The following is a 57,671-nucleotide window of genomic DNA, read 5'->3' as shown; positions in this document are numbered from 1 at the left end:
AAAGTTGGTGCCCCAATTAGGCTGTATTATCAGTTTAGAAATATTCTGTTGCTGAGCCGCAGAGCTTACGTTCCTAATTATTGGAAAGTAAGGTGTTTGTTTTTTATGCCGATACGCTTTTTTTTAAATTCTATTATGCAAAAGAATAGACGTAAGCGTTTTGGGTTTATGCTAAAAGGCATTTACGATGGTCTGATAGGGAGAAAAGGCCCTTATGACAAGCATTGGAAGTAGTAGTTTAATAGTTGTTCTAGAGATTTTAATACAACCAATTTATAGTTTCTCTTTTAATTAAGCCTTACACTAACAAAAAATTTAAGCTAGATGTTATTGTAGTGGAACCTGAGTATAAGAGTGACTCTTCTTTTCTTTAAAGAATGAAAAGCACTTTATCGATGATATAATGTTATATGTATATACTCACATTGCATGTGGCGTTAATTGAATTTAGAATAGGGCTACATAATAGTTTTAATTTAGCCGAAGAAAGTAATGACATAATCGGCTTTAATGGATTTTGATAATTTAGGATATGAATAAACGTTATGAATGAAGAAAAGTTAACCCACCTTAAAGCGCTCGAAGCAGAGTCAATCCATATAATGCGTGAAGTAGCCGCAGAATTTGATAATCCGGTAATGCTTTACTCTGTAGGTAAAGATTCTTCGGTGCTATTACACTTGGCCCGTAAAGCTTTTTATCCAGGTAAAATCCCTTTTCCGCTAATGCATGTAGATACAAATTGGAAATTTAAAGAAATGATCCAGTTTAGAGACCAGATGGCTGAAAAGCATGGTTTTGATTTGATTGTTCATAAAAATCCTGAAGGTTTAGAGATGGGTATTAGCCCATTTGTTCATGGTAGTGCTAAGCATACTGACATTATGAAAACTCAAGGTTTAAAGCAAGCACTTGATATGAATGGTTTTGATGCTGCATTTGGTGGTGCTCGTCGCGATGAAGAAAAATCTCGTGCTAAAGAGCGTGTGTATTCATTCCGTGATAAAAATCATCGTTGGGATCCTAAAAATCAACGCCCAGAGCTTTGGAATGTTTATAACGGCAAAGTTGATAAAGGTGAAAGCATTCGTGTGTTTCCACTTAGTAATTGGACTGAGCTAGATATTTGGCAATACATATACCTTGAAGGTATTGAAATACCATCGTTATATTTTGCACAGGAACGTCCTGTTGTTGAGCGTGACGGCACATTAATTATGGTTGATGATGAACGTATGGAGCTTGAAGAAGGCGAAGAAGTTCAGCAAAAAATGGTTCGCTTTAGAACACTAGGTTGTTATCCATTAACAGGAGCTGTTGAGTCTGTAGCTCAAACATTACCTGAAATTATCCAAGAAATGCTGCTTTGTACTACGTCTGAGCGCCAAGGCCGAGTGATCGATAACGATTCTGCTGGTTCTATGGAAAAGAAAAAAATGGAAGGTTACTTCTAACCATACGTTAGAAGTTTTCAGAGACAAGTTATGACTAAGTTTTAAATAATGTATTTATAACTGCTTGTTATTAACCTATTACGAACCAAATTTCAGAGAAAATTATGTCACAAGATACAAACTTACTTGCAACCGATATTGAAGCTTACTTAAAGGTTCACGAAAACAAAGATATGCTACGTATTTTAACGTGCGGTAGTGTAGATGATGGTAAATCAACTTTAATCGGTCGTTTACTTTACGATAGCAAAATGATTTTTGAAGATCAGATGGCTGCTATCGAAAAAGATTCAAAACGCTTTAATACAACAGATAATGATTTTGACTTGGCACTTTTAGTTGATGGACTTCAGTCTGAGCGTGAACAAGGTATTACAATTGATGTAGCATATCGTTATTTTGCAACTGATCAACGAAAATTTATTATTGCTGATACGCCAGGGCATGAGCAATATACTCGTAACATGGCAACGGGCGCTTCAACATGTGATTTAGCAATTATTTTGATTGATGCTCGCCATGGTGTGCAAGTTCAAACACGTCGCCATAGCTATATTTGTTCTTTGTTAGGAATTAAGAATGTAGTTATTGCTATTAATAAAATGGATGCGGTCGATTACGAGCAATCTGTTTATCAAAACATTAAAAAAGATTACCGAGAGTTTGCTGAAAAATTATCTTTTGATGATATACGTTTTGTACCAATTTCGGCACTACGTGGTGATAACGTAGTAAACGCAAGTGAAGCGATGTCATGGTACCCAGGCTCTACGTTAATGAAGCTTTTAAATACGGTGTCAGTTACACATGCTAAAAATGACGAATTTAGACTACAAGTACAATATGTTAACCGTCCAAATTTAGATTTTCGTGGCTTTAGTGGCACTATAGCTGCTGGCGATATTAGAGTGGGAGACACCGTTGCGTCACTACCTTCTGGTAAAGAAAGCAAAGTTAAATCAATAGTTACTTTTGACGGCAACCTTGAAAAAGCTTCAGCCGGTATGGCTATTACGCTAACGCTTGAAGATGAAATTGATGTAAGCCGTGGGGATATGTTAGTGCGCCCTCATCAAAAACCTCATTCATCTGCTAATTTAGAAGCTGATGTGGTCTGGATGACTGAAGAAGCATTACAAGTTGACCGTGAATATGAAATAAAAGTTGGCAGTAAGTCTGTTTTTGGCCATGTAGAAGCTGTTAACTATAAAGTTGACGTGAATACACTAGAACAAAAAGAGGCGTCGCAGTTAAACTTAAATGAGATTGGTAACTGTCAGTTTGCTTTAACAGCACCTGTACAATTTGATGCTTATGATATTAATAAGCATACAGGGGCGTTTATTATTATCGATCGCTTAACTAACGTAACGGTTGGTGCTGGGATGATACGTAAACCTTTAGATGCTAAAACAAATAAATCGCAAAGCGCTCATCCTGCATTTGAAGTTGAGTTTAATGCATTGGTTCGTAAGCATTTCCCTCATTGGGATGCAAAAGTAATCCGCTAGATTGCTCATGCTTTAAGCATTGCGGGCTTTTTAAGCCCGCACTTTTGTTTTATTAACTATGGATGGCTACTATAATTATGCCATTAGATGCTTATCTAACGCTTTTTATTTTTGCACTTACGGTTACTGGATTAATTGTTATTCAAGGAAGGCCTGTCGCTGTTTTTGGAGCGACACTTATTGCTTTGATAGCTTGTGATTTGGTCACTAAAGAACAATTTTTAACAAGCATTGCAAACCCTGGTTTAGTGACTTTAATTTTACTTGTATTGTGTTCTTTAGCACTTGAAAAAACACGTTTGTTAAGGGTTGTAGCATCTAAAATAATTGTAAGTAGCTATCATTCTACTTGGTTTAGGTTATTTGGAGTTACCACACTCTTTTCGTCTATTTTAAATAATACAGCAGTTGTTGCTACGTTACTTTCTCCTATACGAAACAATCCTCACCACTTTTCGAGCAAATTACTCTTACCTCTTTCCTATGCTTCTATTTTAGGTGGTACTTTAACGCTTATCGGAACTTCGACTAATTTGATTGTTAACTCAATGTATATTGAGGCTTCTGGACGTTCACTGTCGTTTTTTTCATTCACAGCAATTGGGGCTATTTTAGTTGTTAGTTGTGGTGTCGTTATGTATTTTTGTACAAATATGTTACCCAGTATTGAGCAAACAAAAGCGACATCTGAAGGGTATTTTATTGATGCTAAGGTAGCTGAAAACTCTGAACTTATAGGACGTTCAGTTGAAGCTAATGGTTTGAGGCATTTAGAGTCATTGTTTCTGGTTGAAATAGTGAGAGAGGGGCATTTAATTAGCCCTGTGTCTCCTTCGGAGGTTATACACTGCTCTGATAGGCTTATATTTTGCGGAGAAATAACTAAGTTACTTCAGCTTGGACAATTTACAGGTTTAGAGATTTTTGCTGAAAAAAACGGTACGTTAAATAGTAATTTAACTGAAGTAGTGGTTAGGCAGGAAAGTATTATTGTTGGTAAAACCTTAAAAACAACAGGGTTTAGGGCGTTATTTGATGCCGGTGTAGTTGCTATTAGACGCGATGGTGAGCAAGTCTCTGGAAAGCTAGGGGATGTTATTATTCGTTCAGGTGACTTTTTGGTTTTAGCTGTTGGCAAAGACTACAAAACAAGAACGAATATTAATAAAAACTTTTTAGTACTTTCTGGTGTTGAACCTGAATCAAGAATTAATGGGTGGCGTGCTTGGTTGTCTATTGGTGGGTTTATCGCAATTATTGTGCTGGCTGCTTTTGGCATCATAGATTTACTAGAAGGCTTAGTTTTATTGCTTGGAGGATTATTATTCTCTCGTAGTTTAACAACCAATGAAATAGTTAGACGTTTTCCGGTTGATATTTGGTTGGTTGTTTCATCGGCAATTTTGCTCTCAAATGCATTAGTTAATTCTGGTGTAGTAGGTACATTAGGCGATTTTATTGGTCAGTTTAACGATCCGAGCTATGTATATATTGCTTTAATTTTTGTTTATATAGCGACTTGGTTAATGACTGAGTTTGTTACTAATAACGCGGCGGCCGCGTTAATGTTTCCCATAGGTTATACCATTGCACTGGGGTTTGGAGTCGATGTACTGCCATTTGTTATGACAGTTGCTTTTGCTGCAAGCGGAAGTTTTATAAGCCCTTATGGTTATCAAACTAATTTAATGGTTTTTAACGCTGGTAATTATAGATTAAATGACTTTGTTAAAATGGGCTTACCTGTCAGTGTTGTTTATGCCGTGGTTGTTTTAGTTTGTATTCCGGTGTTTTTTCCGTTTAAGTAGACATGTAATACACTATAGTGTCACATTTTAAATTATATTACGTCGGTGCGAGGTTATCTCGGACCGTATAAGAATAAAGGTAAGGTATATTAATGAGCCAGGATGAAAATATAGTATGGCACACGCAAACGGTGTCACGAGAACAAAAGCAAGGTCATAAAGGACATAAGCCGGTTTTGCTTTGGTATACGGGATTGAGTGGCTCAGGTAAGTCGACTATTGCTAATGCGGTGGAATCAAAATTATTTGAATTAGGCTGCCATACTTATTTGTTAGATGGTGACAATGTTCGTATGGGCCTAAATAAAGGGCTTACATTTAGCGATGAAGACCGTATTGAAAATATTCGTCGTATTAGCGAAGTTGCTAAGTTGTTTGTTGATGCTGGCTTAATAGTGTCGACTGCATTTATTTCTCCATTTGCAACTGATCGTGCCCAGGCTCGCAGTATTATGGCTAAAGGTGAGTTTATTGAGGTGTTTATTGATACCCCAATAGAAGTATGTGAAAGCCGTGATCCTAAAGGTTTATACAAAAAAGCGAGGGCTGGTGAAATACCTAACTTTACGGGGATTAGCTCTGCGTTTGATGTACCAATATCACCAGAGATACATGTAAAAACAGCGCAGCAAAGTATTGATCAAAGCGTTGAACAGATCATTCAGTGTTTAAAAGAAAAAGAAGTTATAAAATTATAGGTGTTCAGATTTTAGATACCAGAATAATTGAAATATTAACCGCTGAGTGAAGCAAAGTGCTTTGACTTCTGACTTTGAGACTATTATGAAATACGATGTTTTTAATGGTGATGCTGATGGTATTATCGCATTACTTCAGTTACAACTCGCTAATCCGACAGACACAGTTAAAGTAACTGGGGTTAAGCGTGATATTCAGTTACTAAAAAAAGTAACACCACAATCAGGCGACTGTATTCGTGTGCTTGATATTTCAATGGAAAAAAATATGCCTGCTCTTCACGATGCATTAACGGCAGGCGCTAAGGTTATGTATGTTGACCATCACAAAGCAGGTGACATCCCTAATCATGCTAATTTATTTCCTCATATAGATCTGGATGCGAATATGTGCACCAGTTTAATTGTGAGTAATTTACTTGATAAGCAATTTCACTTATGGGCAATTACGGCTGCATATGGTGATAATTTATTTGCAAAGGCTGATGCAGAAGCTGATGAGTTAAAATTGACTGCACTGCAAAAATCGCAGCTAAAAGCATTTGGTACGTATATTAATTATAACGGTTACGGTAGTGAAGTTGCTGATTTACATTTTGCTCCTGAAGATCTTTATGAGCAGCTTTTGCAATATAAATCGCCACTAGATGCCATAAACGATGAAAACTCTGCTTACTATACTTTAGAGCGTGCTTATAAAGCTGATATGAAGAAAGCCGCAGGGGCCAAAGTCCTACATGATTGTAATACGGCAAAAGTTATTTTATTAGATGATGAACCTTGGGCACGTCGAGTTAGTGGTGTATTAGGCAATGATTTAGCTAACCAAGCTCCTACTAAAGCGCATGGTGTTGTTACAAGCAATAATAAAGGAAGTTACACTGTTAGTGTACGTGCTCCGCTTAGCAATAAGCAGGGAGCTGTTGATATATGTAGTAAGTTTGCAACAGGTGGTGGACGAGCGGCTGCTGCTGGAATTAATGAGCTGCCAGAGGCGCAACTTTCAAACTTTATAACTGAGCTAGTAGGTTACTATAAGTAATGTATTTAGATGAGTTCTAAATCTTATTTATAAAGTGAACACTTACAAAGTAAGTAATAGTTATCACCAAATAGGGCACAGAGAAGGCAAGGATAAGTAATTATTATTTTTCGGTGTAGCGCCTCGGTGTTCTCGGTGGTAAAAATTGTTTTAAAGGGTATAAGCGTAAGATTTTGATGTGCAATATCTACTTTTTAAGTAATTATAAAAACAAAATACGCGTCTTCTCTATATTAACTTTTATTACTCAACTGTTATTTTTATTCAGTTTACATATAAGCTCAAATTGCTAAGTAAAAATACTAAATTTAAATAAAATAAAGGACTACCCATGAAAGCTGTTATACCGGTTGCCGGGCTAGGCACACGTATGTTACCTATGACCAAGGCAATTCCAAAAGAAATGCTCCCAATTGTAGATAAACCATTAATTCAATATATCGTCAATGAATGTGTTTCTGCGGGTATAAAAGATATAGTATTGGTTACTCATAGCTCTAAAAATGCCATCGAAAACCACTTTGATACAAGCTATGAACTTGAAGCGACGCTTGAAAAGCGTGTAAAGCGTGCATTACTTGATGAAGTACGTTCAATTTGTCCATCTAATGTGACCGTTATGAGTGTACGCCAAGGTGAAGCGAAAGGGTTAGGGCATGCAATTTTGTGCGCTAAACCTATCGTCGGTAATAATGACTTTATAGTATTACTCCCTGACGTTATTTTAGATGCTTATACAGCGGACCAAAAAACTGAAAACCTAGCTGCGATGATTAAGCGTTTTAATGAGACTCGAGCTAGCCAAATTATGCTTGAACCTGTTGCGCGCGAAGATGTAAGTAAATACGGCATTGCTGATATTAGTGGTGTTGAGCTTACTCCAGGACAAAGTGCTGCAATTAAAACAATGGTTGAAAAACCAGATGAAGATGTCGCACCTTCAAACCTTGCAGTAGTAGGGCGTTATGTTTTAAGTAAAAATATATGGCCTTTATTAGCTAAAACGCCGGTTGGAGCTGGTGGCGAAATTCAACTGACCGATTCGATTGATGCGCTAATGATGCAAGAAACTGTAGAAGCATTTCATATGAGTGGTCGCTCGCATGATTGTGGCGACAAGCTTGGTTATCTTAAAGCTATTGTTGAATATGCAATGCGTGATGACAAATTAGGTAAAGACTTCAATGAGTTTTTAACTCAAGTAAAGAGCTAGGACTAATACGCTTAGTAAATTATTTACTAACTATAAGTTTAGATAAACAGCCTTATTTTAGTTATTTCTAAGGTGAGGTTGATTGTTTTTAAATGTTTATTAATGTTTATCTAAGTACAAATTAATTGAACGAGTTGTTTATTCGTTTTACTTTAGGTATCTGGTAAAATTCAAATGATTAAAACTATAAACTTTAAGGGAATAAAATGAAAATTGCCGTTGTAGGTACAGGCTATGTAGGCCTTTCTAACGCTATGCTGCTAGCACAGCACAACGAAGTGGTTGCATTAGACATAGACGAAAATAAAATTGCGCTTTTAAACAATAAGCAATCGCCTATTGTTGATACTGAGATTAGTGATTTTTTAACGCGCAGTGATTTAAACTTTACAGCCACGACTGATAAAGTAGCAGCATACAAAAACGCAGACTTTGTAATAATTGCTACACCAACCGATTATGATGTAGAAAACAATTACTTTAATACAAACTCAGTAGAGGCTGTAATTAAAGATGCAATAGCACATAACCCAAATGCGGTTATGGTTATTAAGTCGACGATACCAGTTGGTTTTACGCAAAATGTTAAAGAGACGTTGGGTATTAGTAATTTAATATTTTCACCTGAGTTTTTACGTGAAGGTAAAGCGCTGCACGATAACTTATATCCATCACGCATTGTCGTAGGTGAGCAAAGTGAACGTGCTAGTGTGTTTGCTAACCTTCTTAAGCAAGGTGCTATCAAAGAAGATATTGAAGTACTTTTTACCGACTCAACAGAAGCTGAAGCTATTAAGTTATTCTCAAATACTTATTTAGCAATGCGTGTGGCTTATTTTAATGAGCTTGATAGCTACGCTGAAGCACATGGTTTAAACAGTAAGCAAATTATACAGGGTGTTAGTTTAGACCCACGTATTGGTGATCATTACAATAACCCATCGTTTGGATATGGTGGTTACTGCTTACCAAAAGATACAAAGCAGCTTAGAGCTAATTATGCAAATGTACCTAATAATATTATTGGTGCAATTGTAGATGCTAATACGACGCGTAAAGACTTTATTGCGGACTCAATAATTAAACGCAACCCTAAAGTGGTTGGCGTGTATCGTTTAGTAATGAAAACAGGGTCTGATAACTTCAGAGCCTCTGCCATTCAAGGCATTATGAAGCGCATTAAAGCGAAAGGTATTGAGGTAGTAGTTTACGAACCAGTACTTGAAGAAAATGAGTTTTATCATTCACGTGTTATTAAAGACTTAAATGAGTTTAAGCAGATATCTGATGTTGTCGTTTCAAACCGCATGGTTGAAGAGCTAAGTGATATTGCAGACAAAGTTTATACGCGCGATTTGTTTGGTAGTGATTAACCAATAAAGGCTATTATCTTCTTATTTTTTGATATTTATGTAACCCCGTAACTGTATGTACGGGGTTTTTTATTTATATAATGCGACTATGATTTGGCAGATATGCCGCACTTTTAACTCGCTACTGTAATTTAGGTGCAAGGCTAATGACTACTGTTATTAATTAAAGTTGGCAGTAACACCTAATTTAGCAAATGAGTCACCGTATACATCTTCACCGCCATAAAAATCCACACCCCAGCTTTTAGCTCCCCAAACTGCTCTAGAAAGCTTTCTATTATAAGTTACTTGTAACTCATAACTGGTCGTATAATCATCACCTTTGTTTTTTAAAACACGGAATGTAGTTTGTAGACTCTCTTTTCGATTTAATTGCCAGTTCCAATTTAAGCTAACAGCCTTAGCTGCAACGTAGTCGTCGTAGATATGCTCATCACCAGCCCAATGGCCAATTACATTGCCGTTATTTCTATTTCCATCTAGGTATATGCCATTGGCATACCAAAGTTCTTGCCAGTTACTGTGTTCGATACGTAAACTGTGTTTATCGCTGATAAATGGAAGAAATAAACCAAAGCTATATGCATTATTACGATCCCCTCCAAGAGTGTCTTCTAATGCTACTTCGGCATATAGTTCATAGGGGGTATTATAAAGTGTGTCTGAATACTCAAAAGCAATAGCACCTAGTTGATCACCTAATTCAAAGTTAACGTCGTTTGTGTCATCTTCGCCAACATTATCTTTGGTACCTGGGCTAAAAAAACCTTCAGCAAAATCTTTTAGTGACACATCTCTTGGTCCCCCCCCGAACTGCATGAGACGACTTAAACTAACAGTCAGATTGTCAGTTACTGCTAAGCTAGTATGTAGGCCGAATAAGTAAGGTTTCCCGGGTTCATATTCTCGATCCTCTGCGTTTTCCGCTCTTTTGTTTTTTAAAATACCTCTTTGCTCAGAGAGTTGAGTAATAAACATGTCATATCGAATATTAAAGCTAGTTATGGGGGTTACATTACTTATGGATATAGATGGAGTTGTTTCGGCTTGTGTACTGAGTAACATTGCGCTGCTGTTAAAAGGTGAATACCAATGCTCTCTATAACCGATATCGAGTTGTGCATATTTGAAGCCTAAGTACATGATACTTTGCGTTAGTAATATTTCATCCTCGTTGGCTATACCCACAGCACTGATACCGAAGTAATCACCAAAATTAGAATAAGCACCACCTTCAACTATTAGGTTTGTTTTTGTTGTTTGACCACGTTGATTTGGTATGTTTTTTTCATTCGTTCCTGCTGATAAAGTTACTTTCGCAAGAGTGGTTGCGCTTGATTGTATATAAGGATTAATTTGATAAGTAAGGGTGTGATAAAGTTCAGGATAATCATATTTTATAGTTTGTAGTACTCGATAGATATCGTGAGATTTATAAGGCTTACTCATTATATGTGTATTTTTGCTTACTGCTAAAAGTTGTTGTACTAAGTGCTCAAGTTCTGGGGCTTGATTTAAAGGTAAATAAGGTGACACGCCACCTTTAGCAACAGCATTTGCACTGATTGCCATCCCGATAAACAGTGATATTTTTTTGAGCATAATTATTCCGTTAGCAAAAATTTGTTTAAGTAAAAACGTTAACGCGAGGTTAGCAATAAACGCCTAAGTAAGGAAGAAAAAAGCGATATATTAGTGGTTGGTAATTGGTGTATGTAAGTTGTAGGTGAGGTTTGACGCCTCGCTTTTGGTAAAGTTAAGTTAGATGAGCGCGAAGTAAATTCGCACCTACGGGGTGTGTATATTGTAGGTGAGGTTTTATACCTCGCTTTGGTAGAGTTAAATTACATGAGCGCGAAGTAAATTCGCACCTACAGGAAGCATATGCTGTAGGTGAGGTTTTGTACCTCGCTTTTGATAAAGTTAGGTTAGATGAGCGCGAAGTAAATTCGCATCGATAGGGTGTGTATATGTTGTAGGTGAGGTTTTATACCTAGCTTTTTATTGTATATAAATACAATCCCAGTAAGGGTATGAAGCAATTTTATCGACAATTTTAGCCCGCAAAGGATTAGCAATAATATATCTAGCATTGTTCAGTAAATCGTTTTCATTTTTAATCATGTGATCATAGTAGTTACGTTGCCATAATTTATACATACCTAAATCGTCACGGGTTACTTTAGAGCAACGGCCTTTAAATAACTTAATTACATCGGACAGCGCTTTTTTATTTCCTAATTGAATTAGCCAATGTATATGATTTGGCATAATTACAAATGCTATTGTTTTAGCTGCTTCTTGCGTTTCTATCTTTTTCATTTCTGTGATTATCAAACGATTAATATCCATAGAAATAAATATGTTTTCTCTTTTGTGCGCCACTAGTGTGATTGAGTAAAATTGATTTGTTAATGATACTCTGCCTTTTCGCAATAAATCAGAACGATACATTTTTACAGTCTTTCAATACTTTTTATTAAAGGTAGCAGAGGTTTCAAATTAAGAGAGCGCGAAGTAAAGTTAGGTTAGATGAGCGCGAAGTAAATTCGCACCTACAGGGTGCATATATTGTAGGTGAGGTTTTATACCTCGCTTTTGATAAAGTTAAGTTAGATGAGCGCGAAGTAAATTCGCACCTACAGGGTGCATATATTGTAGGTGAGGTTTTATTACCTCGCTTTGGTAACGTTAAGTTAGATGAGGCGAAGTAAATTCGCACCTATAGGGGGCATATATTGTAGGTGAGGTTTTATACCTCGCTTTTGGTAAGGTTAAATTTGGTGAGCGCGAAGTAAATTCGCACCTACAGGATGCATATATCGTAGGTGAGGTTTTATACCTCGCTTTTGGTAAAGTTAAATTAGAAGAGTGCGAAGTAAATTCGCACCTACAGGGTGTATATATTGTAGGTGAGGTTTTATACCTCGCTTTTGGTAAGGTTAAATTTGATGAGCGCGAAGTAAATTCGCATCGATAGGTTGGTATATGCTGTAGGTAAAGTTTTACATCTCGCTTTTAAAGTCCAGATAAACGAAAACCCCGATGGTACATAGTATCATCGGGGTTTTTTAATCGTTTTAGTAAACCTAAACTTTAAATTCGTCTACCGACAAGCGAAGCTCTTCGGCCAGTTTTGCTACTTCTGAACTTGAGATATTAGTTTGGTTTGCGCCTTCGGCTGTTTGCTCTGCAATGGCTACAATCGACTCAAGGCGTTCGCTAATTTCTTGCGCTACTTGTTGTTGCTCAAGTGCGGCGGTCGAAATTTCTTCACTCACGTCGTGAGCTTGCGAAACCGCAAATGTAATAGAATCAAGAGCGCTACTTGCTAGGTCGGTTTGCTCAACACACGATACCGCACGTTGCTTACCTTTACTCATTGCTGTTACGGCAGCTTCTGCGCCTGTTTGAAGAGACTCAATCATTGATTGTATCTCTTGGGTCGACTCTTGAGTTTTACTTGCTAGAGAGCGTACTTCGTCTGCTACAACAGCAAAGCCTCGGCCATATTCACCAGCACGTGCCGCTTCAATTGCGGCATTTAGTGCAAGTAGGTTAGTTTGATCCGCTATTCCGCGTATTACATCTAAAATGCTGCCAATTGATGCGCTATCTTGGTGTAGTTTATTAATTACTTGTGAGGCGTCGTCTACTTCACGTGCTAACTGTTCAATCGTGGCTTTATTGTTATTCGAAATACCTTTAACGCGCTCAGCTTCTTTATCAGCATTTTTAATTTCGCTAAGTGCTTGTTGAGCGCTGTTGCTAACCGTTTGCGATGTACTGCTCATTTCGGTTGTTGCAGTGGCGGCTTGTTCAACTTGTGCTTGTTGGTTACGAATTGCTTGGCTTGATTCGGCTGTAATTGCAGATGTTTGTTCTGATGCTGCAGCTAACTGAGTAGAGCGCGAAATAATGCCTTTAATGAGACTGCGTAAGTTATCAATTAAGGTGTTACAACTTTTAGATAGTTCGCCAAATTCGTCTTTAGCGCTGTCGTCTAAACGTTGTGTCATGTCGCCACTGGCAACAATATCTAAAATTCGGTTAACTTCAGCAAGTGGTTTAGTAATACGGCTAACAGTAATAATAGCAATCGCTACAGCTAAAAGGGTGGCTATAATCATACCAACCCACGTCCATAAGTTTGCTGAGTCTACGTCGCTGCGTACGCCTTGCTGTAATTTAAAGGCAACGTCACTTGCTTGATTAACTAACTCATCAATTTGGTTAAGTGCCATTTTGGTAGCTTGCTCTGACTGGGCAAGCTCAGATTCTGTTAGGGTAATAGAGTCAATTAATCGTTTTTTGTTTGCAGCTAAACCACTACTACCTTTTATATTGTTTTCTAAAGTATCAACATTTTCTTTTAAGCTTGAGTATAAATCGCTATGAGTTTGCTCAATAGCCGGTTTAATTAAGGCAATGGTACGCGTTACTTCTTCTAGGTAATAGGTTTGCTCGTTTTTAACAATATCGAGTGTATTAAGCGTTTTAACAGTTAGCATATCAGTGCTGTTACTTACCACTGACATAAAGTTATTTTCTAAATTGTTTGCAGCTTGATAAGCACGAGGGTGGTTTTGCTCAAAGCCATCAATGTCAATAATATCGAGTACAACAGAGTTGGCATCTTCTGCACTCAGCTCTATATTTTCTAATTGTGCTTTTAATGTTTTGTTTAATGCTAGCTGTTTGCTTTTATCTTCTAATAAGCTTTCAACTGTGCTTAAAAAGCTTAAGTAGGTTTTTTCTACATTTTGGCTACTTTGATTAAGCGTTGCATCATTTTTTACTACGTCTTGAAGTTCGCGATGAAGGGTATTGAATAACTGCTTTTGCTCAAGAACTTGTTTTTTAATGGGGGCTAGTTCATTTGCAGAAGTAGTGTAAAAACTCGCTTGAGCGGCTTTACTCATTAAAATAAATTCGGCTTGTAGTTCTGAGCTTTTATTTAGTGCTGGAAGTGATAGTTGGTTCACTTTTTGAGTGGAGCGGTCAATATTTGCAATTTTTATTAAGGAGTTACCACCAATTATTAATAATAATAGTGTGATAAATATAAAACCACCCCAAATACGTTGGCTTACTGTCAGGTTCATAAGATTTCCACTCAAAAGTACTTCAATTAAGACTTATCGGCGTTTGTACCAATAAGTTAAGTAATTAAAATCAATTACTTTAACTAATTTTAACTATTAATTGATAAATCTAACAGATGTACTGTTTTTTTTCAGTTTATTTAGACGAAAGGTGGGATTTTTCGATAATTACTTTTTTAGTACTTAGCTCCATTAGGGTCATGGTGTTACCCCACACACAGCCTGTATCTAAGGCGTGAACCCGTGGATTATCTGTTTTACCTTCAAGCGCCGCCCAGTGGCCAAAAATAATATCGTGTTTAGTTTTAGCAATATTAGGATGGTTAAACCAGGGGGTTAATGTTTGGCTATCGGTTATTGCACCCTTTGCATTAAGCTCGAGTGTGTTATCACTTGTTAAAAAGCGCATGCGGGTAAAATAATTAACTATGTATCTAAATTTTGCAAAGTCATCAAGATTGCTTGACCACTTTGCAGGGTGAGGTTGATACATGTGTTCAAAAAATGCTTTCGCGTTATTTGATTGATAACAGCTTTGTGCAAATTGCGCGTGTTTTAGTGCATTTTCAATAGACCAATCGGGATTTAATCCTGCATGAGATATAAAGCAGTTATGTTTTATAAGCTCTAGAGCCAATGGCTGGGTTTGTAAAAAAGCGATGTAATGCGCTAATTTTGGGCTTTCAAATATTGGGTTTAGTTTATCTTTTGGATTGGTAGGTTTGTTAAGAAAGTAGCAGGCAACCATGTGGAGGTCGTGATTGCCTAAAGTGATGGTCATGCTATTTTGATGTTGGTAAATATAGTCTAAGCAAGCTAGGGAGTCTGGCCCGCGGGCAACGATGTCGCCAACTAAATAAAGGTGATCTTTGCTTGGATTAAAATCAACCCGTTGCAAAAGGGTGTTAAATTCACTAAAACACCCTTGTAAATCACCTATCGCATAATCTGCCATCTAAGCGCTTAATGCAAAATGTTAGGGCAAGCCAAACGAAACACATTAATAGGCGCCTGAAACTCAGAGCCAAATTCGTTGCGTAACGTGTAGTGGCCTTGCATTGTGCCTACAGGTGTATCTAAAATTGCACCGCTGGTGTATTTATAGCTTTCGCCTGGGCCAATGTCTGGCATTTCGCCAACAACGCCTTCACCTTCTACTACTACTTCTTTGCCATTGGCATCGGTAATTAACCAATAGCGGCTTAGTAATTTTGCACTGCATAAACTATGGTTTTTAATTGTTACCGAGTAAGCAAATACGTATTTTTCAAGCTCAGGTTGAGATTGACCTTCTACGTAAAATGTTTCTACAGATACCTTTACAGGTGATCCAATATTACTGCTTGTTGTCATAAATCCAGTTAGCTATATCAATAAATTGTTGTAAAGATAAGCGCTCAGCACGCAGCGTTATATCAATGCCAATGCTAGTAAGCTCTTCAGCAGTTAGTAAATTACCTAAACTGTTACGCAGTGTTTTACGGCGTTGATTAAAGGCTTCTAAACACACTGTGTTTAATATTTTAACGCTTTTTGCTGTACGTTGCTCTGGCTTTTTAGGTATTAAACGTATAACAGCAGAGTCAACTTTTGGCGCTGGTTTAAAGCACTCAGGTGGTACTTCAACAACCGGCATTGCATTACAGTAGTATTGAGTCATTACGCTTAAGCGGCCAAATGTTTTACTACCTGGGCCTGCTACCATGCGTTTTACTACTTCTTTTTGAAGCATAAAGTGCATGTGCTCAATATGATCTGAAAATTCAAAAAGATGAAACAATAACGGTGTCGAAATGTTGTAAGGTAGATTACCAAACACTTTTAATTTTTTGTCATCGCGAACCAAGCTTGCAAAGTCAAACGTCATTGCATCGCCTTGGTTAACGGTTAATTTAGGACCCAAAAATGGGTGTTCAATTAATCGCTGCGCTAAATCTTTATCTAATTCAACAACCGTTAAATGGCCGCTTAATTCGGCTACTGGCTCAGTGATTGCGCCAAGGCCAGGGCCAATTTCTACTAGGTTGTCTTCTGGTTTAGGATCGATCGCAGAGACTATTTTGTCGATGATAGATTCATCAAATAAAAAGTTTTGCCCAAAACGCTTACGAGCGCGGTGTCCTAAATGTACTTTATCGGTCATTGATTTTGTGCTTTTTCTTGGGCGAGCTTAATTGCTTCGCGGATCGCTAATTCAAAACTGCCAACGTCAGCTGTACCAGTCCCTGCTAAATCGAGTGCAGTACCGTGGTCAACTGATGTGCGGATAAATGGTAAGCCAAGGGTAATATTTACCGATTTACCAAATCCCTTGTATTTTAGCACAGGTAATCCCTGATCGTGATACATAGCAAGCACTGCATCTGCTTCAGATAGGTATTTATCTTGAAATAAGGTATCGGCCGGTAGTGGGCCAATTAAATTCATACCTTCGCTTCTAAGTATCTCAAGCGTTGGCGTGATTGTTTCTATTTCTTCACGACCTAAATGACCATCTTCACCGGCATGCGGATTTAAGCCACACACTAAAATACGTGGTTTTTCTATACCAAACTTAGTTTGTAAGTCGTGATTTAAAATACCCGCTACTTTAGTTAAACGCTCAGGTGTAATTGCACGCGATACATACGCTAGTGGAATATGCGTGGTTACAAGTGCAACGCGTAAGCCCTCTGTTGCAAGCATCATAACTACATCAGCAGTATTTGATTGCTGCGCAAAGTACTCAGTGTGCCCACTAAACGAAATACCTGCTTTGTTAATTATGCCTTTGTGAACCGGGCCTGTAACAACTGCATCGAAGGTGCCATCCATGTTTTTTTCGCTTGCTATACGCAAGGTATCTAACACGTATTGTCCGTTACCGTCGTTTAGTACGCCAAGTTCTACATCAACCCCTAAATCAACCTGATGAATATACAAGCTGCCAGCAGGTGCTGCGATGGCTGGGGCATTATCATCAAATTCAATTAAGTTTATTGTTAAGCCTAAATGTTTTGCGCGCTCTTTTAATAGTTTGCCATCGGCAATCGCTATAAGTTGAGCGTCCCACGCTTGCTGAGCAAGCGTGAGTAGCAAATCTGGGCCAATACCGGCTGGTTCACCCGGTGTAATAGCAATTCTTAGAGTCATATTTATTGGTCTGCTGTGAAAATTTCAACGTGAGCTTGCTCGCGCATTTCTTGCTGCCAGTTAAAACTTTCTTCCTTAAATTTACGGTTAAACAACATACCGTGAGCACGGTTACGTTTAGCTAGCTCAGTTTTATCAGCTACACGTTTACCAAGTAACTGCACAATATGCCAACCAAACTGTGTTCTAAACGGTTCGCTTATTTCGTCTTGCTTAAGAGAAAGCAGAGTATCTTTAAACGCAGGTACGTAAGTTGTTGGATCAGTCCAATCGTATTCGCCACCTTTAAGTGCAGAGCCTGGATCTTCTGAGTATTCTTTAGCTAACTTGCCAAAGTCGGCAGTTCCTGCGCGTAAATCTTTTGCAAAGCCAGCAAGCATAGAGCGTGCTTTTTCTTCACTTAAAATAATCGAAGGTTTAATTAGTATATGGCGTGAACGCACTTCAGTTGTTTCTACAACTTGTAGGCCACGAACATCTTGTACTTTAATGATATGAAAACCGGCACCAGAGCGAAGAGGGCCAACAATAGCGCCTTTCTTTTGGCCTTTTACTGCTTCAGCAAAAAGCGATGGCATTTCGTTAATGCCCATGTAACCAAGCTGTCCACCTTCAAGTGCTTTAGAGCCGCTTGATGATGAAATAGCAATACGCTTAAATTCTTGGCCATCGTTTAATAGCTCAATAACTTTATCTGCGCGTGTTTTTGCGCCAGCAATTTCGTCAGCGTTCGCATCGTTAGGGATATCTATTAAAATATGACCTATGTCGTACTCTTCAGCACTTTGACCTTGGGTTTCCATAATTTTTAAAAGGTTATCAACTTCTTGCTCGCTAATATAAATACGGCGATCGACACTTGCACGTGTTACTTGCTGCGTTGTTATTTCTTTACGAATTTCTTCACGGTAAGCTTGAAAGCTTTCACCCGAACCTTCAATAGTACGGCGTAAATCGGCAATTGTTCCGCCTTGCTCTTGTGCCATGCTTGCAAGAGTTTGATCGAGTTGGCTGTCTGAGATTTGTAATCCCATACGTTCAGCCATTTGTATCATAAGGGCTTGATTAACTAAACGCTCAACAGCTTGTACACGAAGAGTTTCATCTTTTGGTAATTGCTGGTTTTGTTCTTCGGCTTGCTTTTTAACACGATTAATAATGGTGTCTACTTCGCTTTTTAAAATTACGCCTTGGTTTACAACGCCAATAACTTTATCTATTTCTACTGGTGCGGCCATTGCACTTTGACAAAGGCTGGCACTTAAAACTGCTGATGTTAATAATTTTTTTAAATTCATATTCTTTTTACTACTCTTGCTGATAGTACTGTTGTGATACTAGTTACTAAGAAAATACGGTCTACGATAGCCAAAAATACCTTGTTGTAATAATTTTTGTGCATCATAACGGCTTTTACTGCCAAGTCCTTTTAATACAAAATTCAAACTAATACCTGAATCAAAAGTTGCTTGTTCTTGGCCTATTGATTGATTTAAATCTGTTTCAATTTGGCGGTGCCCAGTAATTTGGATAGCCCAACAGCATGATTCATACTGTAATCCGCTCAATACTTCGATACTTCTGTTGTTTTCAAGATCTCGATGATAGCTTGCAATAAATTGCCATTCGTCGCTAATAGGAATACTTGTAAATACACCTGCTTGCTCGATTGTATTTCCTGAGACATCATTTGCATAGCGATGGTTCAATTGTACTAGCTGATTATTATCACCTTTATAATCAAGTGTTACATTTGACTGTACCATTTGCTTGCCATCTGTATCGTATTGAATACCTCCAGCGAGGTACCAACGGCGGTGCCAATGTAACATGGTTTGAGCTGCAAATAGTGCATTATAATTAGTGTCTGAGTTCAAGCCTTGCTCTGTTGGCTTGGCATCGTCACTTAAATAAAATATTTGGCCGGCACTAAAATTAAATACTTCTTCTTGTTTTTTATCAAATAGGCGCGTTGTAGCACCTAAAGTAAACTGATTCGCTGCTGCTATGCGGTCAACACCCGAAAAGCGCACGTCTCTAAATAAACCATAATAATCGTCTTGTAGCTTGGTTGTATCAAACAAGCCAATGTCTGACTGGTCTTTATTAGGTGTATATAAATATTGAATTTGCGGCTCTAGTGTTTGTATAGCATCTTCAAAAAAGTAAGATGCGTCACGCTCAAAATTAAGCTGAGAATACAAACGTACTTTAGGAATAGTACGCGATACGGTATCGCTGTATTGCGTGCCTGTTAAGTTTCCGCTTTGCTTATAATTAGTTTGCAATAAGCTCACTTCAGATAAAAATGACCACGCATGCGTTGCGTAGTTGTAGCGGGCTTTTGGCTCTACGTGTACACGTGTTGCGTTGTCTATGGCCACTTCTGATGAATCATTAGTAAAATGGCTAATCTCGCCCGACACACTAAAATCAAAATTATCAAAACGCCAAGGCGCAGTTTGCGTAAAATTAATTTGTGGTACCGCAGTGTATGACTCTAAGTGATCGCCCAATACTTCAAAGTTTTGTACTTTAATATCGGTGCGCCATGTTTCACCCAAATGAGTTAGTGAACCAGTACGATAAAGCTGTGTATCGGTTTTACTGGCATAATTTGAGCTTAAATCGGTGATGTAGTTATCATCGCTCACATTGGTTACATCAACGTTTGCGCGCCAGTTTTCACCCAGATAACTTTGCTGTTGCCAATGAAATATATAGCGTTCATTCAAGTCTGGCTCTGAATCATCACTATCTAAATATTCAATTCCTACTAAGCCTTCGTGTTGCTCTGTTAGGTATCTAAATTCGGTTTGTAATTGCAGCCCTTTATTAGACATATAACGAGGCGTAATAGTGGCATCAAAATTAGGTGCAATATTTAAATAGTACGGCGTAATTGTTTCAAGGCCGTATTTATCAGAGCTTGAAATAGTCGGGGTAAGTAAACCCGATTTACGGCGTTCATCTAGCGGGAATGTAAAATAAGGTAAATATAAAACCGGTGTATCGAGAATACGTAATACGGCGTTATATGTTTCGCCCCAGCCTTCTTCGCGTGAAAGGTTTATTTCGTCAGCTTCAATTTCCCATACTGGGGTGTCACTTGGGCAAGTAGTAAAGCTTGCATTCATGAGTAATAGGCCAGACTGATTAACAGTGAGCTTTTCAGCGCCGCCTTTACCTTGTTGTTCGGTTAGGCTGTAGTCGGCGCCTAACAAACTGACTTCTGAATTATTTAAATCGGCATTTAATCCGGTGCTGTTTACTTTACTTACGTAATCTTGATAAGTAATTGGCCCCGTTGCATTTAATAAACCACGCTGTTTGTCTATCAACGCAGTTTGTGCGGACAAACTCATCTTAAGGGTGTTAATATCAACATTGCCGGTAAATTCAGCGCTTTGAGTGCCAAGTAGCTCAACATCATCAGCTTGAATATCAACTTCACCAAGGTTAAGGCCTTCAAGTGGTTGCCAAGCTCTGGTTTGCATTGAAATGCCACAAAGATTGTGTGCCAGTTCAGTTTCGGCAAGCGATGGTGCGCTAACTACGCTTAGCATCAATATGCCCCAGGTTTTGCTCATTTATCGACCTTAATACTGTGTGTTTAATATAATATACACATAATAAAGGAAAATAATGGCAATTACAGTAATTGACCTAATTAACTTAGTGAAAAATAGATATCTTATAAAATGACACGCTTTGAGAATTTACAACAATTTATAAACACACAGCTTAATGCCAAGTCGCATACTTTAAACGCGATCACGGGTGATGCTAGTTTTCGCCGTTATTACCGTTTAAATCACGATAATAAGCATTTAATAGTGATGGACTCAGATCCAAAAAAAGTGAATAACGAACCTTACATTTCGCTAAATCAGGTGTTTGTTGAACAAGGTTTTTTACTTCCTACTATTATTGCAAGTGATGAAAAGCAGGGCTTTTTTGTTCTTAGTGATTTAGGGAGTACGCACCTAGCTGACATGCTTGATGATGCAAACCGCACCGAGCACTATCAAGCACTAATTAGTTTAAGTGCTCAATGGGCTAAAACGCCCACAGCTCCTGCTATGCAAGCGTACAACGAAGATTTTATAAAGCTAGAGCTTGATATATTTAGCCAGTGGTTAGTGAGTGACTTTATTAATGAGCCACTAAGCGCAGAACAAAACGTAATGTGGAAAACAAGTTCAGAGCTATTAATAAAGGCCATGCTTGAGCAACCCACTGTTACCGTTCATCGTGATTACCATAGCCGTAATATTATGAACAGTAACGGCCAGTGGGCAATTATAGATTATCAAGATGCTGTACGCGGGCCGCTTTGCTACGATTTAGTATCGCTACTACGCGATTGCTACTTTAAATTGCCAGAACAAGAATTAACAAGTTTACTTGATTTTGCTTATCAAGAATTTATGGCTCAAAATCTACTGGCTAACACTTCATTTGATGAGTTTAAATATTGGTTTGATTTAACCGGATTACAGCGCCACTTAAAGGCTGCGGGTATATTTTGTCGATTATATTTGCGCGACGGTAAAACAGGTTATTTAGATAATATTCTACCGACTCTTGATTACATTATTGAAGTAGCGGCAAATTACCCAGAGCTTAAAGCATTGAGTGAGTGGACAAAAAATACCATAGTGCCAAAAGTGACTGAAAAGTTGGCAAAGGAGCGCTCATGAAAGCGATGATTTTAGCTGCAGGGCGCGGACAGCGTATGATGCCGCTTACGCAAAATATGCCAAAGCCAATGTTAAAAGTGGCAGAAAAACCACTTATTGAGCACCATATAAATAATCTTAAAGCTGCCGGCATTACCGATATTGTAATAAACCTTGCGTGGCAGGGTGATAAAATAAAAGACTATTTTAAAGATGGCAGTCAATTTGGCGTAAATATACTTTATAGCCAAGAAGTTGAAGGTGGCCTTGAAACGGCCGGCGGTATTATTGAAGCGTTACCGCTGTTGGGCGACTCGTTCATTGTAGTAAATGGCGATGTATACACAGATTATGATGTAAGTGCGCTAATGCAACTTCATTTACAACCCGGCGAGGCGCACATAGTGCTTATAGAAAACCCGCCACACAATCCAGATGGCGACTTTGCATTGAGCCATTTATCGGCCGAGAGTCAAAAATATACATTTTCAGGGATTGGCCGGTATCAGGCTGATTTTTTTAAAGGATTAACGCAAGGTATTCGCCCTTTAGGGCCTATTTTACGTGAAAAGCTAAATGAACATTTAGTCTCAACTGAGCTCTATATAGGGCAGTGGGATGACATTGGTACACCAGAGCGTTTAAACCAATTAAACACGCGCCTTGAGGCGTAATAACTCAATTTTTAAGAAGGCAGTATTATAGATGTGGGGAAAAATTCTCGGTTTTTGTTTTGGCTTTATGTTTGGCAAAATATTTGGTGCCATTTTAGGTTTATACCTAGGTCATTTATTTGATAAAAGCTTAAAAAATAACTTTGATAAAGCAGGTGGTTTTTCTAGCTTATTTAGTGGTGACGATGTTCACGAGCGCCAAGCTTTATTCTTTTCAAGCTGCTTTGCTGTCATGGGGCACATTGCGAAGTCGAATGGTCGAGTCAGCGAAGTACATATAAAAGCGGCTAACTTGTTTATGGATGAAATGGGCTTAAAGGGCGAAGAACGCCGCGAAGCACAACATGCATTTCAGTCAGGTAAAGAGAGCGACTTTTCACTTAAAGAAACAGTACACGATTTTAAAGAACGCTTTGCTAAACGAAACGATCTAATACAGTTGTTTTTAGAAATACAAATTCAAATGGCATTTTCTGACGGGGTATTAGCCGAACAAGAAAAGCAATTATTAGCAGAAGTAAGTAAACAGTTAGGTATTTCTAAAACACGTTTTGCATTTGTATTAAAGCGCTACCAAGCAGAGTTTAACTTTAGAAAGCAACAACAGCAGTTTAATCAGCAGCAACAAAACCAAGGTCAAAGTAGTAGTTACCGTGAAGGTTCTGGGCACCATGTACCGCCAAATAATAACATGAACCGTGCGCAAGCATTGGCGTTATTAGGTTTAAATAGCGATGCAACGCAGCGTGATATAAAAGTAGCGTACCGTAAACTTATGTCGCAACACCACCCTGATAAGTTAGTGTCGCAAGGCCTACCAAAACACATGATGGAACTGGCTGTTAAAAAGAGCCAAGATATTCAAGCTGCTTATGAGTATTTAAAAAAGTCGGCGTAAAAAACCGTCTATTTCTTTTGTTAGGCGTGCGTGTTGATCGGGTTGATCGCGCAGGCCAAACAACTGGCGTTGGCGGTAATCAAACTTTGCATTTCGGTTAACCCAGCGCTGACGATTTTTAAGGCTCATTAAAATGTCTGTGCTGTCATTTGCGTAGTAAATATCAAGCAAAGCGGGTGCAACAAGTGATGCCGTTTGGCTCAAGCTTTCGTTACGCTTGGTATTAGGTAGATAACTGCTTAAACTTATAAACGCATCCAGTCTCTCATCTGGAAAATCTGCATAGTACTCCAACAACACACCCGCACTCGTGCCTTGTGCTATAACCACTATATTACTCGAATCTTCCATAGCGGTTTGATACAGCGCATTAAAACGAGAGATGAGATTTATTTTATAGTTATCAAGTATGTCGTCAGTTACTTTTTCAATTACATTAACGTAATGAGGTTCTTCTTTTACTTTTGCAGGCTGCGATTGGGCGTTTGCTGTTGTGTCGGACGATGCAGGTTCCTCGGCGTTACTCGGCGCAGCTTCGGTTTCGCTGGGCGTTGTTTCTGCCATTTTACTAGTTTGCCAATCAATGTCGGGCACTGTCATTGCGTAGGTGCTGTAACCTAAATTATTAAGCTCTTTACGCAAGTAACTCATGCCTGAGTTATTGGTAGGTGAAGAGTGCCAATCGGGTATAAGTAATACGACTCCTCTAAAATCAGCGCTCATATATTCGCTATAAAGACTTAAAAATTCTGTTTCACCCGCTAATATTGGTTTTATTTCATCGCTTGGAAGAAGTCGCTCAATGTCGCTATTTTCAATACTTGATAGGCTAGGTGGGGCAATATGTTCCGCCGCGCTGATAGGGTTAGCTAAAAGTAGCGCACAGCTGAGCTGTATATAAAAAGCGCCTTTTAAAAACCGTGAAAATAGCATAACGCACCTAACTAATGACAATTAGTTAGGTATCGGCAAGGTTATCTAAAAGTTTAATGTATAGAGCGAATTAGCTAGTAAATTTGAACCTTTAAAACTCTAATTCGGCTTCAAAAGTAAGTACTTGCTCAGTTACAGGGTGCTTTAATTGCAGCATTTGTGCATGTAATTGTAAGCGAGGAGCGGCAGCAAGTGCCTCTTTGTGGGCGTAAAGTCTATCACCTAAAATAGGATGACCAAGGCTTAACATATGCACACGTAGTTGATGCGAGCGACCAGTGATGGGAGTTAGCTCTACACGGGTTGCATTTTCTTCACGCTCAAGTATTTTGAAATGCGTAAGCGAAGGTTTACCTCTGTCGTGATCAACCATTTGTTTTGGGCGATTAGGCCAATCACAAATAAGGGGTAAATCTACTGATCCTGTTTCAGCTTCAAGTTGTCCGTATACACGTGCTATGTAACGTTTAGCTGTTTCGCGCTCTTGAAACTGCATACTTAAATGTCTGTGTGCTGCTTTATTCATGGCAAGGCACAGTATGCCAGAAGTCGCCATATCTAAGCGGTGCACTATTCTTGCTGTTGGAAAAACACGATTAACACGATTAATTAAGCTGTCGGCATGTTTAGGATCTTTACCTGGGACAGTTAATAACTCACTTGGTTTATTAACTATCAGTAAGTCGTCATCCTGAAAAAGTATCGTTAAATACGGACTCATAGGGGGATTGTAATTAACTAACACGGCCGACCTTAGTAATTTTGAAGGTCGCTATTTTAGTAGAGCAGGCCAACAGGCTCAAGTAAAAGTTTGGCTATATTGTTTTAGTTAGGGCGTGTTGAACGTTGGTGGTTGAATTTGCAGTAGTATGTTTGGTTTTTAGGCAAGGCAGAGCCTATGTAGTGTGGTTATTCCCCATAATTAGGCGATAACGCAGCATAAATGCCAAACATGCTCTGCCCTTTGGGTTCTTTCTAGGGGCGATTAACTCTTTGTTGCTCGATTTTTACTTAGCCCACTAGGTTACAAACCTCGCGCCGCGATTAAATCGCCCCTAGATTGAACAAATTTCAATCCACAAAGTTCAACACGCCCTAGTATATCCAAACTTAGGCTCCTTTAAAGCACTTTTATAGCTTAATTTCTTGCGCTGTTAATAATCGATATTCACCACTAGCCAAGTTTTCATCTAGGGTAATTTCCGCAATTTGCTCGCGATGCAGCTCAACTACTTTGTTATCTACCGCGTAAAGCATACGCTTAACTTGATGATACTTTCCTTCACTTATTGATAAACGTAGGCCGTAATTAGCAAGTCGTTCGGCAATAGCTGGGCGGGTTAAATCTTTTTCGTTATGCAGCATGACACCTGTGCGTAATTGCTCAAGGGCTTCATCGGTAATCGGCTCTTGAGTTTCTACTAGGTAGGTTTTAAATTTATTGCTTTTAGGTGCCGTAATTTTATGTGACCAATCACCATCATTAGTAATAATAACTAACCCTGTCGTATCTATATCAAGACGACCTGCCACATGAAAGTCACTCATATTTGGCTCATCAAGTAAGTCAAAAACGGTTTTATGTAGCTCGTCACTGTTAGCACATACATAGCCAACAGGTTTATTTAGCATGTAATAGCGCTTACCTAAAAATACCAAAGGCGCACCTTGGTGCAGTACTTCATCTTGCTGGGCTAGCTGAAAATTATGTGATGTGATTACTTCGCCATTAACGCTTACTTCTTTTCGCTTAATACTCGCGCGAGCTTGGGTACGCGGTATTTCAGCTAAGTGGCTAATAAATTTATCTAAGCGGCAAGGGAATTTCATTTTGGTTCACATTTTTAGTCGGCTACAATGGGCGCGATTATAGCCGATAGTGAAATACCATGACAGTGCACAGCACACAAATTTTAAGCCTTTACCAAGCAAAAATAGACACAGGTGAACTGTGTTTTGATGCTGCGCAGCAAAATGCAGTGGAAGCTTTAAATACGCTAAGCGAGCAACTTCAAGCTCACACATCATGGTGGCAAAAAGCGACTTTAATAAAAGGTGTTTATTTATACGGACCCGTAGGGCGTGGTAAATCCATGTTAATGGATTTATTTTATAAAAACCTACCTATTGAGCAAAAGCAGCGGCTGCATTTTCATCATTTTATAGCACAAGTGCATGCCCAACTTTCGCAGCTACAAGGTCAAAAAAATCCACTCATTCTAATTGCAAAACAGTGGGCTAAAAATATTCGTGTATTGTGTTTTGACGAGTTTTTTGTGAGCGACATTGGCGATGCCATGATTATGGCCAGATTGTTCAATGCGTTGTTTGAACAAGGTGTTGTGCTGGTGGCCACATCGAACGCAAAGCCAGAGCAGCTTTATTACAACGGCCTGCAACGGCCGCGATTTTTACCTACTATCGATTTAATTAATAGTCATTGCCATATAATTAGCGTGGCAGGGGAGGACGATCACCGTTTTAGATATGGTAAAAACAGTCGTCACTATTTTATTAATTTATCAAATCACGATTTTAAAAATGAGTTTTTAGCTTCGTATCCAGTAGTAACATGTAGCAATACAATTACTGTGCATGGGCGCGATTTACCTTATTTATTAAGAGCCGATAACGCCTTGATGATTGATTTTATGGCGCTATGTTCAGGCCCACGTAGTGCTAACGATTATATGTTTTTAGCAACGCAATTTGATGTGTTATATGTATCGAACGTGCCGCAAATGGGTGTTAAAGCAACGGGTAAAGTTATTGTGCATGGCATTGAAGATAGCTACCAACGCGAAAAGCAAACGCTTGATGAGCACACTTTTGACGACGAAGCACGGCGGTTTATTGCCTTAGTAGATGAGTTTTACGATTGCCATAAATTGCTAGTGATAAATGCAGAAACCGACATTGAACATTTATATAAAGGTAAAAAGTTGAGCTTTGAATATGCACGCACGCGATCACGGATAGTCGAAATGCAAAATTGGTAACGCTTTAAAATATATTGTAAACGAGCTTGCTCACGTGAGAAGCGCAGCTCCCTCTAAACCTCTTTGTGAATAAATCACTTAAAATCTCATTGCACAAAGAGAAGCAAAAGAGGAGTAAATGAGAAGACATTAAAACAATAGTAATTATGTATTTTTACTTCTCTAAAGCGAAGCGCCCTCTAAACCTCTTTGTGAATAAATCACTTAAGATCTTATTGCACAATGAGGAGTAAATGAGAAAACATTAAAGCATAGAAATTACGAGCTTTGCTCGTCACAGCCAGCAAGCTGTGCGTCTACAAGTCAGTTTAACCACGGCGTCAAATTTTACCGGTAGGCGTAGAGCTTGCTCACGCGAAAAGCGCAGCTTTTAATATTTATAACTGCTTACTTATTGGTTTCTCTAAAGCGAAGCGCCCTCTAAACCTCTTTGTGAACAAATTATCTAAAAACTTATTGCACAAAGAGAAGCAAAAGAGGAGTAAATGAGAAGACATTAAAACATAGAAATTACGAGCTTTGCCCATCACGCCAGCAAGCTGTGCGCCAAGAAGGGTAAATTTAACCACGGTGTTAAACTTACCCTTCTTGGCGCACTATATTCTCAAGGGCGCGAATATTAGTAATCAAATCCTGGCGTTGTGGGTTGGCTTGTAATGCTTTTCTAAGATGCTTTAGCGCGCTCGGGTAATCTTTAGAATCAATCGCTATTTGCGATAATCCAAGCCATGCTGATAGTTGGTAATCAGGTAGGGCTTGTGCACGAACGTACATAAGTTTTGCTTGGGTAATTTGGCTTTTACTACGATAAATACTCGCTAAACTAAGTAGGGCATCACCTAAATTCGGGTTTATTTTAAGTGCGTTATTTAAGCTTTTAAGAGCACGTTTAGTATTACCTTGCTGCATAGCAATTTGTGCGCTGTATACAGAAAACTGCGCTTGTTCATCACGGGGTAGTTGCTTAGTTAATCTTTTTGCGCTGCTTATTAGTTCTTTAGCTAAATCCCATTTTTGTTGAGATACAAGCCAGCCTAAAGTTTGCACCGTGGTATTAATAACCTCAACTCGCTGCTGTTTAGTGGCGTGTTTTAAACCTTGCTTTAATAAACTAACAGCGCGTTCAGTGCTGCCTTCACTTAAGTGTAGCTGGGCTGCTAAAAGCTGGTTACTGGTATCTTTAGGGTTGAGTTTTAGGGCCACTTCAATAGCAGCAAGCGCTTGCTTTTTTTGATCAAGCTGTAATGCTATTTGCGCACGTTGCAACCAAAGTTCAGCTTTATCAGGGGTTTTATTGAGTAATTCTTTTAATAATGCATTTGCCTGACTTAAATCACCCGATTCAATTAACGCAAACAATAGCCCTTGTTGATATTGACTTGTTTCTGGCGCTAGCATAAGCGCTTGGCGGTACGCCGCTACTGCGCTCCAAGGTTGGCTGTGCTGCACGTGTATATAAGCAAGTTGCGCATAACTTTGTGCGTCAGCTTGGCCAAGCTCAATACTATGAACTAGGTGTGTTTGCGCTTTGTCATACTTTGCTTGTTGCATGTATAAAAGGCTCAAACCTTGGTGTGCTTTTACTAAATCAGGTGAGGCTTTTAAACACGCCAAGTAAGCTCGTTCAGCGTTGTTAAAGTCTTTTGTTGAAAGCAGTACTTGTGCACGTAATAAGTTTAAAGCAGTGCTATCTTCGCTTATATCACGGCCTTTAAATAGCGTAGCGACTTCACTGTAATTACCAGCTTGCAATAGTGGTTGTACTTGGCGAGCAAAACCGCGCTCGTTAGGCTCAATCAGAACTTCTGTAGAGCCCAGTAATTTATTATTTATAGCTAATTGCCATGTTGGATCGCTAGGCGATAACGTTACTTTTAGTGGCGTACTTTTTAATGGCGTACTAGCAGCGCTTGCATGCACGCTACTTACACCTAATAAAGGGAATGAGCACATTAAAGTAGTGATAACTGCGCGAGTTAATGGTTTTAGCGTTTTAAATATATTCATATTTTTCATTTTAATAGGCTTAAGGTTTAAATTCGATTGGCCAAATAAAGCGAGCGCGTACGGTTTCACCTTCTTTTTTAGGTGCACTAAAGCGGCTTTGTTTAATAATTTTGTCGATAGCTGGTTTAAGTTCAGGGTAAGGATTTTGTACTACCTCAATTAAACTTACCTTGCCACTTTCATCAATAAATACATCGAGTTTTACAGTAAATACATCAACACCTCGGCGGGTTAAGCTTTTTGGTAAAACGGCCTTGACGGGAGTAAGCAAAGTGGGGAGACCATCGAGTTGATTTAAGCTAAATGCATCCCAATTTACACTCATTGATTGCCATTGTGGCGCGCTTACTTTTACGCTAGGTGTATCGGGTTTTACAATACTTAAATTGCTGTTGATCTTAATTTTAACGGCTTGAATAGACGCGCCGGCACCTTCTACCGCTAAGCTTTGCATTGGCTCACTTGTTTGCTGTTGTGATATTGATGGAGGTGGCGGAGGTGGCAGTGCCACCATGGCAATCTCACGTACAACGACTTTGTCTTGTATATGATGCTCTGCAAGTTGTCCAAGCCATAAAAGTAGTAATGCAGCACTAAGTACAATGAGGCTAAGGCCAAATGCAAAAAGTGGATGGCGATTGTTTTTTGTTTTTTGAAGCGAGTCAATCGTGTGCATATTATTGCTTCGTAGCTAAGTTAACTTGCGCCGCGCCTGCCAGCTTTGCTTCGTCAATTACTTGAACAAGTAACTCAGTAGGTACTGTTTTATCAGCTTGAATAACCACAGGGCGTTGTTGCTGTTTTAACATTTGCTCGACACTACTACGTACACCAGCAACACCAATTTGGCTACCATCAAAAAATACTTGTTGAGAGTCGGTTATTGCTAAAAATATAACTTGCTGCTCAAGACGACTGGCCGATACGGCTTGTGGTTTATCAACCTCAACTCCGCTTTCGCGTACAAATACGGTTGTAACAATAAAAAATATTAGCAATATAAATACTACATCAAGTAGCGGCGACATATCGATATGTTGTCCCGCTTCTTGCTCTAACTTGTGCTTTAAACGTGATTGCATAGTGTTACCCTAACTGCTTACTTAACGTATGTAATTTAGGATTACGCTGCGAATACGCTAAGTAAGCTTGCATTAACCACGCAGGAATAGCGCAGACAAGGCCCAATTGAGTTGTTAGTAATGCATCACCAATGGCGTCACTCATTAACTCGTTATGGCCCAGCGCCATTACTTTAAATGTATCAAGCAAACCAACAATAGTACCTAATAAACCAAGTAGGGGAAGAGCGGCAGTTAAAATAGAGCTAACCTCTTGCCAATAACCTCTACGCTGCGCTTGGTATTGTTTAAGGTGCAGCAAGTCATGAAAAATTAACTGGTATACAAATAAAGCGAGTAAAAGAATACACCAGCAAATAGGGTTACTAACGATTTTCTCAAACATTGGTTTCTCCTTTTTCTAGTTGACTAAGCTGTAATGCAAAGCCTTCTAGTTGGCTGTAGTACGCTTTTGCTTTACGTGATAGCAATGCATTTAATACCAATGCAGGGATGGCAACGACTAAACCTAATTCAGTTGTTATAAGTGCTTGTGCAATACCGCCCGATACAACTTCTGGGTCACCTGAGCCAAACAAGGTCATCATTTTAAATGTTTCGATCATGCCGCTAACAGTACCTAACAAGCCAAGTAGTGGAGCTACTGCAGCCGTAACGGCAATAGCACCAATAAAGTTATCGAGTTTATGCTTATCGTGAATTAACTGGTTAAATAATTGATCGTCTCGTACTTGGCCTTTTTCACTTTGCAGCGTTAAGTTAAATAACTGCTGCTGCATGCCTGCAAATTCATTGCTATTTTCAGCTTTAAAAAATTGTTTTAATTGCATTTGAGAGTGCATTTTAATTTTACTTAAACGCAGTAGTTGCGCGGCTTTTAATAGCGCAATGGTTAGTGCAAAGCAGGCAAATAAAATAATAGGGATAGCCCACAAGCCACCTTTTTCTAGGTGTTCAAGCGGACTTTCTTGTTGGGCTTGGCTAGTTACTAAGTGCGTTAAACTAGGATCAAAAGTAAGTAATGTTGAGCCTACACCGTTTTGCTTTAAAGTATTATCGAGTGGGTTGTCGTCACTTGTAGATTGCACTAACGCTACTTTTAATGCATTAGATTCATCATCCAAATTTAATAACCCCATAAGCTTAGGTGTTTGCGTACTAAACCATGCAACAGGCCCGATTTGAAGGGTATTAGCTTGGCTTAACTCTCCATTACTTAGCACAACCGATTGCTTTTTAAACTGTGGATAAAGTGCCTGCTCTTGATTATTAATTTGCGATATAACGTGACTTAATAACTCGTTTTGATTATTAGCCGCGTTGTTATTGCCTGAACCATTGCCTGCACTATTAGCGGCACTATTGCTGGTATTTTGGCGCACAAAACGGCTAAGTAAGTTTAATTGATATTGCTGTTGCTGTTGCCAAGTATCTAATCGGGTTTGTAACTGATCGAGGCTTAATGTGTTTTCGTCAGCTAGGCGGCGATTAACTGCGGCTTGTTCGCGTAATTTACTGAGCGATTGCTGCTTGGTAAAAATTTGCTTTGCAAGGGTAGCTTGCTCTTTTGAAATACTATTTTGAGTTTTATTTAGAGTACGTTGCGCTGTTTTAATATCACTTAAAATACTTTGTTTAGCATCATCACTGCTAGCTGCAAAAGAAATGTTTGCACTTAAAAGTAAAACTGTGGCGCTAAATACTTTAATTATGCTGTTAGTAGCCATTATTTAGCCCCTTGCTGGTTTTTATTTACATAACTTAATATTGGGAGTGTTACCCAATCAGCAGCGCGCTTTTTTTGCTGTACAGCAATACCCAGTGCAACTTGTTCTGCATTAATGCTTGAGTCAAATTCCCACTGCCAACCTAAGTCACTTGGAAAACCAATACCTACGTAACTTAAGTCTTCGCTTACAAACCATGCTTGTGCTGCACCTAAATAAAGCTGCTTTACCCACACTTCTTGCCCGTCAGGATGCTTAATAGCCATTTCGTGAATTGAAATACGTTGTTGAAAATCATTAAGTAGAGTCAGCATTTTTAGCGCTGTTTGTAGTCTGTCAGTTGTACTGAGCTGTGAGTCGCTTAAATCACCAGTGTTTTTCCAACTACTTAAAAGTGGCGGGGGGAGTTGCACTTGTAATGAAAGTAATTGCTGAGAAATACGTGCTAGTTGATCATTTAATTGCTGTTGATCATTTTCAAGTTCTGATTGCTTAGTAACAAGTTGTTCGCGTTTTTGGGCAAGCTCACTGGTGCTTTTTTTTCTACGCTGATTAAGCTCGCTAAGTTGCTGCTGCTCAGCATTTAGAAGCGTTAAGGTTTGCTCCATGCTGCTTTTTTGTTCAAGCCAATGAGTATTTAATTCTGTGTTTTGATTTTCTATTTGTAGCCATTTATTAACGAGTTGTTCTAGCTCACTAACAGTGTCGGCCTTTACTGCCATGGTGCTACAAAGCGCGATAACTACGCTAATTGGTTTAATTAAGCTTCGCATTACTTAACAACAATCCTGAAAGTTACGACAAGCAATTACAGGGACGTAATTACTGTTAATTTTTGAGTGTGTATACAATATAGGAATTTACATAACAATGCAATTGATAACAGTTATCGTTTACATTGCGTTGTTTGAATGGTAGGATTTCGCCGAAATTAAATATGTACCTTAAATTAACAATAGTTAAGTGCTTAATAAAAACTACGGAGTAACCATGAGTAAGCCATCGAATAAAGGGAATGCCTACATAAAGCCAATTGCAGCGGTTGTTACGGCAACGCTTTCAACTTGGGCAAGTGCACAGGATGTTCAAGAACTATCGGTAACTAAAGCAGAAACTAAAACTGAGTCTAGCTATGTTGTTGAAAAATCAACGTCGCATAAATACACTCAACCGCTACTCGATACAGCTAAAACTGTAACAGTAATCAACCAAGCGGTAATGAAAGATAGAAACGTAGATAGCCTACGTGATGCTTTGCGTAATGTTTCAGGTATTTCTTTAGCAGCAGGTGAGGGCGGCTCACCTACTGGCGATAGCATGTCGATTCGTGGTTTTAGTGCTACAAATGATATTTTTGTAGATGGTATTCGTGATGTTGCAGGTTACACACGTGATATTTACAACATTGAAGCCGTTGAAGTTGCAAAAGGCCCAGGCTCTGCAGTTTCTGGTCGTGGCGCAACAGGTGGTAGTGTTAATTTAGAAAGTAAAAAGGCGAAGTTAGACAACTTTAACGACGTTTCTCTACGTTTAGGTACAGAAAACGATTACCGTGGTCGTTTTGATACTAACATTCAAGTAAACGACACAAGCGCACTACGTATCAATCTTCTTACTGATAAAGGTGATGTTGCAGGTCGTGATCATGTTGAAAACGAAACAAATGCTGTTGCGCTTGCATTTGCAACAGGGCTTGGTACAAACAGCCGTTTTGATTTAAACCTAGAGTATCAACGCCAAGACAATTTACCAGATTATGGTATTCCTTGGGTTTACAGTGATACGCCAGTAGCTGAACTTGCAGATAGTGCACGCTCACCTTCTCCTGTCGACTTTGATAACTTTTACGGTAATATTTACCGTGATTACGAAGATATTGAAGCTTACTCAACAACAGCTCGTTATGAGTATGATTTTTCTCAAAATACGACGTTACGTGTGCAAGGTCGTTTAGGTAAAGTTAAGCGTGAATCAGTAACAACTGCACCGCGTTATTTCTCGGTTACAACAGACACTGACATTACCTTTGCAGATGAAAAAACACGTGATACTGAAAATTCATTGGCTGCACTTCAAGTTGATTTAATTGGTAACTATGAATTTGCTGGCTTTACTCACGATGTTGTAGTGGGTGTTGAACTTGCAAATGAAACGTTTACACGCCATAACTTTGTTGCCACTACGCCTGATAACCTAATTGAAGATGGAATACGTAACGACTTATACAACCCTGATGCAACAATTGCATTTACGGGTGTGTACGGCCGTGACGGTACAAGCATTGAGGCTAAAGCTAAAAACCAAGCTATTTATGCATTTGATACAGTAACGCTTAACAAGCAATGGGAAGTTACAGGTGGAATTCGCTTTGATAGCTTCACTACGGATTATCACAACGATTATAATGATCCAAGCGCTTTAATTTCTACAAGTGACGATTTATTTAGCTGGAATGCAGCTGTAGTTTATAAACCTACAGAGAACGGCAGTGTATATTTAGGCGCAGGTAATTCATTCAATCCATCAGCGGAAAGCTTAACGGTATCTACGCGTTCAAATGCAGCTGATTTAGACGCAGAAGAAAGCCGTAGTTATGAATTAGGAACTAAATGGAGCCTAATGGATGGTCGCCTGCAAACTAATGCTGCACTTTTCCGTACTGAAAAAACCAATGCCCGTACTGATGACCCATTTGCAGATAGCTCAAGTGATGAAATACTCGGTGGTGAACAGCGCGTACAAGGTTTAGAGCTTTCAGCAACTGGGCTAATTACTAAAGAGTGGACTGTAATTGCTTCATACACTTACCAAGATAGCGAAGTAACTAAAGCATTAGGCGACGACGCAACTCAAATTGGTAACGAGCTTGCACGTACGCCTAAAAATAGCGCGAGTGTTTGGACTACGTACGATATGTCGGATAAATTATCGTTTGGTTTAGGTGCGCAATATGTAGGTGAGCGTTACAACGGGACTACGTCAACACGCTCTCGTGCGCCAGGTTATACTATTTTTGACCTGATGGTTGCGTATGACATATCAAAAGATTTGAGTCTGCAGTTTAATGGTGAAAACCTAGGTGATAAAGATTACGTTGATCAGTTAGGTGGTGGACACTTTGTACCAGGTGATGGTCGTAAGTTTAGCTTAACAGCGAGCTACTCTTTCTAAGAGTAAAATAAGTACGGCATAAAAGGGCAGAGTTAACTCTGCCCTTAATTATTTGATGAAAATGTGAGAGGGCGCACATGCTAGTTAAAATTCCAGAGCTACTAACGAAAGAAGAAGTGGCGTATTGTCATGAGGTTTTGCTTAAAGCGCAGTGGGCCGATGGCAGTATTACCGCAGGGCATCAATCAACCAAAGCAAAAAATAACTTACAGCTACCTGAAAATAGCCCTGAATGCCAAGAGCTTGGCGACATTATTATGGCAGCACTTGCGCGTAGTAATTTGTTTATGTCGGCAGCGCTCCCCGCAAAAATTTTTCCTCCGCTTTTTAACTGTTATCAAGGTGGGCAATCGTTTGGTGTGCATGTAGATAATGCGATTAGACAAGTGCCGGGTACGCCAGTAAAAATTCGTACAGATGTATCAATGACGTTATTTATTAATGACCCCGAAGACTATGAGGGCGGTGAACTTGTTATTGAAGACACTTATGGCTCACACAGCGTAAAGCTGCCAGCAGGCAGTATGGTGTTGTACCCTTCAACGAGTTTACATCGTGTAATGCCAGTAACAAGTGGGCGCAGATTAGCCTCATTCTTTTGGTTACAGAGCATGGTAAACAGCGACGAAAAACGTGGTTTACTCTTTGATTTAGATATGTCGATTCAAAGTTTGCGCAGCAAAGTAGAAGATAGCCCAGAGATTATTCAATTAACAGGGGTTTATCATAACTTGCTAAGACAGTGGGCGCAGACATAACGAAGATACTCGTTATTAAATATTGGATATAAGTAATTAAAAGCTGCGCTTTTCGCGTGAGCAAGCTCTACGCCTACAGCCAAAACTTAACGCTGTGCTGAAATTACTTGTAGACGCGCAGCTTGCTGGCGTGACGAGCGAAGCTCGTAATTTCTATGTTTTGGTCTCTTCTCATTTACTCCTCTTTTTCTTCTCTTTGTGCAAAAAGATTTTAAGTAATTTATTCACAAAGAGGCTAAGAGGGCGCTGCGCTTTAGAGAAGCCAAGAGTAGGTAACAATCAGTTTTAATAATTAAAAGCTGCGCTTTTCGCGTGAGCAAGCTAAACGCCTACAGCCAAAATTTACGCTGTGGTTAAATTACTTGTAGACGCGCTGCTTGCTTGCTGGCGTGACGAGCGAAGCTCGTAATTTATATGCTTTGGTGTCTTCTCATTTACTCCTCTTTTTCTTCTCTTTGTGCAAAAAGATTTTAAGTAATTTATTCACAAAGAGGCTAAGAGGGCGCTGCGCTTTAGAGAAGCCAAGAGTAGGTAACAATCAGTTTTAATAATTAAAAGCTGCGCTTTTCGCGTGAGCAAGCTAAACGCCTACAGCCAAAATTTACGCTGTGGTTAAATTACTTGTAGACGCGCTGCTTGCTTGCTGGCGTGACGAGCGAAGCTCGTAATTTATATGCTTTGGTGTCTTATCATTTACTCCTCTTTTACTTCTCTTTGTGCAAAAAGATTTTAAGTAATTTATTCACAAAGAGGCTAAGAGGGCGCTGCGCTTTAGAGAAGCCAAAAGTAAGTAACAATCAGTTTTAAATATTAAAAGCTGCGCTCTACGCCTACAACACAGCTATAAAATTGAACTCGGTATTTAAAATACTCTGTAGGCGCGGTTTTATACCGCGCACTTATTGTAAGCGCGGAGCTTGTTTTACTTATCCCTTATAACCGTTAGGGTTATTTGACTGCCAACGCCATGTATCTTGCATCATTTCATCAATACCGCGCACTGCTTCCCAGCCAAGTTCATTAAGTGCTTTTTCTGGCGCTGCATAACACGCTGCAATATCACCGGGGCGACGAGGTGAAACCTGATAAGGTACAGCCTGATCGCTTGCTTTAATAAATGCATTAACCATTTGTAGTACAGAGTAACCGTTACCAGTACCTAGGTTATAAACTAATGCACCCGTACTGCTGGCAATTTTATCAAGCGCTTTTAAGTGGCCAATAGCTAAATCTACAACGTGTATATAGTCGCGTACACCTGTGCCATCAACTGTGTCGTAGTCATCACCAAATACAGCGAGCTGCTTTAATTTACCTACCGCTACTTGTGCGATAAACGGTAAAAGGTTATTTGGAATACCATTAGGATCTTCACCAATTAAGCCCGACTCATGTGCACCCACTGGGTTAAAGTAACGCAAAATAGCAAACGCAAAGCGCTCATCTGATTTGGCGATATCTTGTAGCATCATCTCAACCATCAGCTTAGATGTGCCGTACGGGTTAGTAGTACCGCCTACAGGAAAGTCTTCTTTAATTGGTAAGCTTGCAGGGTCGCCGTATACTGTGGCTGACGAGCTAAATACTAATTTAAATACACCAGCATCGCGCATTGCATCAACAAGCGTAAGCGTACCTTGTACATTGTTTTGATAGTACTCAATGGGCTTTGCAACCGACTCGCCTACTGATTTTAAGCCCGCAAAATGTATAACACTATCAACCGTGTGTTTTGCAAATACTGAATCTAAAAAGGGTTTATCGAGAATATCGCCTTGGTAAAAAGTGGCCTCTTTGCCTGTAATATTCTTTACGCGCGCAAGTGATTCTTGTGATGAGTTACTTAAATTATCAATAACAACAACATCGTTACCTTGCTGTAAAAGTTCTAAAACAGTGTGCGAGCCAATATAGCCAGCGCCACCGGTTACTAAAATAGTCATGAAAGCTCCGTGGGTACCTTTTATCAATTGAGTTAATTTCACCATAAATAGAGGTGATTTACATGCTTTATCTGTAATTTCTATAGTTTAAATAACATCTTTTTTTAATAACGGTAAATTAATCACTTTTGATTACATTTTACTCAGTACAAGTAACACTTTATACGTAAGATTAAGTTATAGTTAATAAACAAGTGCTAAAATGAGTCTAGTAATAGCTAATGCTAGGTTTACTCCAATCTACACTTTTGTGATTGGTCTACCTCTTTGGAGAAAGATATGAATTTAGTTAAAAAAATAGCAACAACAATGTGTATCGCATTACCAGCGCTTGCCCATGCTGGTGAGTCTGTTGTTAAATGGCATGACTTTAATGATTATCGTGATGTGCGAGCGTCAAACCAAACAAAGAGCTCATATCACAAAAGTGTGGCAGCAAGTTTCGAAAAGCATATGGCTAAACTAGCCGAGCAATTGCCAAAAGATTATAAATTAAACGTAGAGTTTACAGATTTAGATTTAGCAGGTGATGTGCGTTATGGCGGTATGGACGAAATTCGTGTAGTAAAACCAATTTATTTTCCACGCATTAAGCTAAATTATTCGTTAACCGATAACGACGGTACAGTGCTAAGTAAAGATACTGATGTGGAGCTTAAAGATATGGGCTTTATGGATAAAATTAAAATGGGCCGCGACGAATCATTTTATTACGAAAAACGCTTACTAACAGAGTGGTTTGGTGAACAAATATTACCAAGTTTAGATTAACTGAAAATAAAAATGCCGCTAAATAGCGGCATTTTTATTTTTAAGCTTTACTTAAAAGTAGCTAACAACGTGAGTATTTGTTGTAACTTAATAACGGTTGTTTTCAGTTTTTCTTCTTCAAAACCATCGTTAGATAAGCTTTCAACATCAGCGGCTACGTCGAGTACGTAAGGCTTAAAACGTTTAGCTTCAAAGCTAAAGCCTGAATCGGCAGTAAATAAGGCTTTAAACTTACCGTGACCTTGCTGTTGAAGCTCGTCGAGTTTTTTGTCAGCATCAAGTGCCTGACGGTAAACAATTTTTAAGTTGGCATTGAGTTGTTCAATAATAGAATCCATGGTTTTCCTAAAGCTTTGCACTGCATTGCCGACATAATACTTGGATTACATTTAAAAGTCAGGTTTGTTATATGAATATATCAGGCACAAGTTTACCTGCTGTTTCTGGCTCAGGCCAAGGCAGTGAGCTTTACAGCGCTGCTTTATCTAAAAAGCAGCAGTTAGCAGATGGCGCGGCGGCTCTTGCACTTATTGAAGGTGCTGCACAATCGTCAAGTGCGCAAACACCGGCTAAATCGGTAACTGCATCATTGGGTAACAACGTAAATATATACGTTTAAATTAGCTTAAGATCGATAGGTGTTTTGCTTTTTTGACCACCGATTTCTCTTACTAATTTAGGCACTAAAAATCCAGGCAGAGCTTTTAATAGCTCTGCCATTATTTCAATTGCTTGCGCTTCATTAATATCAAAGTGGCTCGCCCCTTCAACTTTATCTAGCAAATACAAATAATACGGCAATACGTCTGCGTCAAATAACGCTTCGCTTAAATTTATTTGCGCATCGAGCGTATCGTTCACATCTTTTAAAATTACAGCTTGGTTTAGAAGCGTTACGTTTGCTTGTTTAAGCTTTTGCATGGCAGCTTTAAAATCAGCGTCTATTTCGTTGGCGTGGTTTATGTGATTAATAAAAATAATTTTTAATGGCGATTTTGCTAATCTCTCACATAACTCATCGGTAACTCGCGCCGGTATAACTACTGGCAGACGGCTATGAATTCGCATTCGTTTTATTTGTGGTAATTGCTCAAGCTCATCCAAAAACCAGCTTATTGCATCGTCTTTGGCCATCAGTGGATCGCCACCACTTAAAATCACTTCGTTTATATTGGTATCTGATTTTATATAGCTCAGTGTTTCTAGCAGACTTTTTTTATTGAGTTGGTTTTCTTGATACGGAAAATGCCTTCTAAAGCAATAACGACAATTTACAGCACAGCCGGTTTTAAACATCACTAAAACACGCGATTTGTACTTATGTAAAACGCCTGGTTGGTCGTTATCTTGCTCAAGTAGGGGATCCTTATTAAAACCCGATTTAGTCAAAAATTCTTGATGGCGTGGCATAACTTGTAGCAAAAGAGGATCGTTTGGATCGCCTTTGCGTATTTTTTTTATAAAAGGGATAGGCACGCGTACCGGAAATAAACTACGGGCTTTTAGGTCCTTTTCATGGACTTGGCTCGATAAACCGACCATTTCAAGCAAGGTTTTTGGGCAGGTAACTACATTTGCTAATTCTTTTTGCCAGTTTTTATGCAAATTTGCTTCATTTCTTTGTATCATTGGCATGTAGATTACTCGAAAAAATATAAATAGAGGAAACGATGGCGAATTATAGCACCAACGAGTTCAAGGGCGGCCTAAAAATTATGATGGACGGCGAGCCTTGCAGTATCTTAGAAAATGAAATGGTAAAACCTGGTAAAGGTCAGGCGTTTAACCGTGTTCGTATCCGTAAACTTATCTCTGGTAAGGTGCTTGAAAAAACCTTTAAATCGGGTGAATCAGTTGAAGGTGCTGATGTAATGGATACAGATTTAGCGTATCTATACACAGACGGCGAATTTTGGCATTTCATGAACAACGAAACATTTGAGCAAATTGCTGCTGACGAAAAAGCACTAGGCGATTCAGTAAAATGGTTAGTTGAAAATGATTTATGCACAATTACATTATGGAACGGCAGCCCTATTGCTGTTACACCACCTAACTTTGTTGAGCTTGAGATCACTGAAACTGATCCTGGCCTTAAAGGCGATACAGCGGGTACTGGTGGTAAACCAGCAACGCTTAGCACAGGCGCTGTGGTACGAGTTCCATTATTCGTACAAATTGGCGAAGTAATTAAAGTAGACACTCGTAACGGTGAATACGTAAGCCGTGTTAAGTAAGCTTTAACATTGTTTATAAAATCCCAGCTTACGCTGGGATTTTTTTTGGAGAAAATATGTCAGCAGATCTTTGGGCCCCAAGCGCAAGCATTGAAACACTAAAACAACGCGCATCGATATTACGTAGCATCCGTGAATTTTTTTATGTACGTGATGTTTTAGAAGTAGAAACGCCAAGCTTAAGTGCTGCCAGTGTAACCGATGTGCACTTAGCTAGTTTTAATACCACATTTGTGGGCCCAGGGCATGCTGGTGGGCTTCCTCTGTTTTTACAAACATCTCCAGAGTTTGCCATGAAACGCTTGTTAGCAGCAGGCTCAGGCGCTATTTTTCAGCTTTGTAAAGCATTTAGAAATGAAGAAGCGGGTAGCCATCATAATCCTGAATTTACTATGCTGGAATGGTATCGCCCAGGCTTTGATGAATTTACACTTATGGATGAAATGGATGAGTTAATGCAACTTGTTTTAGGTGTCGAGCCTGCAACTAGACTTACTTATCAGCAAGCGTTTGAACAAGCACTCGGCCTCGATCCTTTAACAGCAAGCATAGAGCAATTAAAGCAACTAGCGTGTAAGCAGGGGTTTGCTGATATAGCCCAAAATGAAACGCATAAAGATACCTTACTGCAATTATTATTTTGTATGAAAGTGGAGCCAACAATAGGACAAGAAAAACCGTGTTTTGTTTATCATTTTCCAGCTTCTCAAGCGGCACTTGCACAAATTTGTGAACATGATGCACGCGTAGCAGGGCGCTTTGAGCTTTATTACAAAAATATGGAATTGGCTAACGGCTTTAACGAACTCACAAATGCCAGTGAGCAAGCTAAACGTTTTAATGAAGATAACACATACCGCGCTAACAACGGTTTAAAGCAAGTACCAATGGATACACGTTTAATTAAAGCGCTAGAACATGGATTACCACAATGCGCAGGAGTTGCTCTGGGGATTGATAGGTTGGTAATGCTCGCAACAAATAAAGAAAAAATTAAAGACGTAATAGCGTTTGATGTTCAAAGAGCGTGATGCTTGGCTTGTAGGCGTAGGTGGAATATTTGTAGGTGCGAATTTATTTCGCGCTCGTGTAATTTAACTTTATAAAAAGCGAGGTATAAAACCTCACCTACAAATAAAAACACCGCGTTTAATTTAAACGCGGTGTTTTTATTTGCTTGCTGTAGCTTTCATTTGAAAGCCAACGGCTGTGCTTTACAGATTAAGTGTAAACGTAACACCTGCAACACGAGGCTCACCTAATTGTGTGTAGGTATGCGTTGCGTAACCATCTTGTGGATCGTTACCAAACTCAAAACCACGTGTAGGGACTGTCTCGTCAAACACGTTACGAGCCCACGCGCGAACTGCCCACATGTCTGCTTCGTAGCCAAAGCTTAAGTTAACTAAGTTGCTGCTTGGTGCCTGTGAGTTATGACTATCTGAGAAGTAGTAGTCGTCCTTACCTTCAACACCAATCATACCGTAAAGCTCACTTGTAAAGTTATAGCGAGCAGTAAACGCATACTGGTATTTAGGTGACTGTGCTTGCTCACGACCGTCTTGGTTTAAGCCAGACTGCGTTACAAAGTCATCTATTTCAGTGTTTAAGTAACCAGCACTACCCGTTAAAAATAGATTATCAGTTAGTTGGTAACTACCTTCAACTTCTAATCCGTAGTTGCTACCAGAACTTGCGTTATCAACATAACCGGTAAATTGCTGACCTTCTACTTGCCATGCTTTTAACTGAATATCGTCGCGGTGCATGTAAAATGCAGCTAAGCGAAGCGTAAATTTGTCATCAAGCGATGAGCCTTTAACACCAAATTCGCCACTCCATAAATATTCAGGGTCGAAACTGGTGTGTTGCTGGAAAAAATCAGCGCTTAGGTTTAAGCCTTCATCTTTGGCTTTAGCAAGCGCTTCTGAGTTAATACCGCCAGCTTTGTAGCCACGCGTAATGCTGGTGTAGATCATAGTGCGATCAATCACTTGATATTCAAGTGCTATTTTACCGCCAACCATTACGTCGTCGGTGTCTTGTATAAAGCCATTGCTATCGGTGTAGTCGCCTTGGTATTGCTCTACACGTAAACCTGTAATTAATGTTGTTTTAGGGCCAATTGGAGTCGCTACTTGACCATATACTGCAACGTTACTCGTTTCGTAAGTTGAAGAAAACGGGCTTGCTAACCATGTGTATTGGCGCTCTAAATCAACGTCACGGTTTTGGTAATAAATACCCGCAACCCAGTTACCCGTTTTAGAATTAAACTGTAAATCTACAGACTGATCGTCGCGATCGCGGCTGTATAAATCAGTTGAGCTGTATCCATCTGGATGTAAGCCAGCAGCACATAACTTTGGCTCACTTGTATCGTTACATACCCAGTCTTCGTCAAAGCTGTAAAGTAATTCGGTATCAATAGCCGACAGGTTTAGATTTACATCAAAAGCGTCAAAACCCGTGTAAGTATTCTTGACACCTATAGCGTAGCTTTCTTGATTATCTTGGCCTGGTTCATCGGCAACACTATTGCGGCTGTTATCAAGCGTAAACGCATCGTAACCATTGTTTATGTCAATATAGTGAAGGTTTAATTCAGTATTTAAATGCTTTGTAAGCTGACTGTTTATTTTAAAGCGGGCTACTTGTTCGTCTTGATTTTGTGTTTCGTCATTTAAGTACAAGTTATCTACGTAACCGTCTGACTTTCTGCGAAAGTAGCTAACGCGTGCGCTAGTGTCATCTGTTAAGCCTGTGCTTGCTGCAATGCCTGCTTCGCGGGTGTTGTATGTGCCAGCACCTACTTGTAATTTTAAACTTGGATCGCTCGTGGCTTTAGCTGAACCCATTTGGATCATACCGGCCATACCGTCTGCGCCAAAGCGTGTACCTTGTGGACCACGGTAAATTTCTACTTGGTCTATATCAAATAATAATGAGCTGCCACCAAGGCCAGAATAGTTAATACCATCAATTACTAAGCCTACAGATGGATTAATAGGATCTACAAATTGTGAACGAAGTCCCACGCCACGAATTTGAATATAACGACCGCGCGACGCACCAGATGCAAAATTTACATTGGCGGTACTGCCTAACATTTCGTCTAAGTAACTTGCACCACGTTGATTAATTTCATCTTCGCTGAATAAGCTCGCACTCGCGCTTAAAGTTTGAATGCTTTCGCGCTGAAAATCGCCGGTTACAACAATTCTTTCTAGGTCGCTATCATCAGCGTTAGCTGCAATTGGTGCACCAAGCAGCGGTAAAAGTGCGGCAGTAATTAAAGACAAACGTAAGTTCATTGGGTTACTTAACTCCATTTTAGGGACTCGTATGGTAGCAATTATTTAAACACATGTGCTATAAACGCGGCAATTATACGTTAAATAATCAGGATTACTAATATGACCTTTAAAGTTGACTTCAAAGTACGTGATTACGAATGTGACTTACAAGGTATCGTAAATAACAGTGTTTATTTTAATTATTTAGAGCATGCTCGCCATGAATTTTTGTACGCACACGGTATTGATTTTGCTCAATTAGCGAAAGATAAAATTAACCTAGTCGTGATGCGCAGCGAAATGGACTATAAACATTCACTATTACCAGGTGATGAATTTTATGTGGCTGTGGAGCCGCAGCGTATTAGTCGTTTAAAATTTGCGTTTAAGCAAACGGTTATACGTAAAAGCGATGAAAAAGTAATGCTCAATGCACTGGTTATAGGAACGTCTGTTAATGAAAAAGGTAGACCGTTTTTACCTGAGCAAATAGATAACGTATTTAAAACTACAACTTAGTACTTAATCGCATAAATTTTGAACTATCATAGAACAAAAATTTACATTTAAAACATGCATTTTTAACGGATAAAGGGCATAAATATTGTTACAATTACATTAATTAGACAATTAGTTAGTAGTAGCATGAAATTAGCAGCAATACCGATGCTTATAGTCGGTTTATGTGTTGGTTGCGCATCAACAGGGACGGTTACCAGTGAGCAGCTTAAATACACCCAATGGCAATTATCACGTGTTGATGGTTTAGCAATTCCACCTTCGTTTAATGCATCAATGAGCTTTATTGAAGCACTGCAAGTAAACGGTTTTGCTGGCTGTAACAAATTTTTTGGTGAAGGCTCGCTTGAAGAAAGTAACCTTACCGTAAGTAAATTAGGAATGACGCGCAAGTCGTGCGGCGAAGACCTTGATGAGTTTGAGCAGCAGTTATTACAAGCCTTAAAGCAAGGTGCAGAGCTTAAAATGCAAGACCAGCAATTAGTCATGCAAGGCGAGCAAACATTTGTGTTTATCCCTAAATAATTTTAAGTTTTTGAAAAACAGCCCCTTGCGGGCAGTTTTTAACTGACGTACACTCAGCGCAGATTTGATGGATAACACCTTCAAATTAACGAACAGAATTTATATATCAATACTTGTCGGAGTGCCAAAGCTAAGTAATTAGTTTTTGGCTGAGATCGCGAAAGCGGGATCCGTGAACCTGATCAGGTTAATACCTGCGTAGGGAACAAGCTGCCTAAAATGGGACGCTTGTGCGTCTTTTTTTATGCGCACAATAAAGTGATTTTTTTTATTTTAGGCTGCAAAGTAGCATGTACGCTACTTTACGATCTTTCTCTATTCCTCGGAATATCTGACAAGACAACCCTTAAGCAATGAGGCAAGTCATGTCAAATACTACAAATAAAGCGTCACGCCGAGAAACTCGTGCTGCCGCGTCTGAATATATTTATAACTTAACGGGTCAACCGTTTCCAAATTCTCATAAAGTATACGTTGAAGGCACTCAACCTGGCGTGCGCGTTGGTATGCGTGAAATTACGTTAAGTGATACGTTTATTGGCGGCACAGATGAAAACCCTGTTTATGAGTCAAACGATCCGCTACGTGTTTACGATACGTCGGGCCCGTATACCGATCCTAATTTTGAACTAGACGTACGCAAAGGCTTACCAAAATTTCGTGAACAATGGATTGAAAGCCGTGGCGACACCGAGGTTTTAGAATCAGTGACGTCGCAATTTTCGCAGCAACGTATGGCGGATGAAGGGCTGGATCATATTCGCTTTGATCACCTTCCAAAAATTCGCCGTGGTAAAACAGGCAAAAACGTAACGCAAATGCACTACGCACGCCAAGGGATTATTACTCCTGAAATGGAGTACGTAGCTGTTCGTGAAAATATGGGACGTGCAGAAATTCGTAAAGAATTATTAGCAGCGCAGCATAAAGGCGAGTCGTTTGGCGCGAGTATTCCTGAATTTATTACCCCAGAATTTGTACGCGATGAAATAGCCCGTGGTCGCGCTATTTTACCAAATAATATAAACCATCCAGAAACAGAACCTATGATTGTAGGCCGTAACTTTTTAGTAAAAGTTAACGCCAACATTGGTAACTCATCAGTAAGCTCATCGATTGAAGAAGAAGTAGAAAAAATGGTGTGGTCTACCCGCTGGGGCGCAGACACCGTGATGGACTTATCAACGGGACGCTACATTCACGAAACGCGCGAATGGGTTGTACGTAACTCGCCAGTACCTATTGGCACAGTACCGATTTATCAAGCGCTTGAAAAAGTAAATGGTGTGGCTGAGGATTTAACGTGGGAGATTTTCCGCGATACGCTTATTGAACAAGCCGAGCAGGGTGTTGATTACTTTACTATTCATGCCGGTGTACTGCTTCGTTACGTACCAATGACCGCTAAACGTGTAACCGGTATTGTGTCGCGCGGTGGCTCAATTATGGCTAAGTGGTGTTTAGCGCATCATAAAGAAAACTTTTTATACACGCACTTTGAAGACATTTGCGAAATTTTAAAACAATACGATGTGTGTTTTTCACTTGGTGATGGACTTCGCCCTGGTTCGATTGCTGATGCTAACGATGAAGCGCAGTTTAGTGAGCTACGCACATTAGGTGAACTGACTAAAATTGCGTGGAAACACGATGTACAGGTATTTATTGAAGGTCCAGGACATGTGCCAATGCACATGATTAAAGCCAATATGGACGAGCAATTAAAACATTGTGACGAAGCGCCATTTTATACATTAGGTCCGCTAACTACCGATATTGCACCAGGGTACGACCATATTACTTCTGGTATTGGGGCGGCTCAAATAGCATGGTACGGCTGTGCAATGCTTTGCTATGTAACACCTAAAGAGCATTTAGGTCTGCCAAATAAAGACGATGTTAAAGAAGGCTTAATTACCTACAAAATTGCAGCGCATGCCGCTGATTTAGCAAAAGGGCATCCTGGCGCGCAAGAGCGCGATAACGCCTTATCAAAAGCACGCTTTGAGTTTAGATGGCATGACCAATTTAATATTGGTTTAGATCCAGACCGAGCTCGCGAGTATCACGACGAAACCCTGCCGCAAGAATCAGGCAAAGTGGCTCACTTTTGCTCTATGTGTGGTCCTAAATTTTGCTCTATGAAAATTAGCCAAGAAGTACGCGATTACGCTAAAGATTTAGAAACACGCGGTATTGATCCTAATAACGCAGGCGACGCTATTGAAATAAAAATGGTTGATGTAGAAGCCGAAATGAAAGCTAAATCTGACCAGTTTAAGCAAACAGGCTCAGAGATTTACCATAAAGCGGTATAAAGTAATTATCGCTAAAAGTTAGATGCAGACGTAGGTGAGGTGTTATACCTCGCTTCTTTAAATATTGAAGAAGTGCGAGTGAGTTTGCACCTACTAATAACTGCTTTTGGAGGTTTTATGTTTTATAACATTGCTGTGGTGGGTTTTGGTTTGGCAGGGCGCTTAGCTGCCCTTGAGCTAAGTAAGTTGCATCATGTCACTGTTTTTGAAGCAGATGACGAGCATACTCAAAATAGCGCAGGTAAAGTGGCAGCAGCAATGCTTGCCCCGCTTGCTGAGTCGGTGTTATGTGAGGCTGATTTAGCTTTAATGGGTCTTGATTCAATGAAGCGCTGGCCCAGCATTATTGCCGAGCTTGAAAGTGACGTTTTTTTTCAGCAGCAAGGCACTTTGGTCATTGCGCACCAGCAGGACAAAGGCGATTTACAAAGCTTTGCACAGCGTATAAAACCGCTAGCTGATCACACTGCCGAGCATATAAATGCTCAACAAATTACAATGCTTGAACCTGAACTGGCAGGGCGCTTTAATCAAGGCTTATTTTTACCCTGCGAGGGGCAAATTGATAACCAAGCATTTTATAAAGCCAGCTTTGCACAGCTCAACAAACGCAAAGTAAAATTTGTATTTAATCAGCGCGTAACCATTAGCGACAACAAAATAAACAATCGACCATTCGATTATATTATTGATTGCCGTGGGCTTGGTGCTAAAAATACTCAAGATGATAAACCGCTTAGAGGTGTGCGCGGCGAAGTAGCAAGGTTATACGCACCAGAGGTAAGTTTAATCAGGCCAGTGCGTTTAATGCACCCGCGTTATCCAATTTATATAGCGCCTAAACCTAACAGTGAATATGTAATTGGTGCGACTGAAATTGAGTCACAAGACAATGGCGCCGCAACAGTGCGCTCAACTCTTGAGTTACTTTCAGCGGCTTATACCGTACACAGCGGGTTTGCCGAAGCACGACTACTTAGTATTCAAACCGGATTACGTCCTGCATTTAGCGATAACCGCCCAGAAGTATCACAAGTTGGTAATGTAATTAGTATTAACGGCTTGTATCGACATGGTTATATGTTGGCGCCGGCATTAGTGGCGCAAGCAGTTTCACGAATAGAGTGAGAAAAAATGAACATTACAATTAATGGTGAGCCACTTAATGTTAATAGCAAAGCACTCGTTGAGGTACTTCAAAGTTTTGGTGCAGTCGCGCCTTTTGCTGTGGCTGTTAATGGCGAATTTATTCCACAAAGTCGGCACAGTAACTATGTACTTAATGAAGGCGACAGTGTTGAGTTGCTGTCACCCATTCAAGGCGGATAAAGCTCATGCAAACTAAAGACTGTTTAACTATTTATGGAGAGCAAATTAAGAGTCGTTTGTTAATAGGCTCTGCGCTTTACCCGTCGCCCGACATTATGACCCAATCGATAGTCGCCTCTGGGGCTGAAATTGTAACCGTGTCGCTTAGGCGCCAACAAAGTGCAGCAGCCGGTGATGACTTCTGGCAGTTAATAAAAAATACAGGTTTAAAAATACTCCCTAATACCGCAGGGTGCCACAGTGTTAAAGAAGCGATAACGCTTGCAAAAATGTGCCGAGAGGTATTTTCTACCGATTGGATAAAGTTAGAACTGATTGGCGATGATTACAATTTACAACCAGACCCTTTTGCGTTACTTGAAGCCACAAAAATATTGATTGATGATGGCTTTAAAGTATTGCCTTATTGCACCGATGACTTAGTACTTTGCCAGCGTTTAAATGAGCTAGGGTGTGAGGTGCTTATGCCATGGGGGGCACCAATAGGCACCGGTAAGGGATTGTTAAATAGCTATAATTTAAAAACTATTCGAGAGCGCTTACCCGATACCACATTAATAGTAGATGCCGGTTTAGGTTTGCCATCGCATGCCTGCCAAGCACTCGAAATGGGGTATGATGCGGTATTATTAAATTCAGCCATTGCAGGGGCGGGTTGCCCAATTACTATGAGCCGCGCATTTAAAGCCGCAGTTGAAGCGGGGCGCTTTGCATACAAAGCAAAAGCGATGCCGGAAAAAGACGTAGCAGCCCCATCAACCCCTACAATGGGGATGCCATTTTGGCATCAGCAGTAAGGAAAAAAATATGAATAACGTAGTATGGACAATTGCCGGCTCTGACTCTGGCGGCGGTGCCGGTATTCAAGCTGATATAAAAGCAATGCAAAGTTTTGGCGTGCATGGCTGCACGGCTATTACGGCGCTTACTGCACAAAATAGTTTAGGCGTAGAGGCTATTAATGCAGTGTCTACGGATATTATTGAATCGCAGTTACTAGCGCTTGAAAAAGATATGAAAGCCAAAGTGATTAAAATTGGTATGTTAGCCAACGTGCAGCAAATTCAGTTGATCAGCGAACATATAAGTCACTATAAAGCTAAGTGGCCAGTGCCTCCCGTTATTGTATATGACCCTGTTGCTATTGCCTCAAGCGGTGACTTACTAACAGAAGAGGATACGGTAAGCGCAATTAAAGAATGTTTACTGCCGCTGGTGGATGTAATAACCCCAAACACCCACGAAACACAGTTACTAACCGGTGTGTATTTAATTGGCCCAGCTGCAATAAAAGAAGCGGCTAATAAGCTATTAAGCTGGGGTGCAAAAGCCGTTGTTATTAAAGGCGGGCATTGGGATTACCCAAGCGGCTATTGTATTGATTATTGTGTAAATAATTTTACGCAAAATGGTGAAGAGTATTGGCTTGGTAATCAAAAAATACAAACACCGCATAACCACGGCACCGGATGTAGCATGGCTTCGGTAATAGCTGCGTGTTTAGCTAAAGACTACCCATTAAAAGACGCCTTTATTTTAGCTAAAGCATATATAAACCAAGGGCTAAAACAGTCTGTACGCTACGGCGAGGGGATTGGACCGGTTGCTCAGACCTCGTTTCCCACTAGTTTAGCTGACTACCCACAAGTAATTGAGCCAGGTAGCTGGCTGGGCGATGAACTAGATTTTGATGTGCCGCTTGATTTTAATATGGCTGCTGATTTTGCACCGTGTGAAAGTAAATCGCTGGGCTTATATGCGGTTGTTGATAGCACCGATTGGTTAGAAAAGTGTCTACAACAAGGCATTAAAACAGCGCAGTTACGCGTTAAAAATAAAACGCAAGACGAGCTGGATGAGCTTATTAAGCAAGCTGTTGAGCTGGGCAAGCAATACAACGCACAGGTATTCATAAACGACTACTGGCAGTTAGCTATTAAGCACGGTGCATATGGTGTGCATTTAGGGCAAGAGGATTTAGAGATTGCTAATTTAGCGGCAATTAAAGACGCGGGGTTAAGGCTTGGGCTTTCTACTCATGGTTTTTATGAAATGCTACGTGCGCATAATTATCGCCCTAGTTATATGGCATTTGGTGCTATTTACCCAACCACAACAAAAGATATGACAGGGCAAATACAAGGTCTTGAAAAGCTCATTAAATTTGTACCACTTATGCAAAACTACCCAACAGTGGCAATAGGCGGTATTGATTTAAGCCGTGCAAAGCTGGTAGCGAAAACTGGCGTGGGCAGTGTTGCCGTAGTGCGTGCGATTACCGAAGCTGATAATTACGTAGAAGCTATAAGCGCTCTGCAAGTAGCCATAAGCAGTGCCAATTAATACTAACAAGGGTAATACTAACAAGGCTGATAAACGTGAATGAGCTAAGCGATAAAGAAACCCTACGTTACAGTCGCCATTTATTGCTTAAAGAAGTTGGGCTTGAAGGGCAGTTAGCACTTAAATCCTCAGCGGTTGCAGTCGTAGGGGCTGGCGGGTTAGGTAGCCCCGCACTTTTATATTTAGCCGCTGCGGGTGTTGGAACGCTTATTTTAATTGACGGTGACGAAGTTGAGCTTTCAAACCTACAGCGCCAAGTGCTTTATAAAATAAACCACTTAGGGCAAAACAAGGTCGCTGCAGCGGGTAAAGTATTAGCGAGTCTTAATAATCAAATAGACATAGTAACGCATTGCCAAAAGTTAGATGAGAGTAACGCAGTTAACATGCTAAAAGGTGCTGACATCGTACTTGATTGCTCTGATAACTTTAGCACTCGCTATTGCGTTAATCGTTATTGTATTGCTAATAAAACACCGTTAATTTCGGGTGCTGCACTCGCAACCAAAGGGCAGTTAATGGGCTTTGATTTTAGGCAAAGTGATAGCCCATGTTATGGCTGTGTTTTTCCACAAAGCGAAGCTACACCAGTTATCAATTGCAGTAACGCAGGAGTGATTAGCCCGCTACTTGGTGTAATAGGCTCTATGCAGGCGCAACTTACGCTCAACTTATTATTAGGTCATTTAAGTGGCAGTGTATTTATAACGTTTGATGCACTTACTTTAAAGCAGCAGCACTTTAAAGTGATTAAAGATTCAGAGTGTAAAGAGTGTGGTAAATAGGTTTTTGAGGGGCTTGTGCCTGTTATTACATGTGGCGTTAAAGAATTAAAAGCTGCGCTTTTCGCGTGAGCAAGCTTCACGCCTACAGTACATCAAAATTCTTACACCAAACTTGTATACGCACAGCTTTCTGGCGTGACGAGCAAAGCTCGTAATTTCTATGCCAGATATCTTCTCATTTACTCCTCTTTTACTTCTTTTTGTGCAATAAGATTTTAAGTGATTTATTCACAAAGAGGTTGAGAGGGTGCTTCGCTTTAGAGAAGCCAATAAGTAAGTAAAGTATCAGTTATAAATATTAAAAGCTGCGCTTTTCGCGTAAGCAGGCTTTACGCCTACAAAAATAAAAAACCGCGTTTAAATAAACGCGGTTTTTTTATTTCTAATTAACGATTTATTTTAATCGTTAATTTTTGCAAACGCAGTACCTAAGCGAGTTACCACTTCTGGTAGTTGATCTTCCAGTATTTCAGCTTTATCAGCACCCCATGCTAGTACCACAGTAGAGCCTAATTTAAAGCGACCCATCTCTTCACCCTTTTTAAGCGTGATAGCGTTATCGCCAGTGGTTGGGTATTTCCAACTAAATACATCGCTACCTGCTGGTGGCGTGACAGTGCCTGCCCAAATAGTTTCTATGCTGGCTACAATTGTTGCGCCAACAAGTACCATTGCAAGCGGACCAATCTCAGTTTCAAAAATTGCGACTACCCGTTCGTTACGTGCAAACAAGTTAGGCACGTTTTGAGCTGTAAGTGGGTTTACTGAAAATAAATCACCTGGCACGTAAATCATTTTGCTTAGTGTGCCATCAACTGGCATATGAATACGGTGGTAATCTTTAGGTGCTAAATAAATAGTGGCAAACTTACCGCCTAAAAATGGTGTTGTATCATCTTGTGAGCCGCCTAGTAGCGCTTGTAAGCTGTAATCGTGACCTTTAGCTTGTATTAGCTGTCCGTCAACAATATCGCCTAGCTGGCTGATTGCGCCATCCACTGGATGAATGATGATATTGCTATCTTCTACCATTGGGCGCATGCCGTCTTTTAAAGGGCGAGTAAAAAATTCATTAAAGCTTTTATAATGAGCCGGATCTGGGTGTTGGGCTTCGCTCATATCTACTTTATATTGCTTAATAAATAGTTTAATTAAAGTAGTTGTTAAAGCACCCGCTTTTGCAGCAGCTAATTTTCCGACTACGCGTGAAATAAAATGTTTTGGCATTGCGTACTGCATTGCGATTTTAAATTTGTCTAAACTCACAGTATTTTTCCTAAATTATACGCGAGGCGCACGGGCGCCTGCACGGCCATCGGCCATTGTTTCTAAAATTCGGTGGTAGCTGTCAAAGCGCAATTGAGAAATTCTTCCATCGGCTACTGCTTCTTTAACGATGCAACCCGGGTCGTTTAAATGTTTACAGTCTCTAAAGCGGCACCCGCCTATAAATTCTCTAAACTCTTTAAAGCACCACGTTACACGCTCAACATCTAAATGCCATAAACCAAACTCACGAATACCTGGCGAGTCGATTAGGTTACCGCCACTTGGTAAATGGTGAAGTCGCGAAACAGTTGTTGTGTGCTGGCCTAAGCCGCTGTTTTCAGATACTTCTTTAGTTAATATTTCAGCGTTAGGCAATACAGTATTAACGAGGGTTGATTTACCCACACCACTTTGGCCAACAAAAATATTATTTTTATCAACAAGTACTTCTTTTAATTTATCAATACCATCGCCTGATATATTACTAACAAGGAGTACTTGGTAATCAAGTTTACGATAGATATCGAGAACTTTTTGTATTTCGCTAAGGCCTGCTTCGTCAATTAAATCGGTTTTATTGAGTACTAAAATTGGCTCAATACCCATATCTTCACAGGCTATTAAATAACGGTCGATAATACTAGGGGTAAACTCGGGTAATACAGCTGATACCATCAGTATTTGGTCAATGTTGGCAGCAATAACTTTTACACCGTCGTAAAAGTCAGGGCGGGTAAGTTGCGAACGACGCTCTTGCGTGGCTTCAATTACACCGGCTAAATCGCCTTCACTTACTTTGGCACGGCGAAACAATACTTCATCACCACACACTAAATTAGACACGGTACGGCGTATATTACAGCGCAGTACATCGCCATTTTCAGTTTCTACATCGGCGTGCTGGCCAAAACGACTGATCACAATTGCGCTCTCGACCTGACCTAAGTTATCGGTTTGCCATTCTTGCGCCCCTTTTTTAGCCGGTCTTGAGTCTGCGCTATTAATGCGCTTTTGGTGATTGGCCTTGATCTGACGCGATTGGCCTTTACTTAATTTTTTTTGTTTTGCCACTGGAGGCCTATAACCTTAGTTAAATGTCGCTTTTCCTAAAAAAAGCTTTAGCTCGACGGTTGATGCTAATATGATATATCGAAATGCGTTGGATCTAAAGGAAAGCACCGCTTAGGTAATTATGACTATTAATAAATCAAATTTAATTTGGCTCGATCTTGAAATGACAGGGCTCGAACCAGAGACCGATAAAATACTCGAAATTGCGACGGTTGTCACTGACGCAGACTTGAATATATTAGCCGAAGGGCCAACTATCGCTATTCATCAAAGTGATGAATTACTAAATGGTATGGACGAGTGGTGTACTACTCAGCATGGAAAGTCAGGTTTAACAGCGCGCTGTAAAGCAAGTACTTTCGATGAAGAGTATGCCGTTGCACAAACTTTAGATTTTTTAAAACAGTGGGTGCCTGCGGGTGTATCACCAATGTGTGGTAATTCAATTGGGCAAGATCGCCGCTTTATGAATAAATATATGCGCGAGCTTGAAGATTTTTTCCATTACCGAAATCTTGACGTAAGTACTATTAAAGAATTAGCACGTCGCTGGAAACCAGAAGTTCTTGCAAAAGTGAACAAAAAAGGCTCGCATCTTGCTCTGGATGATATTAAAGATTCGATTATGGAATTAAAAGTCTATAGAGAAAATTTCTTTAATTTGTAAAAAACACTTGCAAACAGACTGTATTATTGTAGAATCCTGCCCCGCTCAAGACGATAACCCACGCGGGGTTAGTGTGTTTGAGTGATTGAATTACCATCAATAAATGCGGTACTAGCTCAGTTGCTAGAATGTTGAACGCGACCTGTCGCGCACCAATGTAAAATAACTGAAGAAGTAAAAATGCGGTACTAGCTCAGTTGCTAGAATGTTGAACGCGACCTGTCGCGCACCAACGTAAAATAACTGAAGAAATAAAAAATGCGGTACTAGCTCAGTTGGTAGAGCGCGACCTTGCCAAGGTCGAGGTCACGAGTTCGAGCCTCGTGTACCGCTCCAATTTCTAACCAAAAGAAATTGTAGTGATAGTAAATACCGTTATACGGTACTAGCTCAGTTGCTAGAATGTTGAACGCGACCTGTCGCGCACCAACGTAAATAACTAAAGAAATAAAAATGCGGTACTAGCTCAGTTGGTAGAGCGCGACCTTGCCAAGGTCGAGGTCACGAGTTCGAGCCTCGTGTACCGCTCCAATTTCTAACCAAAAGAAATTGAAGTGAATAAAAGCTAGCTCAGTTGCTAGGATGTTGAACGCAATTTATTGCGCATCAATAAAATAAATGAAAAATGCGGTACTAGCTCAGTTGGTAGAGCGCGACCTTGCCAAGGTCGAGGTCACGAGTTCGAGCCTCGTGTACCGCTCCAATTTCTAACCAAAAGAAATTGTAGTGATAGTAAATACCGTTATACGGTACTAGCTCAGTTGCTAGAATGTTGAACGCGACCTGTCGCGCACCAACGTAAATAACTAAAGAAATAAAAATGCGGTACTAGCTCAGTTGGTAGAGCGCGACCTTGCCAAGGTCGAGGTCACGAGTTCGAGCCTCGTGTACCGCTCCAATCTTTTTATATCCTTTCAAAATTTTCTGTATTAAAAATCATAAATAAAATTATAATTTAAATTCTCTCTTATCTACTTTATTCTATGTGCAATATTCAGCATTGAAGTTTTGGTTGTTAGAAGCTATGGTTTCTCGCGCGAGCTATGCGACTACAATAAAGCTGTCGTACTTTGAAGTTATGAGGTATGAGTGAGGTACAGAAGAGCTAATACTTTGAAACCTGAAGCTTTTGTTAAAATAGCTCCCCCTGAATAGTTGCTATAACTCGTCTAGAGCCACCAGAATCACGATGTTCACCTAAATAAATGCCTTGCCATGTACCTAACGCTAAATAACCATTTGAAATAGGAATACTTAGCTCGCAGCCTAACGTACTGGTTTTAATATGCGCGGGCATGTCGTCATCACCTTCATAATCGTGGCGATAATAAGGTTGACGTTCAGGAACAAATTTATTGAAATGGCTTTCCATGTCCATACGAACAGTGGGATCTGCATTCTCGTTTATGGTAAGGCTCGCTGAGGTATGCTGAATAAATAAATGTAACAAGCCGATTTTGTAACTCGCCAGTTCAGGAAGTTGAGATAATATTTCGTCATCAATTATATGAAAACCTCGCTGGCGAGGCTTTAATGTAATTTGCTTTTGCTGCCAACTCATAGTTTATCAAAACTAACTTCGATGTTTGCATTACCAGCGTCACAGCTAAATGGCATGATAATCTTTTTACCTTGGCTTTTATGAGTAATAGTATGACCCTTACCCGACACCACAATAGGCGTTGCCATATCAAAGTCGAAGCCTTTCTCGCCTAGTAAGTTTTTAGCACCGCCGGTTACCATGTTGGTTATCTCGCCAACCATGTCTGTTACTTCTTCATCTATACTATCTGGCCTTTCCCCAAGCATACGTTCCATAATGGTTAATGCTAGCCCTTCATCAAACGTAATTGAAAATGATCCGCGAGTTTGCGGGCCAACCATACCAATCAAACCTGATATATCACCACAGGCAATCTCATCAGTTTTAATGCGAGGTTTACCCGGTTTTAATTGAGTTTGAGCCATAGTGCTCAAAACATTAATTAAAGATGATAAAAACGGATTGATGAACTCTACATTCATAGTGGGTACTCTTAAATTGGGGCTAATAAATGGCTATATAGTATGAGTATAGCCACTAAGGATAATTTTGGGGGATTATGATGCTCTACAAGACTCACATTTGCCATGTGCTTCGATTGTTTGTCCAGAAACAACGAAGCCACCTTCAGCGGCTAAATTATTCAACTCATGAGAGATAACGGTCGAGTGCAACTCTTTAACAAATCCACAGGTATCGCAAATTAATAACTGTACAGGATGAATATGATCAAAATGATGGCACAGCATAAATGCATTTGTGCTTTCAATTTTATGAATAAAACCTAG

The 57,671-nt window shown here is 39.8% G+C and carries 54 protein-coding genes, 4 tRNA genes and 1 riboswitch (2 of these 59 only partly in view); of the genes, 31 read left to right on the top strand and 27 right to left on the bottom strand.

Going from position 1 to position 57,671, the window contains the following annotated elements:
- From GQR39_RS01880 to GQR39_RS01845, 8 genes are all read left to right on the top strand, one after another.
- On the top strand, positions 1 to 234 hold the 3' end of the coding sequence (locus GQR39_RS01880) for a glycosyltransferase family 2 protein (RefSeq protein WP_165734665.1). It extends 636 nt beyond the left edge of the window; only the last 234 of its 870 coding nucleotides appear in the window; the start codon falls outside the window, past its left edge; its stop codon occupies positions 232 to 234.
- A 311-nt stretch (positions 235 to 545) separates the two neighbouring features.
- The gene (cysD, locus tag GQR39_RS01875; RefSeq protein WP_165734664.1) at positions 546 to 1,454 is read left to right on the top strand and encodes a sulfate adenylyltransferase subunit CysD; all 909 of its coding nucleotides are present in this window, start codon (positions 546 to 548) and stop codon (positions 1,452 to 1,454) included.
- A 104-nt stretch (positions 1,455 to 1,558) separates the two neighbouring features.
- Complete coding sequence (gene cysN, locus GQR39_RS01870) at positions 1,559 to 2,965, top strand: sulfate adenylyltransferase subunit CysN (protein WP_165734663.1); 1,407 nt, start codon at positions 1,559 to 1,561, stop codon at positions 2,963 to 2,965.
- A gap of 77 nt (positions 2,966 to 3,042) precedes the next feature.
- Positions 3,043 to 4,773: an SLC13 family permease gene (locus GQR39_RS01865; RefSeq protein ID WP_165734685.1), complete on the top strand. Its 1,731-nt coding sequence runs from the start codon at positions 3,043 to 3,045 to the stop codon at positions 4,771 to 4,773.
- Positions 4,774 to 4,865: 92 nt separating this feature from the next.
- Positions 4,866 to 5,471, top strand: coding sequence for an adenylyl-sulfate kinase (gene cysC, locus GQR39_RS01860; RefSeq protein ID WP_165734662.1), 606 nt, complete (start codon positions 4,866 to 4,868; stop codon positions 5,469 to 5,471).
- An 85-nt stretch (positions 5,472 to 5,556) separates the two neighbouring features.
- Positions 5,557 to 6,513, top strand: a complete 957-nt coding sequence (locus GQR39_RS01855) for a DHH family phosphoesterase (protein WP_165734661.1) — start codon at positions 5,557 to 5,559, stop codon at positions 6,511 to 6,513.
- Positions 6,514 to 6,844: 331 nt separating this feature from the next.
- The gene (gene galU, locus GQR39_RS01850; RefSeq protein ID WP_165734660.1) at positions 6,845 to 7,726 is read left to right on the top strand and encodes a UTP--glucose-1-phosphate uridylyltransferase GalU; all 882 of its coding nucleotides are present in this window, start codon (positions 6,845 to 6,847) and stop codon (positions 7,724 to 7,726) included.
- Between the two features lie 206 nt (positions 7,727 to 7,932).
- Positions 7,933 to 9,099 carry a nucleotide sugar dehydrogenase gene (locus GQR39_RS01845; protein WP_165734659.1) on the top strand — a complete coding sequence of 389 codons (1,167 nt, stop codon included), beginning with the start codon at positions 7,933 to 7,935 and terminating at the stop codon, positions 9,097 to 9,099.
- A gap of 159 nt (positions 9,100 to 9,258) precedes the next feature.
- Here the strand turns inward: GQR39_RS01845 and GQR39_RS01840 are convergent, their stop codons facing one another.
- The 9 genes from GQR39_RS01840 to lptD form a co-directional block, all read right to left on the bottom strand.
- Positions 9,259 to 10,701: a capsule assembly Wzi family protein gene (locus tag GQR39_RS01840; protein WP_165734658.1), complete on the bottom strand. Its 1,443-nt coding sequence runs from the start codon at positions 10,699 to 10,701 to the stop codon at positions 9,259 to 9,261.
- Between the two features lie 399 nt (positions 10,702 to 11,100).
- The gene (locus GQR39_RS01835; protein WP_165734657.1) at positions 11,101 to 11,553 is read right to left on the bottom strand and encodes a transposase; all 453 of its coding nucleotides are present in this window, start codon (positions 11,551 to 11,553) and stop codon (positions 11,101 to 11,103) included.
- Between the two features lie 635 nt (positions 11,554 to 12,188).
- Positions 12,189 to 14,204, bottom strand: a complete 2,016-nt coding sequence (locus tag GQR39_RS01830) for a methyl-accepting chemotaxis protein (protein ID WP_101163650.1) — start codon at positions 14,202 to 14,204, stop codon at positions 12,189 to 12,191.
- 136 nt (positions 14,205 to 14,340) lie between these two features.
- A complete protein-coding gene (locus GQR39_RS01825; protein WP_165734656.1) occupies positions 14,341 to 15,159 on the bottom strand; it encodes a symmetrical bis(5'-nucleosyl)-tetraphosphatase in 819 nt (272 codons plus the stop codon).
- A gap of 8 nt (positions 15,160 to 15,167) precedes the next feature.
- The gene (apaG, locus tag GQR39_RS01820; protein ID WP_007585091.1) at positions 15,168 to 15,557 is read right to left on the bottom strand and encodes a Co2+/Mg2+ efflux protein ApaG; all 390 of its coding nucleotides are present in this window, start codon (positions 15,555 to 15,557) and stop codon (positions 15,168 to 15,170) included.
- The gene (gene rsmA, locus GQR39_RS01815) at positions 15,541 to 16,347 is read right to left on the bottom strand and encodes a 16S rRNA (adenine(1518)-N(6)/adenine(1519)-N(6))-dimethyltransferase RsmA (protein WP_007585090.1); all 807 of its coding nucleotides are present in this window, start codon (positions 16,345 to 16,347) and stop codon (positions 15,541 to 15,543) included. Before rsmA ends, apaG begins: the two co-directional genes overlap by 17 nt.
- Positions 16,344 to 17,336 (bottom strand): 4-hydroxythreonine-4-phosphate dehydrogenase PdxA, encoded by a 993-nt coding sequence (pdxA, locus tag GQR39_RS01810; protein ID WP_165721167.1) that lies wholly within the window; start codon positions 17,334 to 17,336, stop codon positions 16,344 to 16,346. Before pdxA ends, rsmA begins: the two co-directional genes overlap by 4 nt.
- A gap of 2 nt (positions 17,337 to 17,338) precedes the next feature.
- On the bottom strand, positions 17,339 to 18,634 hold the full coding sequence (gene surA / locus GQR39_RS01805; RefSeq protein WP_007585086.1) for a peptidylprolyl isomerase SurA: 1,296 nt from the start codon (positions 18,632 to 18,634) through the stop codon (positions 17,339 to 17,341).
- 39 nt (positions 18,635 to 18,673) lie between these two features.
- Complete coding sequence (gene lptD, locus GQR39_RS01800) at positions 18,674 to 20,926, bottom strand: LPS assembly protein LptD (protein ID WP_165734655.1); 2,253 nt, start codon at positions 20,924 to 20,926, stop codon at positions 18,674 to 18,676.
- Between the two features lie 111 nt (positions 20,927 to 21,037).
- Here lptD and GQR39_RS01795 point away from each other — a divergent pair, with 111 nt between their 5' ends.
- The 3 genes from GQR39_RS01795 to djlA are packed head-to-tail and all read left to right on the top strand — an operon-like array spanning position 21,038 to position 23,590.
- Entirely contained in the window at positions 21,038 to 22,039 is a 1,002-nt protein-coding gene (locus GQR39_RS01795) for a phosphotransferase (RefSeq protein WP_165734654.1), read from the top strand.
- Positions 22,036 to 22,692, top strand: a complete 657-nt coding sequence (gene murU / locus GQR39_RS01790; RefSeq protein ID WP_165734653.1) for an N-acetylmuramate alpha-1-phosphate uridylyltransferase MurU — start codon at positions 22,036 to 22,038, stop codon at positions 22,690 to 22,692. The genes GQR39_RS01795 and murU overlap by 4 nt, the downstream gene beginning before the upstream one ends.
- Positions 22,693 to 22,723: 31 nt before the next feature.
- The gene (gene djlA, locus GQR39_RS01785; protein ID WP_165734652.1) at positions 22,724 to 23,590 is read left to right on the top strand and encodes a co-chaperone DjlA; all 867 of its coding nucleotides are present in this window, start codon (positions 22,724 to 22,726) and stop codon (positions 23,588 to 23,590) included.
- Here djlA and GQR39_RS01780 read toward each other — a convergent pair.
- The 3 genes from GQR39_RS01780 to rsuA all read right to left on the bottom strand — a co-directional run bounded on the left by GQR39_RS01780 (position 23,573) and on the right by rsuA (position 26,353).
- On the bottom strand, positions 23,573 to 24,523 hold the full coding sequence (locus GQR39_RS01780; protein ID WP_165734651.1) for a DUF3530 family protein: 951 nt from the start codon (positions 24,521 to 24,523) through the stop codon (positions 23,573 to 23,575). The genes djlA and GQR39_RS01780 overlap by 18 nt on opposite strands.
- Positions 24,524 to 24,614: 91 nt before the next feature.
- On the bottom strand, positions 24,615 to 25,268 hold the full coding sequence (gene rluA, locus GQR39_RS01775) for a bifunctional tRNA pseudouridine(32) synthase/23S rRNA pseudouridine(746) synthase RluA (protein ID WP_024589793.1): 654 nt from the start codon (positions 25,266 to 25,268) through the stop codon (positions 24,615 to 24,617).
- Positions 25,269 to 25,654: 386 nt separating this feature from the next.
- A complete protein-coding gene (rsuA, locus tag GQR39_RS01770) occupies positions 25,655 to 26,353 on the bottom strand; it encodes a 16S rRNA pseudouridine(516) synthase RsuA (protein WP_165734650.1) in 699 nt (232 codons plus the stop codon).
- A gap of 59 nt (positions 26,354 to 26,412) precedes the next feature.
- Between rsuA and zapE the strand changes: the two genes are divergently transcribed.
- Positions 26,413 to 27,522, top strand: coding sequence for a cell division protein ZapE (zapE, locus tag GQR39_RS01765; protein WP_165734649.1), 1,110 nt, complete (start codon positions 26,413 to 26,415; stop codon positions 27,520 to 27,522).
- A gap of 579 nt (positions 27,523 to 28,101) precedes the next feature.
- On the opposite strand, the gene GQR39_RS01760 is transcribed toward zapE, so the two are convergent.
- From GQR39_RS01760 to GQR39_RS01735, 6 genes are read right to left on the bottom strand one after another with little or no spacing between them, the layout of a single operon-like run.
- Positions 28,102 to 29,529 carry a tetratricopeptide repeat protein gene (locus GQR39_RS01760; protein WP_165734648.1) on the bottom strand — a complete coding sequence of 476 codons (1,428 nt, stop codon included), beginning with the start codon at positions 29,527 to 29,529 and terminating at the stop codon, positions 28,102 to 28,104.
- 19 nt (positions 29,530 to 29,548) lie between these two features.
- Positions 29,549 to 30,205: an energy transducer TonB gene (locus GQR39_RS01755; RefSeq protein WP_165734647.1), complete on the bottom strand. Its 657-nt coding sequence runs from the start codon at positions 30,203 to 30,205 to the stop codon at positions 29,549 to 29,551.
- A gap of 1 nt (position 30,206) precedes the next feature.
- The gene (locus GQR39_RS01750) at positions 30,207 to 30,611 is read right to left on the bottom strand and encodes a biopolymer transporter ExbD (protein ID WP_010555259.1); all 405 of its coding nucleotides are present in this window, start codon (positions 30,609 to 30,611) and stop codon (positions 30,207 to 30,209) included.
- A 4-nt stretch (positions 30,612 to 30,615) separates the two neighbouring features.
- Complete coding sequence (locus tag GQR39_RS01745; RefSeq protein WP_165734646.1) at positions 30,616 to 30,996, bottom strand: MotA/TolQ/ExbB proton channel family protein; 381 nt, start codon at positions 30,994 to 30,996, stop codon at positions 30,616 to 30,618.
- A complete protein-coding gene (locus tag GQR39_RS01740) occupies positions 30,989 to 32,338 on the bottom strand; it encodes a MotA/TolQ/ExbB proton channel family protein (protein WP_165734645.1) in 1,350 nt (449 codons plus the stop codon). Before GQR39_RS01740 ends, GQR39_RS01745 begins: the two co-directional genes overlap by 8 nt.
- The gene (locus GQR39_RS01735) at positions 32,338 to 33,111 is read right to left on the bottom strand and encodes a DUF3450 family protein (RefSeq protein ID WP_165734644.1); all 774 of its coding nucleotides are present in this window, start codon (positions 33,109 to 33,111) and stop codon (positions 32,338 to 32,340) included. The genes GQR39_RS01740 and GQR39_RS01735 overlap by 1 nt, the downstream gene beginning before the upstream one ends.
- A gap of 217 nt (positions 33,112 to 33,328) precedes the next feature.
- On the opposite strand from GQR39_RS01735, the gene GQR39_RS01730 reads away from it, so the two are divergent.
- Both GQR39_RS01730 and GQR39_RS01725 read left to right on the top strand, forming a co-directional pair.
- On the top strand, positions 33,329 to 35,509 hold the full coding sequence (locus tag GQR39_RS01730) for a TonB-dependent siderophore receptor (protein ID WP_165724767.1): 2,181 nt from the start codon (positions 33,329 to 33,331) through the stop codon (positions 35,507 to 35,509).
- A gap of 77 nt (positions 35,510 to 35,586) precedes the next feature.
- On the top strand, positions 35,587 to 36,267 hold the full coding sequence (locus GQR39_RS01725; RefSeq protein ID WP_007585050.1) for a Fe2+-dependent dioxygenase: 681 nt from the start codon (positions 35,587 to 35,589) through the stop codon (positions 36,265 to 36,267).
- 926 nt (positions 36,268 to 37,193) lie between these two features.
- On the opposite strand, the gene galE is transcribed toward GQR39_RS01725, so the two are convergent.
- Positions 37,194 to 38,210 carry a UDP-glucose 4-epimerase GalE gene (gene galE / locus GQR39_RS01720; RefSeq protein ID WP_024589785.1) on the bottom strand — a complete coding sequence of 339 codons (1,017 nt, stop codon included), beginning with the start codon at positions 38,208 to 38,210 and terminating at the stop codon, positions 37,194 to 37,196.
- Between the two features lie 279 nt (positions 38,211 to 38,489).
- Here galE and GQR39_RS01715 point away from each other — a divergent pair, with 279 nt between their 5' ends.
- Entirely contained in the window at positions 38,490 to 38,981 is a 492-nt protein-coding gene (locus GQR39_RS01715; protein WP_010555263.1) for a DUF3016 domain-containing protein, read from the top strand.
- 47 nt (positions 38,982 to 39,028) lie between these two features.
- Here the strand turns inward: GQR39_RS01715 and GQR39_RS01710 are convergent, their stop codons facing one another.
- Positions 39,029 to 39,319, bottom strand: a complete 291-nt coding sequence (locus GQR39_RS01710; protein WP_007585044.1) for a hypothetical protein — start codon at positions 39,317 to 39,319, stop codon at positions 39,029 to 39,031.
- Positions 39,320 to 39,390: 71 nt separating this feature from the next.
- Between GQR39_RS01710 and GQR39_RS01705 the strand changes: the two genes are divergently transcribed.
- Positions 39,391 to 39,600 (top strand): hypothetical protein, encoded by a 210-nt coding sequence (locus GQR39_RS01705; RefSeq protein WP_002960797.1) that lies wholly within the window; start codon positions 39,391 to 39,393, stop codon positions 39,598 to 39,600.
- Here GQR39_RS01705 and epmB read toward each other — a convergent pair.
- On the bottom strand, positions 39,597 to 40,610 hold the full coding sequence (gene epmB, locus GQR39_RS01700; RefSeq protein ID WP_165734684.1) for an EF-P beta-lysylation protein EpmB: 1,014 nt from the start codon (positions 40,608 to 40,610) through the stop codon (positions 39,597 to 39,599). The two genes, GQR39_RS01705 and epmB, sit on opposite strands and share 4 nt — an antisense overlap.
- 41 nt (positions 40,611 to 40,651) lie before the next feature.
- Between epmB and efp the strand changes: the two genes are divergently transcribed.
- Entirely contained in the window at positions 40,652 to 41,218 is a 567-nt protein-coding gene (gene efp / locus GQR39_RS01695) for an elongation factor P (RefSeq protein WP_010555265.1), read from the top strand.
- A 56-nt stretch (positions 41,219 to 41,274) separates the two neighbouring features.
- A complete protein-coding gene (epmA, locus tag GQR39_RS01690; protein WP_165734643.1) occupies positions 41,275 to 42,249 on the top strand; it encodes an elongation factor P--(R)-beta-lysine ligase in 975 nt (324 codons plus the stop codon).
- A 183-nt stretch (positions 42,250 to 42,432) separates the two neighbouring features.
- Here epmA and GQR39_RS01685 read toward each other — a convergent pair whose 3' ends face one another.
- Positions 42,433 to 44,550, bottom strand: coding sequence for a TonB-dependent receptor (locus GQR39_RS01685; RefSeq protein ID WP_180961370.1), 2,118 nt, complete (start codon positions 44,548 to 44,550; stop codon positions 42,433 to 42,435).
- Positions 44,551 to 44,634: 84 nt separating this feature from the next.
- Between GQR39_RS01685 and GQR39_RS01680 the strand changes: the two genes are divergently transcribed.
- The 8 genes from GQR39_RS01680 (at position 44,635) to GQR39_RS01645 (ending at position 52,333) form a co-directional block, all read left to right on the top strand.
- Positions 44,635 to 45,033 (top strand): acyl-CoA thioesterase, encoded by a 399-nt coding sequence (locus tag GQR39_RS01680; RefSeq protein WP_010555268.1) that lies wholly within the window; start codon positions 44,635 to 44,637, stop codon positions 45,031 to 45,033.
- Between the two features lie 126 nt (positions 45,034 to 45,159).
- Positions 45,160 to 45,558: an META domain-containing protein gene (locus tag GQR39_RS01675; RefSeq protein ID WP_010555269.1), complete on the top strand. Its 399-nt coding sequence runs from the start codon at positions 45,160 to 45,162 to the stop codon at positions 45,556 to 45,558.
- 107 nt (positions 45,559 to 45,665) lie between these two features.
- A riboswitch (TPP riboswitch) is annotated at positions 45,666 to 45,780 on the top strand.
- 143 nt (positions 45,781 to 45,923) lie between these two features.
- A complete protein-coding gene (thiC, locus tag GQR39_RS01670; RefSeq protein WP_165734642.1) occupies positions 45,924 to 47,876 on the top strand; it encodes a phosphomethylpyrimidine synthase ThiC in 1,953 nt (650 codons plus the stop codon).
- A gap of 117 nt (positions 47,877 to 47,993) precedes the next feature.
- A complete protein-coding gene (locus GQR39_RS01665) occupies positions 47,994 to 49,004 on the top strand; it encodes an FAD-dependent oxidoreductase (RefSeq protein ID WP_165734641.1) in 1,011 nt (336 codons plus the stop codon).
- A gap of 6 nt (positions 49,005 to 49,010) precedes the next feature.
- Complete coding sequence (thiS, locus tag GQR39_RS01660; protein ID WP_165721151.1) at positions 49,011 to 49,205, top strand: sulfur carrier protein ThiS; 195 nt, start codon at positions 49,011 to 49,013, stop codon at positions 49,203 to 49,205.
- Positions 49,206 to 49,210: 5 nt separating this feature from the next.
- Complete coding sequence (locus tag GQR39_RS01655) at positions 49,211 to 50,002, top strand: thiazole synthase (protein ID WP_165734640.1); 792 nt, start codon at positions 49,211 to 49,213, stop codon at positions 50,000 to 50,002.
- Between the two features lie 10 nt (positions 50,003 to 50,012).
- Positions 50,013 to 51,548, top strand: a complete 1,536-nt coding sequence (gene thiE / locus GQR39_RS01650; protein WP_165734639.1) for a thiamine phosphate synthase — start codon at positions 50,013 to 50,015, stop codon at positions 51,546 to 51,548.
- A gap of 35 nt (positions 51,549 to 51,583) precedes the next feature.
- A complete protein-coding gene (locus GQR39_RS01645; protein WP_165734638.1) occupies positions 51,584 to 52,333 on the top strand; it encodes a HesA/MoeB/ThiF family protein in 750 nt (249 codons plus the stop codon).
- A gap of 399 nt (positions 52,334 to 52,732) precedes the next feature.
- Here GQR39_RS01645 and asd read toward each other — a convergent pair whose 3' ends face one another.
- Complete coding sequence (gene asd / locus GQR39_RS01640) at positions 52,733 to 53,599, bottom strand: archaetidylserine decarboxylase (protein ID WP_346774481.1); 867 nt, start codon at positions 53,597 to 53,599, stop codon at positions 52,733 to 52,735.
- Positions 53,600 to 53,614: 15 nt separating this feature from the next.
- Positions 53,615 to 54,673 (bottom strand): small ribosomal subunit biogenesis GTPase RsgA, encoded by a 1,059-nt coding sequence (gene rsgA / locus GQR39_RS01635; RefSeq protein ID WP_024606370.1) that lies wholly within the window; start codon positions 54,671 to 54,673, stop codon positions 53,615 to 53,617.
- A gap of 121 nt (positions 54,674 to 54,794) precedes the next feature.
- On the opposite strand from rsgA, the gene orn reads away from it, so the two are divergent.
- The 5 genes from orn to GQR39_RS01610 all read left to right on the top strand — a co-directional run bounded on the left by orn (position 54,795) and on the right by GQR39_RS01610 (position 56,238).
- Positions 54,795 to 55,340 (top strand): oligoribonuclease, encoded by a 546-nt coding sequence (gene orn, locus GQR39_RS01630; RefSeq protein WP_004336052.1) that lies wholly within the window; start codon positions 54,795 to 54,797, stop codon positions 55,338 to 55,340.
- A 260-nt stretch (positions 55,341 to 55,600) separates the two neighbouring features.
- Positions 55,601 to 55,676 (top strand) — tRNA-Gly (locus GQR39_RS01625).
- A gap of 119 nt (positions 55,677 to 55,795) precedes the next feature.
- Positions 55,796 to 55,871 (top strand) — tRNA-Gly (locus GQR39_RS01620).
- Between the two features lie 96 nt (positions 55,872 to 55,967).
- A tRNA-Gly gene (locus GQR39_RS01615) sits at positions 55,968 to 56,043 on the top strand.
- Positions 56,044 to 56,162: 119 nt separating this feature from the next.
- Positions 56,163 to 56,238: transfer RNA gene (locus GQR39_RS01610), tRNA-Gly, on the top strand.
- 234 nt (positions 56,239 to 56,472) lie between these two features.
- On the opposite strand, the gene GQR39_RS01605 is transcribed toward GQR39_RS01610, so the two are convergent.
- The 3 genes from GQR39_RS01605 to GQR39_RS01595 form a co-directional block, all read right to left on the bottom strand.
- A complete protein-coding gene (locus GQR39_RS01605; RefSeq protein ID WP_010554254.1) occupies positions 56,473 to 56,901 on the bottom strand; it encodes a secondary thiamine-phosphate synthase enzyme YjbQ in 429 nt (142 codons plus the stop codon).
- Positions 56,898 to 57,365, bottom strand: a complete 468-nt coding sequence (locus tag GQR39_RS01600) for a chemotaxis protein CheX (protein ID WP_165734637.1) — start codon at positions 57,363 to 57,365, stop codon at positions 56,898 to 56,900. The genes GQR39_RS01605 and GQR39_RS01600 overlap by 4 nt, the downstream gene beginning before the upstream one ends.
- A 75-nt stretch (positions 57,366 to 57,440) precedes the next feature.
- Positions 57,441 to 57,671: the 3' portion of a transcriptional repressor gene (locus tag GQR39_RS01595; RefSeq protein WP_024599240.1), read on the bottom strand. 207 nt of this gene lie beyond the right edge of the window; 231 of the gene's 438 nt are visible here — the last part of the coding sequence; its start codon lies off the right edge, out of view — the gene reads right to left on this strand; the stop codon is at positions 57,441 to 57,443.

Source organism: Pseudoalteromonas sp. C8, from assembly GCF_011378685.1.
Classification (GTDB): domain Bacteria; phylum Pseudomonadota; class Gammaproteobacteria; order Enterobacterales; family Alteromonadaceae; genus Pseudoalteromonas; species Pseudoalteromonas arctica.
The sequence above is the reverse complement of the archived record's forward strand: the minus strand, read 5'-3'. Positions and strand labels throughout refer to the sequence as shown.

Excerpts from the sequence above, each read along its gene's own strand:
- cysD (WP_165734664.1), top strand. The coding sequence starts at position 546 with ATGAATGAAGAAAAGTTAACCCACCTTAAAGCGCTCGAAGCAGAGTCA.
- cysN (WP_165734663.1), top strand. The coding sequence starts at position 1,559 with ATGTCACAAGATACAAACTTACTTGCAACCGATATTGAAGCTTACTTA.
- GQR39_RS01865 (WP_165734685.1), top strand. The coding sequence starts at position 3,043 with ATGCCATTAGATGCTTATCTAACGCTTTTTATTTTTGCACTTACGGTT.
- cysC (WP_165734662.1), top strand. The coding sequence starts at position 4,866 with ATGAGCCAGGATGAAAATATAGTATGGCACACGCAAACGGTGTCACGA.
- GQR39_RS01855 (WP_165734661.1), top strand. The coding sequence starts at position 5,557 with ATGAAATACGATGTTTTTAATGGTGATGCTGATGGTATTATCGCATTA.
- galU (WP_165734660.1), top strand. The coding sequence starts at position 6,845 with ATGAAAGCTGTTATACCGGTTGCCGGGCTAGGCACACGTATGTTACCT.
- GQR39_RS01845 (WP_165734659.1), top strand. The coding sequence starts at position 7,933 with ATGAAAATTGCCGTTGTAGGTACAGGCTATGTAGGCCTTTCTAACGCT.
- GQR39_RS01840 (WP_165734658.1), bottom strand. The coding sequence starts at position 10,701 with ATGCTCAAAAAAATATCACTGTTTATCGGGATGGCAATCAGTGCAAAT.
- GQR39_RS01835 (WP_165734657.1), bottom strand. The coding sequence starts at position 11,553 with ATGTATCGTTCTGATTTATTGCGAAAAGGCAGAGTATCATTAACAAAT.
- GQR39_RS01830 (WP_101163650.1), bottom strand. The coding sequence starts at position 14,204 with ATGAACCTGACAGTAAGCCAACGTATTTGGGGTGGTTTTATATTTATC.
- GQR39_RS01825 (WP_165734656.1), bottom strand. The coding sequence starts at position 15,159 with ATGGCAGATTATGCGATAGGTGATTTACAAGGGTGTTTTAGTGAATTT.
- apaG (WP_007585091.1), bottom strand. The coding sequence starts at position 15,557 with ATGACAACAAGCAGTAATATTGGATCACCTGTAAAGGTATCTGTAGAA.
- rsmA (WP_007585090.1), bottom strand. The coding sequence starts at position 16,347 with ATGACCGATAAAGTACATTTAGGACACCGCGCTCGTAAGCGTTTTGGG.
- pdxA (WP_165721167.1), bottom strand. The coding sequence starts at position 17,336 with ATGACTCTAAGAATTGCTATTACACCGGGTGAACCAGCCGGTATTGGC.
- surA (WP_007585086.1), bottom strand. The coding sequence starts at position 18,634 with ATGAATTTAAAAAAATTATTAACATCAGCAGTTTTAAGTGCCAGCCTT.
- lptD (WP_165734655.1), bottom strand. The coding sequence starts at position 20,926 with ATGAGCAAAACCTGGGGCATATTGATGCTAAGCGTAGTTAGCGCACCA.
- GQR39_RS01795 (WP_165734654.1), top strand. The coding sequence starts at position 21,038 with ATGACACGCTTTGAGAATTTACAACAATTTATAAACACACAGCTTAAT.
- murU (WP_165734653.1), top strand. The coding sequence starts at position 22,036 with ATGAAAGCGATGATTTTAGCTGCAGGGCGCGGACAGCGTATGATGCCG.
- djlA (WP_165734652.1), top strand. The coding sequence starts at position 22,724 with ATGTGGGGAAAAATTCTCGGTTTTTGTTTTGGCTTTATGTTTGGCAAA.
- GQR39_RS01780 (WP_165734651.1), bottom strand. The coding sequence starts at position 24,523 with ATGCTATTTTCACGGTTTTTAAAAGGCGCTTTTTATATACAGCTCAGC.
- rsuA (WP_165734650.1), bottom strand. The coding sequence starts at position 26,353 with ATGAAATTCCCTTGCCGCTTAGATAAATTTATTAGCCACTTAGCTGAA.
- zapE (WP_165734649.1), top strand. The coding sequence starts at position 26,413 with ATGACAGTGCACAGCACACAAATTTTAAGCCTTTACCAAGCAAAAATA.
- GQR39_RS01760 (WP_165734648.1), bottom strand. The coding sequence starts at position 29,529 with ATGAATATATTTAAAACGCTAAAACCATTAACTCGCGCAGTTATCACT.
- GQR39_RS01755 (WP_165734647.1), bottom strand. The coding sequence starts at position 30,205 with ATGCACACGATTGACTCGCTTCAAAAAACAAAAAACAATCGCCATCCA.
- GQR39_RS01750 (WP_010555259.1), bottom strand. The coding sequence starts at position 30,611 with ATGCAATCACGTTTAAAGCACAAGTTAGAGCAAGAAGCGGGACAACAT.
- GQR39_RS01745 (WP_165734646.1), bottom strand. The coding sequence starts at position 30,996 with ATGTTTGAGAAAATCGTTAGTAACCCTATTTGCTGGTGTATTCTTTTA.
- GQR39_RS01740 (WP_165734645.1), bottom strand. The coding sequence starts at position 32,338 with ATGGCTACTAACAGCATAATTAAAGTATTTAGCGCCACAGTTTTACTT.
- GQR39_RS01735 (WP_165734644.1), bottom strand. The coding sequence starts at position 33,111 with ATGCGAAGCTTAATTAAACCAATTAGCGTAGTTATCGCGCTTTGTAGC.
- GQR39_RS01730 (WP_165724767.1), top strand. The coding sequence starts at position 33,329 with ATGAGTAAGCCATCGAATAAAGGGAATGCCTACATAAAGCCAATTGCA.
- GQR39_RS01725 (WP_007585050.1), top strand. The coding sequence starts at position 35,587 with ATGCTAGTTAAAATTCCAGAGCTACTAACGAAAGAAGAAGTGGCGTAT.
- galE (WP_024589785.1), bottom strand. The coding sequence starts at position 38,210 with ATGACTATTTTAGTAACCGGTGGCGCTGGCTATATTGGCTCGCACACT.
- GQR39_RS01715 (WP_010555263.1), top strand. The coding sequence starts at position 38,490 with ATGAATTTAGTTAAAAAAATAGCAACAACAATGTGTATCGCATTACCA.
- GQR39_RS01710 (WP_007585044.1), bottom strand. The coding sequence starts at position 39,319 with ATGGATTCTATTATTGAACAACTCAATGCCAACTTAAAAATTGTTTAC.
- GQR39_RS01705 (WP_002960797.1), top strand. The coding sequence starts at position 39,391 with ATGAATATATCAGGCACAAGTTTACCTGCTGTTTCTGGCTCAGGCCAA.
- epmB (WP_165734684.1), bottom strand. The coding sequence starts at position 40,610 with ATGATACAAAGAAATGAAGCAAATTTGCATAAAAACTGGCAAAAAGAA.
- efp (WP_010555265.1), top strand. The coding sequence starts at position 40,652 with ATGGCGAATTATAGCACCAACGAGTTCAAGGGCGGCCTAAAAATTATG.
- epmA (WP_165734643.1), top strand. The coding sequence starts at position 41,275 with ATGTCAGCAGATCTTTGGGCCCCAAGCGCAAGCATTGAAACACTAAAA.
- GQR39_RS01685 (WP_180961370.1), bottom strand. The coding sequence starts at position 44,550 with ATGGAGTTAAGTAACCCAATGAACTTACGTTTGTCTTTAATTACTGCC.
- GQR39_RS01680 (WP_010555268.1), top strand. The coding sequence starts at position 44,635 with ATGACCTTTAAAGTTGACTTCAAAGTACGTGATTACGAATGTGACTTA.
- GQR39_RS01675 (WP_010555269.1), top strand. The coding sequence starts at position 45,160 with ATGAAATTAGCAGCAATACCGATGCTTATAGTCGGTTTATGTGTTGGT.
- thiC (WP_165734642.1), top strand. The coding sequence starts at position 45,924 with ATGTCAAATACTACAAATAAAGCGTCACGCCGAGAAACTCGTGCTGCC.
- GQR39_RS01665 (WP_165734641.1), top strand. The coding sequence starts at position 47,994 with ATGTTTTATAACATTGCTGTGGTGGGTTTTGGTTTGGCAGGGCGCTTA.
- thiS (WP_165721151.1), top strand. The coding sequence starts at position 49,011 with ATGAACATTACAATTAATGGTGAGCCACTTAATGTTAATAGCAAAGCA.
- GQR39_RS01655 (WP_165734640.1), top strand. The coding sequence starts at position 49,211 with ATGCAAACTAAAGACTGTTTAACTATTTATGGAGAGCAAATTAAGAGT.
- thiE (WP_165734639.1), top strand. The coding sequence starts at position 50,013 with ATGAATAACGTAGTATGGACAATTGCCGGCTCTGACTCTGGCGGCGGT.
- orn (WP_004336052.1), top strand. The coding sequence starts at position 54,795 with ATGACTATTAATAAATCAAATTTAATTTGGCTCGATCTTGAAATGACA.
- GQR39_RS01605 (WP_010554254.1), bottom strand. The coding sequence starts at position 56,901 with ATGAGTTGGCAGCAAAAGCAAATTACATTAAAGCCTCGCCAGCGAGGT.
- GQR39_RS01600 (WP_165734637.1), bottom strand. The coding sequence starts at position 57,365 with ATGAATGTAGAGTTCATCAATCCGTTTTTATCATCTTTAATTAATGTT.